This window comes from Streptomyces sp. MUM 2J, assembly GCF_022414535.1.
Classification (GTDB): Bacteria; Actinomycetota; Actinomycetes; order Streptomycetales; family Streptomycetaceae; genus Streptomyces.
Genome location: NZ_JADWYM010000009.1, coordinates 57,672 through 113,223 on the forward strand (window position 1 = coordinate 57,672; position 55,552 = coordinate 113,223).

Annotated in this window: 53 protein-coding genes, 4 tRNA genes and 1 riboswitch (2 of these 58 only partly in view); of the genes, 28 read left to right on the forward strand and 29 right to left on the reverse strand. The window is 72.8% G+C overall.

Annotated features, from left to right (window positions below):
* The 5 genes from I3F54_RS11130 to I3F54_RS11150 form a co-directional block, all read left to right on the forward strand.
* Positions 1-1,320, forward strand: the 3' portion of a protein-coding gene (locus I3F54_RS11130) for a hypothetical protein (RefSeq protein WP_240118523.1). It extends 363 nt beyond the left edge of the window; the window shows 1,320 of its 1,683 coding nt (coding positions 364-1,683); the start codon falls outside the window, past its left edge; the stop codon is at positions 1,318-1,320.
* A complete protein-coding gene (locus tag I3F54_RS11135; RefSeq protein ID WP_240118524.1) occupies positions 1,317-2,669 on the forward strand; it encodes an AAA domain-containing protein in 1,353 nt (450 codons plus the stop codon). The genes I3F54_RS11130 and I3F54_RS11135 overlap by 4 nt, the downstream gene beginning before the upstream one ends.
* 148 nt (positions 2,670-2,817) lie before the next feature.
* Positions 2,818-3,189 carry a hypothetical protein gene (locus I3F54_RS11140; protein ID WP_240118525.1) on the forward strand — a complete coding sequence of 124 codons (372 nt, stop codon included), beginning with the start codon at positions 2,818-2,820 and terminating at the stop codon, positions 3,187-3,189.
* Positions 3,134-3,961, forward strand: coding sequence for a bifunctional DNA primase/polymerase (locus tag I3F54_RS11145; RefSeq protein WP_374205900.1), 828 nt, complete (start codon positions 3,134-3,136; stop codon positions 3,959-3,961). Before I3F54_RS11140 ends, I3F54_RS11145 begins: the two co-directional genes overlap by 56 nt.
* Positions 3,952-4,025 (forward strand) — tRNA-Lys (locus I3F54_RS11150). Before I3F54_RS11145 ends, I3F54_RS11150 begins: the two co-directional genes overlap by 10 nt.
* Positions 4,026-4,180: 155 nt before the next feature.
* On the opposite strand, the gene I3F54_RS11155 is transcribed toward I3F54_RS11150, so the two are convergent.
* Positions 4,181-5,527: a M6 family metalloprotease domain-containing protein gene (locus tag I3F54_RS11155; RefSeq protein WP_240118526.1), complete on the reverse strand. Its 1,347-nt coding sequence runs from the start codon at positions 5,525-5,527 to the stop codon at positions 4,181-4,183.
* 317 nt (positions 5,528-5,844) lie between these two features.
* Here I3F54_RS11155 and I3F54_RS11160 point away from each other — a divergent pair, with 317 nt between their 5' ends.
* Positions 5,845-7,719 (forward strand): EAL domain-containing protein, encoded by a 1,875-nt coding sequence (locus I3F54_RS11160; RefSeq protein WP_240118527.1) that lies wholly within the window; start codon positions 5,845-5,847, stop codon positions 7,717-7,719.
* 75 nt (positions 7,720-7,794) lie between these two features.
* On the opposite strand, the gene I3F54_RS11165 is transcribed toward I3F54_RS11160, so the two are convergent.
* The 3 genes from I3F54_RS11165 to I3F54_RS11175 all read right to left on the reverse strand — a co-directional run bounded on the left by I3F54_RS11165 (position 7,795) and on the right by I3F54_RS11175 (position 10,658).
* A complete protein-coding gene (locus tag I3F54_RS11165; protein ID WP_240118528.1) occupies positions 7,795-8,898 on the reverse strand; it encodes an LLM class flavin-dependent oxidoreductase in 1,104 nt (367 codons plus the stop codon).
* Positions 8,899-9,129: 231 nt separating this feature from the next.
* On the reverse strand, positions 9,130-9,861 hold the full coding sequence (locus tag I3F54_RS11170; RefSeq protein WP_240118529.1) for an aspartate/glutamate racemase family protein: 732 nt from the start codon (positions 9,859-9,861) through the stop codon (positions 9,130-9,132).
* On the reverse strand, positions 9,858-10,658 hold the full coding sequence (locus tag I3F54_RS11175; protein WP_240118530.1) for a decarboxylase: 801 nt from the start codon (positions 10,656-10,658) through the stop codon (positions 9,858-9,860). The genes I3F54_RS11170 and I3F54_RS11175 overlap by 4 nt, the downstream gene beginning before the upstream one ends.
* A gap of 273 nt (positions 10,659-10,931) precedes the next feature.
* Here I3F54_RS11175 and I3F54_RS11180 point away from each other — a divergent pair, with 273 nt between their 5' ends.
* Together I3F54_RS11180 and I3F54_RS11185 are read left to right on the forward strand one after the other, a co-directional pair.
* Positions 10,932-11,879: a D-2-hydroxyacid dehydrogenase gene (locus I3F54_RS11180; protein ID WP_240118531.1), complete on the forward strand. Its 948-nt coding sequence runs from the start codon at positions 10,932-10,934 to the stop codon at positions 11,877-11,879.
* Between the two features lie 17 nt (positions 11,880-11,896).
* A complete protein-coding gene (locus I3F54_RS11185; protein WP_240118532.1) occupies positions 11,897-13,303 on the forward strand; it encodes an amidase in 1,407 nt (468 codons plus the stop codon).
* On the opposite strand, the gene I3F54_RS11190 is transcribed toward I3F54_RS11185, so the two are convergent.
* The gene (locus I3F54_RS11190) at positions 13,284-13,778 is read right to left on the reverse strand and encodes a DUF3830 family protein (protein ID WP_240118533.1); all 495 of its coding nucleotides are present in this window, start codon (positions 13,776-13,778) and stop codon (positions 13,284-13,286) included. The two genes, I3F54_RS11185 and I3F54_RS11190, sit on opposite strands and share 20 nt — an antisense overlap.
* Before the next feature lie 210 nt (positions 13,779-13,988).
* On the opposite strand from I3F54_RS11190, the gene ehuB reads away from it, so the two are divergent.
* The 6 genes from ehuB (at position 13,989) to I3F54_RS11220 (ending at position 18,346) form a co-directional block, all read left to right on the forward strand.
* Positions 13,989-14,891, forward strand: a complete 903-nt coding sequence (ehuB, locus tag I3F54_RS11195) for an ectoine/hydroxyectoine ABC transporter substrate-binding protein EhuB (protein ID WP_240118534.1) — start codon at positions 13,989-13,991, stop codon at positions 14,889-14,891.
* Positions 14,892-14,906: 15 nt separating this feature from the next.
* Positions 14,907-15,650 (forward strand): ectoine/hydroxyectoine ABC transporter permease subunit EhuC, encoded by a 744-nt coding sequence (gene ehuC / locus I3F54_RS11200; protein WP_240118535.1) that lies wholly within the window; start codon positions 14,907-14,909, stop codon positions 15,648-15,650.
* A complete protein-coding gene (ehuD, locus tag I3F54_RS11205; RefSeq protein WP_240118536.1) occupies positions 15,647-16,291 on the forward strand; it encodes an ectoine/hydroxyectoine ABC transporter permease subunit EhuD in 645 nt (214 codons plus the stop codon). The genes ehuC and ehuD overlap by 4 nt, the downstream gene beginning before the upstream one ends.
* The gene (ehuA, locus tag I3F54_RS11210; protein ID WP_240118537.1) at positions 16,281-17,108 is read left to right on the forward strand and encodes an ectoine/hydroxyectoine ABC transporter ATP-binding protein EhuA; all 828 of its coding nucleotides are present in this window, start codon (positions 16,281-16,283) and stop codon (positions 17,106-17,108) included. The genes ehuD and ehuA overlap by 11 nt, the downstream gene beginning before the upstream one ends.
* Positions 17,109-17,302: 194 nt before the next feature.
* Positions 17,303-18,061, forward strand: coding sequence for an IclR family transcriptional regulator C-terminal domain-containing protein (locus I3F54_RS11215; protein WP_240118538.1), 759 nt, complete (start codon positions 17,303-17,305; stop codon positions 18,059-18,061).
* A 208-nt stretch (positions 18,062-18,269) separates the two neighbouring features.
* Positions 18,270-18,346 (forward strand) — tRNA-Lys (locus I3F54_RS11220).
* Positions 18,347-18,514: 168 nt separating this feature from the next.
* Here I3F54_RS11220 and I3F54_RS11225 read toward each other — a convergent pair.
* The 3 genes from I3F54_RS11225 to I3F54_RS11235 form a co-directional block, all read right to left on the reverse strand.
* Positions 18,515-19,120 carry a lytic polysaccharide monooxygenase gene (locus I3F54_RS11225; protein ID WP_240118539.1) on the reverse strand — a complete coding sequence of 202 codons (606 nt, stop codon included), beginning with the start codon at positions 19,118-19,120 and terminating at the stop codon, positions 18,515-18,517.
* A 135-nt stretch (positions 19,121-19,255) separates the two neighbouring features.
* On the reverse strand, positions 19,256-20,383 hold the full coding sequence (locus I3F54_RS11230) for an SPFH domain-containing protein (RefSeq protein WP_240118540.1): 1,128 nt from the start codon (positions 20,381-20,383) through the stop codon (positions 19,256-19,258).
* Positions 20,384-20,423: 40 nt separating this feature from the next.
* Positions 20,424-21,740: a peptidoglycan-binding protein gene (locus I3F54_RS11235; protein ID WP_240118541.1), complete on the reverse strand. Its 1,317-nt coding sequence runs from the start codon at positions 21,738-21,740 to the stop codon at positions 20,424-20,426.
* A gap of 188 nt (positions 21,741-21,928) precedes the next feature.
* On the opposite strand from I3F54_RS11235, the gene I3F54_RS11240 reads away from it, so the two are divergent.
* From I3F54_RS11240 to I3F54_RS11250, 3 genes are all read left to right on the forward strand, one after another.
* Positions 21,929-22,002: transfer RNA gene (locus I3F54_RS11240), tRNA-Lys, on the forward strand.
* Between the two features lie 515 nt (positions 22,003-22,517).
* Positions 22,518-24,518: a glycosyltransferase family 2 protein gene (locus I3F54_RS11245; protein ID WP_240118542.1), complete on the forward strand. Its 2,001-nt coding sequence runs from the start codon at positions 22,518-22,520 to the stop codon at positions 24,516-24,518.
* Positions 24,515-26,452 (forward strand): galactose oxidase-like domain-containing protein, encoded by a 1,938-nt coding sequence (locus I3F54_RS11250; protein ID WP_240118543.1) that lies wholly within the window; start codon positions 24,515-24,517, stop codon positions 26,450-26,452. The genes I3F54_RS11245 and I3F54_RS11250 overlap by 4 nt, the downstream gene beginning before the upstream one ends.
* 71 nt (positions 26,453-26,523) lie before the next feature.
* Here I3F54_RS11250 and I3F54_RS11255 read toward each other — a convergent pair whose 3' ends face one another.
* The 6 genes from I3F54_RS11255 to I3F54_RS11280 form a co-directional block, all read right to left on the reverse strand.
* Positions 26,524-27,528, reverse strand: a complete 1,005-nt coding sequence (locus tag I3F54_RS11255; RefSeq protein WP_240118544.1) for a glycoside hydrolase family 6 protein — start codon at positions 27,526-27,528, stop codon at positions 26,524-26,526.
* Between the two features lie 353 nt (positions 27,529-27,881).
* Positions 27,882-28,547 carry a class F sortase gene (locus I3F54_RS11260; RefSeq protein ID WP_240118545.1) on the reverse strand — a complete coding sequence of 222 codons (666 nt, stop codon included), beginning with the start codon at positions 28,545-28,547 and terminating at the stop codon, positions 27,882-27,884.
* Positions 28,548-28,549: 2 nt separating this feature from the next.
* Entirely contained in the window at positions 28,550-29,086 is a 537-nt protein-coding gene (locus I3F54_RS11265; protein WP_240118546.1) for a hypothetical protein, read from the reverse strand.
* A 138-nt stretch (positions 29,087-29,224) separates the two neighbouring features.
* On the reverse strand, positions 29,225-30,004 hold the full coding sequence (locus I3F54_RS11270; RefSeq protein ID WP_240118547.1) for an HAD-IIA family hydrolase: 780 nt from the start codon (positions 30,002-30,004) through the stop codon (positions 29,225-29,227).
* A gap of 415 nt (positions 30,005-30,419) precedes the next feature.
* Complete coding sequence (locus I3F54_RS11275) at positions 30,420-31,232, reverse strand: hypothetical protein (protein ID WP_240118548.1); 813 nt, start codon at positions 31,230-31,232, stop codon at positions 30,420-30,422.
* A 114-nt stretch (positions 31,233-31,346) separates the two neighbouring features.
* A complete protein-coding gene (locus I3F54_RS11280; protein ID WP_240118549.1) occupies positions 31,347-32,546 on the reverse strand; it encodes an ROK family transcriptional regulator in 1,200 nt (399 codons plus the stop codon).
* 56 nt (positions 32,547-32,602) lie between these two features.
* Here I3F54_RS11280 and I3F54_RS11285 point away from each other — a divergent pair, with 56 nt between their 5' ends.
* The 3 genes from I3F54_RS11285 to I3F54_RS11295 all read left to right on the forward strand — a co-directional run bounded on the left by I3F54_RS11285 (position 32,603) and on the right by I3F54_RS11295 (position 35,260).
* Positions 32,603-33,715 (forward strand): Gfo/Idh/MocA family oxidoreductase, encoded by a 1,113-nt coding sequence (locus I3F54_RS11285; protein WP_240118550.1) that lies wholly within the window; start codon positions 32,603-32,605, stop codon positions 33,713-33,715.
* Positions 33,712-34,221, forward strand: coding sequence for a heme-degrading domain-containing protein (locus I3F54_RS11290; protein WP_240118551.1), 510 nt, complete (start codon positions 33,712-33,714; stop codon positions 34,219-34,221). The genes I3F54_RS11285 and I3F54_RS11290 overlap by 4 nt, the downstream gene beginning before the upstream one ends.
* A 169-nt stretch (positions 34,222-34,390) precedes the next feature.
* Entirely contained in the window at positions 34,391-35,260 is an 870-nt protein-coding gene (locus I3F54_RS11295; protein WP_240118552.1) for an LLM class F420-dependent oxidoreductase, read from the forward strand.
* A gap of 73 nt (positions 35,261-35,333) precedes the next feature.
* Here the strand turns inward: I3F54_RS11295 and I3F54_RS11300 are convergent, their stop codons facing one another.
* Entirely contained in the window at positions 35,334-36,191 is an 858-nt protein-coding gene (locus I3F54_RS11300) for a fumarylacetoacetate hydrolase family protein (RefSeq protein WP_240118553.1), read from the reverse strand.
* Between the two features lie 360 nt (positions 36,192-36,551).
* Between I3F54_RS11300 and I3F54_RS11305 the strand changes: the two genes are divergently transcribed.
* Entirely contained in the window at positions 36,552-37,571 is a 1,020-nt protein-coding gene (locus I3F54_RS11305) for an SEC-C domain-containing protein (protein WP_240118554.1), read from the forward strand.
* 679 nt (positions 37,572-38,250) lie between these two features.
* On the opposite strand, the gene I3F54_RS11310 is transcribed toward I3F54_RS11305, so the two are convergent.
* Complete coding sequence (locus I3F54_RS11310; RefSeq protein ID WP_240118555.1) at positions 38,251-38,673, reverse strand: Hsp20/alpha crystallin family protein; 423 nt, start codon at positions 38,671-38,673, stop codon at positions 38,251-38,253.
* A gap of 220 nt (positions 38,674-38,893) precedes the next feature.
* Between I3F54_RS11310 and I3F54_RS11315 the strand changes: the two genes are divergently transcribed.
* Entirely contained in the window at positions 38,894-39,196 is a 303-nt protein-coding gene (locus I3F54_RS11315; RefSeq protein ID WP_240118556.1) for a hypothetical protein, read from the forward strand.
* Between the two features lie 27 nt (positions 39,197-39,223).
* Here the strand turns inward: I3F54_RS11315 and I3F54_RS11320 are convergent, their stop codons facing one another.
* Positions 39,224-40,486, reverse strand: a complete 1,263-nt coding sequence (locus tag I3F54_RS11320) for a DUF445 domain-containing protein (protein WP_240118557.1) — start codon at positions 40,484-40,486, stop codon at positions 39,224-39,226.
* 496 nt (positions 40,487-40,982) lie between these two features.
* Between I3F54_RS11320 and I3F54_RS11325 the strand changes: the two genes are divergently transcribed.
* Entirely contained in the window at positions 40,983-42,311 is a 1,329-nt protein-coding gene (locus I3F54_RS11325) for an SGNH/GDSL hydrolase family protein (RefSeq protein ID WP_240118558.1), read from the forward strand.
* Positions 42,312-42,433: 122 nt separating this feature from the next.
* Here I3F54_RS11325 and I3F54_RS11330 read toward each other — a convergent pair whose 3' ends face one another.
* The 4 genes from I3F54_RS11330 to I3F54_RS11345 all read right to left on the reverse strand — a co-directional run bounded on the left by I3F54_RS11330 (position 42,434) and on the right by I3F54_RS11345 (position 46,023).
* Positions 42,434-43,135: a DUF1707 domain-containing protein gene (locus tag I3F54_RS11330; RefSeq protein ID WP_240118559.1), complete on the reverse strand. Its 702-nt coding sequence runs from the start codon at positions 43,133-43,135 to the stop codon at positions 42,434-42,436.
* A gap of 32 nt (positions 43,136-43,167) precedes the next feature.
* Positions 43,168-44,322: an ATP-binding cassette domain-containing protein gene (locus tag I3F54_RS11335; RefSeq protein WP_275675995.1), complete on the reverse strand. Its 1,155-nt coding sequence runs from the start codon at positions 44,320-44,322 to the stop codon at positions 43,168-43,170.
* 8 nt (positions 44,323-44,330) lie between these two features.
* Positions 44,331-45,095, reverse strand: coding sequence for an ABC transporter permease (locus I3F54_RS11340; RefSeq protein ID WP_240118624.1), 765 nt, complete (start codon positions 45,093-45,095; stop codon positions 44,331-44,333).
* Positions 45,096-45,222: 127 nt separating this feature from the next.
* Positions 45,223-46,023 carry an ABC-2 family transporter protein gene (locus tag I3F54_RS11345; protein WP_240118561.1) on the reverse strand — a complete coding sequence of 267 codons (801 nt, stop codon included), beginning with the start codon at positions 46,021-46,023 and terminating at the stop codon, positions 45,223-45,225.
* Between the two features lie 359 nt (positions 46,024-46,382).
* Between I3F54_RS11345 and I3F54_RS11350 the strand changes: the two genes are divergently transcribed.
* Positions 46,383-48,812, forward strand: a complete 2,430-nt coding sequence (locus I3F54_RS11350; protein WP_240118562.1) for a transglycosylase domain-containing protein — start codon at positions 46,383-46,385, stop codon at positions 48,810-48,812.
* A 58-nt stretch (positions 48,813-48,870) separates the two neighbouring features.
* Here the strand turns inward: I3F54_RS11350 and I3F54_RS11355 are convergent, their stop codons facing one another.
* The 3 genes from I3F54_RS11355 to I3F54_RS11365 all read right to left on the reverse strand — a co-directional run bounded on the left by I3F54_RS11355 (position 48,871) and on the right by I3F54_RS11365 (position 50,153).
* Positions 48,871-49,191 carry a multidrug efflux SMR transporter gene (locus I3F54_RS11355; protein ID WP_240118563.1) on the reverse strand — a complete coding sequence of 107 codons (321 nt, stop codon included), beginning with the start codon at positions 49,189-49,191 and terminating at the stop codon, positions 48,871-48,873.
* Between the two features lie 31 nt (positions 49,192-49,222).
* Positions 49,223-49,293: riboswitch (guanidine-III (ykkC-III) riboswitch) on the reverse strand.
* A gap of 109 nt (positions 49,294-49,402) precedes the next feature.
* Positions 49,403-49,759, reverse strand: coding sequence for a co-chaperone GroES (locus I3F54_RS11360; protein WP_110628446.1), 357 nt, complete (start codon positions 49,757-49,759; stop codon positions 49,403-49,405).
* A gap of 64 nt (positions 49,760-49,823) precedes the next feature.
* A complete protein-coding gene (locus tag I3F54_RS11365) occupies positions 49,824-50,153 on the reverse strand; it encodes a DUF3618 domain-containing protein (protein WP_240118564.1) in 330 nt (109 codons plus the stop codon).
* Between the two features lie 94 nt (positions 50,154-50,247).
* Here I3F54_RS11365 and bcp point away from each other — a divergent pair, with 94 nt between their 5' ends.
* Positions 50,248-50,715, forward strand: coding sequence for a thioredoxin-dependent thiol peroxidase (bcp, locus tag I3F54_RS11370; RefSeq protein WP_240118565.1), 468 nt, complete (start codon positions 50,248-50,250; stop codon positions 50,713-50,715).
* 451 nt (positions 50,716-51,166) lie between these two features.
* Here bcp and I3F54_RS32045 read toward each other — a convergent pair whose 3' ends face one another.
* Positions 51,167-51,289 carry a hypothetical protein gene (locus tag I3F54_RS32045; protein WP_275675997.1) on the reverse strand — a complete coding sequence of 41 codons (123 nt, stop codon included), beginning with the start codon at positions 51,287-51,289 and terminating at the stop codon, positions 51,167-51,169.
* Between the two features lie 164 nt (positions 51,290-51,453).
* Between I3F54_RS32045 and I3F54_RS32365 the strand changes: the two genes are divergently transcribed.
* On the forward strand, positions 51,454-51,846 hold the full coding sequence (locus tag I3F54_RS32365; RefSeq protein ID WP_240118566.1) for an HNH endonuclease: 393 nt from the start codon (positions 51,454-51,456) through the stop codon (positions 51,844-51,846).
* 18 nt (positions 51,847-51,864) lie between these two features.
* Positions 51,865-51,949 (forward strand) — tRNA-Leu (locus I3F54_RS11380).
* Positions 51,950-52,093: 144 nt separating this feature from the next.
* On the opposite strand, the gene rdgB is transcribed toward I3F54_RS11380, so the two are convergent.
* From rdgB to I3F54_RS11400, 4 genes are all read right to left on the reverse strand, one after another.
* Complete coding sequence (rdgB, locus tag I3F54_RS11385; RefSeq protein ID WP_240118567.1) at positions 52,094-52,696, reverse strand: RdgB/HAM1 family non-canonical purine NTP pyrophosphatase; 603 nt, start codon at positions 52,694-52,696, stop codon at positions 52,094-52,096.
* 326 nt (positions 52,697-53,022) lie between these two features.
* Positions 53,023-53,433 (reverse strand): hypothetical protein, encoded by a 411-nt coding sequence (locus I3F54_RS11390; protein WP_240118568.1) that lies wholly within the window; start codon positions 53,431-53,433, stop codon positions 53,023-53,025.
* A 111-nt stretch (positions 53,434-53,544) separates the two neighbouring features.
* A complete protein-coding gene (rph, locus tag I3F54_RS11395) occupies positions 53,545-54,291 on the reverse strand; it encodes a ribonuclease PH (protein WP_240118569.1) in 747 nt (248 codons plus the stop codon).
* A 97-nt stretch (positions 54,292-54,388) separates the two neighbouring features.
* Complete coding sequence (locus tag I3F54_RS11400) at positions 54,389-54,622, reverse strand: glucose PTS transporter subunit EIIB (RefSeq protein WP_205383999.1); 234 nt, start codon at positions 54,620-54,622, stop codon at positions 54,389-54,391.
* A 199-nt stretch (positions 54,623-54,821) separates the two neighbouring features.
* Between I3F54_RS11400 and I3F54_RS11405 the strand changes: the two genes are divergently transcribed.
* On the forward strand, positions 54,822-55,552 hold the 5' portion of the coding sequence (locus tag I3F54_RS11405; RefSeq protein ID WP_240118570.1) for a PTS transporter subunit EIIC. It continues 577 nt past the right edge of the window; the window shows 731 of its 1,308 coding nt (coding positions 1-731); its start codon is at positions 54,822-54,824; its stop codon lies beyond the right edge, outside the window.

The following is a 55,552-nucleotide window of genomic DNA, read 5'->3' on the forward strand; positions in this document are numbered from 1 at the left end:
GCCCCGCAGCTGGTCGTGCCGAGCCGCGCGGGCATCGAGTTCGTCCGGCTGCTGGGCCGCTCCATGCGGTTCCGGCGGACGGCGGAGCAGGATCCGCAGTCGCCGTACCCGGCGCCGCCGCGGGTGCCGTTGCTCGGCCGGTGGCTGACCCACTACGGGGAGCGGGCCCGGGTGCCCGGCTCCTCGCTGCTGCTGGCGCTGACCGAGGTGCTGGCCCGGCACTGGGCGACCGGACAGTCCAGCCTGGAGGACCAGCACCTGGGCGCGCTGCTGGCGTGGATCGACCCGCCGCCGGGCATGACGGGCGCCGAGGCCGCCGAGCGGGCCGAGCGGGAACGGGACGCCGCGGGGCAGCTGGTGTGCCCGCCGGCCGGACCGGCCACCGACCCGGCGTTCGACAACAAGCTGCTCGCCCCCGCCATCGAACGCTACGACCGCGCCCGTACCGCCCTGGCCGCGGCGGAGGACGGCCCGGCCGCCGACGAGCGGCTCGGCGTCCTGACCGCGGCCGAGCAGGAGATCCGCGCCCTGGTGGAGCGGGCCACGCTGCCCACCTGGCGGGCGGTGTGGCGCGGTCTGGAGCTGCTGCGGGAGCTCCCGGAGGGCGCGCACGCGGAGGAGCGGTGGACGCGGGACCGCTGGTCGTTCACCGGCCACCGTGACCGCGTGCTGGCGGGCGAGCCGCCGCAGCCGCGCCGCGACGACGCGGTGACGGCCGCGAACAAGCTGGCCTCGCGCGAGCGGGAGCAGGCCAGGCTGGAGGCTCAGGAGGCACTGGACGATCCGCTGGTGATGGCGGGGCGGCGGCTGGCCGGGGAGGCGTTCGCCGGCGAGGTCACGGACGTCGTCATGACCTGGAGCGAGGGCCGGCGGCCCGGTCCGCGCCCGCTGGTGACCGTCCGCACGGACGACCGCCCGCACCTGGCCGGGCGGACGAAGGTGTACCGGTCGCTGGACGGGAAACCGCAGACGGCCGAGTTCGTGGGGCACGCCGGCGGCGAACATGCGGAGGGCGGCGAACACGCGGAGGGCGGCGCACCCGGGGCGGGCGGCGGCGAGGGGCCGGGCGGCTCCGGGGCCGACGACGGTGCGGTCGTGCTGCGGATCGTCGACCGCATGGGCCGCGGCAAGGAACCCGCGGAGGGGTCCGTGCCCGTGAAGGGCGACCGGATCTGCTTCACCCTGTTCGAGCACGAGCAGCGCGGCGGCGCGAAACTGCCCGACCCGGAGGACACCCCGTGGACGCACGGCGGACCGCCGGGCGAACAGGCCGCACGTGCGGAGGCAGCCGACCCGACGACCGAGGAGGACCTTCTTTGACCCTGCCGCAGACCCGTGAGGCCGGCTTCGACCCGGGTGCGGCGGCTGCCCGGGCCACCGACGCCATCCTGCGCGACACGCTGCACGGCCGGCACCGCGGTGTCGTCGTCGACTCGCCGCCCGGTGCCGGCAAGTCCACGCTCGTGGTGCGGGCGGCGCTGGAGCTGGCGGACGCCGGGCGTGCGCTGATGGTGGTCGCGCAGACCAACGCGCAGGTCGACGACCTGGTGCTGCGGCTGGCCGAGAAGAACCCCGAGCTGCCGGTGGGCCGCCTGCACAGCAGCGACGCCGACCCCTACGACAAGGCGCTCGACGGCCTGCCGCAGGTGCGTACGTCGGCGAAGGCGGCGGAGCTGGCCGGCCTGCCCGTGGTCCTGTCCACCGCCGCCAAGTGGGCACATGTCAAGGCGGACGAGCCGTGGCGGCACGCGATCGTCGACGAGGCGTACCAGATGCGCTCGGACAGCCTGCTCGCCGTGGCCGGGCTCTTCGAGCGCGCCCTGTTCGTCGGCGACCCCGGCCAGCTGGACCCGTTCGCGATCGTCGGCAGCGAGCAGTGGGCGGGACTGTCGTACGACCCCTCGGCGTCGGCGGTGACCACTCTGCTCGCCCACAACCCGGAGCTGCCGCAACACCGCCTGCCGGTGTCCTGGCGGCTGCCCGCGTCGGCGGCGCCGCTGGTGTCGGACGCCTTCTACCCCTACACCCCCTTCCGCAGCGGCACCGACCACGGCGACCGCCGTCTGTCGTTCGGCGTGCCGTCGGACGGCTCGGCTCCCGACCGGGTGATCGACGAGGCGGCCGCGTCGGGCTGGGGGCTGCTGGAGCTGCCGCGGCGGCACACCCCGCGCACGGATCCGGAGGCGGTGGGCGCGGTGGCCGCGGTGGTGCGGCGGCTGCTGGAGCGCGGCGGCGCGGCGGCCTCCGAGCGTTCCGCCGGCCCCTCCCCGCTCACCTCCGACCGCATCGCCGTCGGCACCGCCCACCGCGACCAGGCGGCGGCCGTCCGGGCGGCCCTCGCCGAGGTGGGCGCGACCGACGTCACCGTCGACACCGCCAACCGGCTCCAGGGCCGCGAGTACGACGTGACCGTGGTGCTGCATCCCTTGTCCGGCCGCCCCGACGCGACCGCCTTCCATCTGGAGACCGGGCGCCTGTGCGTCCTGGCCTCGCGGCACCGGCACGCGTGCATCGTGGTGTGCCGGGCGGGTGTGGGCGAGCTCCTGGACGACTACCCGTCGACGGAGCCGGTCCAGCTGGGGACGGTCGTGAAGTTCCCCGACGGCTGGGAGGCGAACCACGCCGTGCTGTCGCGCCTCGGGGAACATCGCGTGGCCTGGAGAACTTGAGTCCGCGGGGCCCGGCGGCGGTGTCCGTCCGCCCGGGGTCCCCTTGCGCCGGCGCGGGACAATGGAAGACGGCCCCCGCACAAGGCGCCCGGACCCGCCGGCGGGTCCGGGAACGCACGCACGTACGACCTCACGAGGAGGACATGACATGGCGGAGCCCACGCCGCGTCGCAACGAACCGCGGCTACGCCCCGCGCCCCTGCTCTTCGAGCCCGCGGAGGCGACCTCCGACCCCGAGCACTTCTTCGACCTGGAGTCGATCGCCGACCCGCAGGCGCTGCTGGCCCGGGCGACGGAGCTGACCCAGGCGTTCCGCGCGGCGACCGACCGGGCCATGGAGTTCCAGGCGATCGCCGCGGCACAGCTCGCCGACCCGCGCCGGTTCGACCGGATGACGGCCGCGGACATCGCCGAGCGGGCCGCGTGGACCGAGGACTACGCGAAGAAGATGGTCGAGTTCGGCCGTGACCTGCTGCGCAGCGGCGAGGGCGCGGCGGCGGGCTTCGGCGACCTCACCTGACGCACCCGCCCCGCCCGGACCATCTGGACCGCCTCGACCGACCGCCCGCCGGCCGGCCGGCCGGCGTGTCCGCCCGGCCCGCCGGTTGGCCGCACCCCGCCCGGCTGGCATATGCCAGCCGGGCAAGATACCCCTTGGCGCCCTCCGGCGTCCCGTTTTCCCGCAACTCTGGAGAACCGTTCGTTCACCCCGGGTAGACGTAGGCGACATGAGCAGCACTCGCCATGTCACACACAACGGCGCCGCCTGGCTCGCCTCGGCCGCCGTGTACCCCCGCAGCACCCTCGCGCTCTGGGAGGAGCACCCGGACGTCCCGGTGGTGCTGCCCTGCGGCTCCGTCTTCGACGTCGTCGGCGTGCCCGCCCTGTTCGGGCGCCGCATGCTGGACCGGTTGTGGGACGAGGGGCCGGGTTCCGGCCCGGTGGCGGTGCACCGCGGGCGGATGCTGCTCTTCGCCGCCCCCGGCACCGCCCATCGGCTGCCCGCGCTGCTGGAGTGGGAGGAGTGGGGCGGCGACCGCACGGCGGGCATCCCGCCGCTGCTCTGCCACGGCACCGGCGACGCGGTGACGGTACCGGCGCCGGCCCCCTCCTGCCCGGCGACGGCCGCGAGCCGCTGGCTGGTGGCACCCGACACCCGGCACCCCTGGTTACCCGGCCCCGAGGTCGTGCTGTGGGCGGCCGTCCGGGCGGCCCGTACCGCCGTGCGGATATCGATTTCGCACCCCGCCGACCAGGGTGCTAGTGTCTACGACGTCAGCAGGCGCCGCTAGCTCAGTTGGTTAGAGCAGCTGACTCTTAATCAGCGGGTCCGGGGTTCGAGTCCCTGGCGGCGCACGACAGTCGAAAGGCTCCTCGCCTCAGCGGGGGGCTTTTCGTCTTTTCCCCCGCCCGCCACCCCGGGGCACCGCCTCGACGGCCTTCGCCCGGTCGGCCACCTGCGCCGTGCCACCCGCCGCCCGTGCCACCGCACCGACCCCGCGCCGCCGCGGTCAGGCTCCCGCACCCGCCCCGGACACCCCCGGCGTGATCTGCACGGTCCACGCTCCCGACGGCGTACGCCCCTGTACCTCCACCCGCACGCCCTCCCCCGGGACGGTGAAGCTCTCGCCGAGGGCGACGGGGGCGTCGGCGAGGGGTGGATAGACCGATCCCGCCCAGCAGGCCTCGTCGTGCGGGTGGGCGTCGATCACCTCGACGGGACCACGACCGGACTCGGCCGTACTGCTCACCCGGTAGACGAGGACGCCGGCACGGCAGGCGGCACGGTCGTTGCCGACCGGCCCGCGCGCCTCGAACGCCAGGACGCTGTCGCGGCCGGTGCGGACGACGGCGAGCTTGACGCCGTTGCCGAGGCCGAAGGCGGGCGCGCCCGCGGCGCCGGTGACCGGGGCGCCGGGGCCGGCACCGAGGGGCTCCAGGGTGAGCCGGGTCGGCCGGGTGCCCCGCACACACCTCACCTGCCGCGGCTCCAGCCAGCCCAGCTTCCACTTGTGCCACCCGAAGAGGTCCGGAGCCAGCCCGAACTGACTGCCCATCAGGTCCCAGTCGCCGACGTAGGTGTCCCAGTCACCCTTGCCGTCGACCGGCCGGTGGTAGAGGTCGGGCAGATCGAGGACGTGCCCGGTCTCGTGCGCGAGGACCAGCCGGTCGGGCGGGTGGTGCTCGAAGACCGTCACGATGCGGTGCAGGTCGGTGCCGTCGGCCCGCAGCGGCGCCTCCAGGTTGACGACCTTCGTGGCGTCCGAGTCGACACCGGGTGCGTCCGGGTCGGCGACCAGGTAGACGATGTCGTACCGGGAGAAGTCGACGTGCGGATCGGTGACGGCGAGCGCGTCGCGCAGGTAGGCGCCACGGTCCGCGGCGTTCCAGTCGCGCTGTATGTCATAGGCGGTGGAGGGACGCGGCATCCGGAACCAGCGCCGCAGGGCGTGGGGGTGCAGGGTGAACCTGCCGTAGGAGGCACGGGTGAAGTAGCGGCTGGTGTCGGGGAAGTGGTCGGCGGCCAGTTCGGCGGGGGTGGCCAGGGGCTCGGAGTCCGGGAAGGAGAGGAAGAGCATGACGGCGTCCAGCGGGCGGGTCGGCCGCGGATAGGCGGCGTTCCAGGTGTCGAGCCCCTCGGAGTGGTGGGCTGCGGTGCGCCGCAGGGCGCAGGGCGCCGTGGAGAAGGGTTCGGCGACCGAGGGGCCCGAGATCAGGGAGGTCGCGGCGAGGGCCGCCATGGTGGTGAACACGGCCGCGGTGCTGCGCAGTCGGGGCCGCAGGAGAGCACCGCCGAGCCCCCGGGCGCGCACGGCGGCCGTACGGGCGAGTCCCTTGAGGCGGAGCTGACGCGGCAACGGGACCTCCGGAAGCGATGGACGAGACACCGCCCCCAGCTTGTCCGTGTTTATTGCCGTATTGCCTGTTTATCTGATCCAGACGTGTGAGGGACGCGACACGGGGCCCCACCAGGCCGACACCCCCGAATCACTCACGGAACGTCACGTTCGGTCGAGGGTGGGAACAAGCCGCCCAGGCGCACGCAGAAACGATCTGCTGCAGTGGCCCCGCGATCCTGAACCGTGGACGACGGCTGGAAGGGACTGGCGGCAACCTCTATGATCGGCACACTTTCCTGCGCGGACAACGATCGAGTGGACTGCGGGAGCGAGCGGTGAACGGAACGTCCGAGGGGCCGACGCCCGCGACAGACATCGACGGGTCGACCGTTACGGAGAGTGATGTGATCGACTCCGCCCGTGCCGGATCGCCCACCGCGCGGACCGGATCACCTGCTCTCCGTCCCGAGGCCACGCGCCGCGCCCCCTACCAAACCGCCTTCACCGCCGCACCGCTCGCCATGGCCGTGGTCGACCCCGAGGGCCTGGTCGTGCACGCCAACGACATGCTCGGGGACCTGCTCGGCCGCGCACCGGACGAGTTGGCCGGACGGGCCGCGGCCGACCTGGTGGACCTGGCCTCCGACGCCCGCACCTGGCACACCTACCGCGAGGTGCTGCGCGGCCGCACGGCGATGCTGCGCTGCACGCGCCGCCTGAAGCATCCCGGCGGCCCGGCGGTGTGGGCGCAGGTCACCGTCTCCCCGCTGGCCGGGGACGAGCCCGGCGTCCTGCTGTCGATCGCCGACATCAGCGCCCGCCGCGAACTCCAGGCGAGGCTGCGGCACTTGGAGATGCACGACCCGGTGACCAGGCTGCCCAACCGCGCCCTCTTCTTCGAGCGCCTGTCGGCGGCGCTGGACGCGGAGTCGTACGAACTGGGCGGCACCGGCCGGATCGGCCTGTGCTACCTGGACCTGGACGGCTTCAAGGCCATCAACGACACCCTCGGGCACCGCGAGGGAGACCGCCTGCTCGCGGCGGTCGCCGAGCGGCTGACCCGCTGCGCCGACGACGCCGGGCACAACCGGGTCAGCGCCCCGCTGGTGGCGCGGCTGGGCGGCGACGAGTTCGCGCTCCTCGTGGAGGACTCCACCGGGACGGAGCAGCTCTCGGAGCTCGCCGAAGCGGTCCTGACGGCCCTTCAGGCGCCCTTCGACCTGGCCGGTCAGCGCCTGTCGCTGTCGGCCTCGATCGGTGTCGTCGAACGTCACGCCGCCGGTACGACGGCCACCGGGCTCATGCAGGCGGCCGACACGACGCTGTACTGGGCCAAGGCCGACGGCAAGGCCCGCTGGACCCTGTTCGACCCCGAGCGCAACGCCCACCTGATGACTCGTCAGGCACTGGCGTCCACTCTCCGCCCCGCCATCGAGCGGGGCGAGTTCGTCCTCGACTACCAGCCGCTGGTCGGCATGTCGGACGGGCGGCTGCGCGGCGTGGAGGCCCTGGTGCGCTGGGACCACCCGCGCTTCGGAGTGCTACCGCCGAATCGGTTCATCACACTGGCCGAGGAGGACGGTTCCATCGTGCCGCTGGGCCGCTGGATCCTGGCCGCCGCCTGCCGTCAGGCACGCCGCTGGCAGCACGAGCACCCCGGGGAACCGCCGGTCTTCGTCAGCGTCAACGTCGCCGTCCGCCAGGTCTGGGACTCGGACCTGGTCGCGGACGTGGCCCGGACCCTGGCCGAGACCGGCCTGGCGCCGCACCTCCTCCAGCTGGAGCTGACGGAGTCGGCGGTCATGGGCTCCGCGGGCCGCCCGCTGCGTACGCTCCAGGCCCTCAGCGACATGGGCGTGCGCATCGCCATCGACGACTTCGGGACCGGCTACTCGAACCTGGCCTATCTCAGCCGCCTCCCGGTCGACGTGCTGAAGCTCGACGGCTCCTTCGTGCGCGGATTCCAGTACGACGGCGGCGACGCCGGCCCGAGCCCCGCCGACGAGGTCATCGTCGAGGCGATGATCCAGCTGGCCCACCGCCTCGGCCTCACCGTCACCGCCGAATGCGTGGAGACGGCCGCCCAGGCCGACCGGCTGCGCGGCATCGGCTGCGACACCGGCCAGGGCTGGCTGTACTCCCGTCCGGTGCCGCCGGAGCGCATCTCCGAACTGCTGGGCACGGGGGCCGCCTGCACGCCGGGGAGCTGACCCGGCCCCGATACCCGTGCCGGCGATACCCGTGCCGGGGGCATCGGTGCCGCCACACCCCGACGGGCACCGCCGTCAGTCCGCGGGGAGCCCGTAGGCGTCGGCGACGAGCTGATACGACCTCAGCCGCACGTCCCCGCCGTGCGCGTTGGAGGTGAGCATCAGCTCGTCCGCCCCGGTGCGCTTGTGCAGGTCGTCCAGGCCCGCGCGGACCTCGTCGGCCGTGCCGTGGACGACGTTGGAACTCCAGGACGCGACGAACTCCTCCTCCCGCGGGCTGAACTCGTGCGCCGCGGCCTCCTCCGGTGTCGGCACCAGCCCCGGCCGCCCCATCCGCAGGCGCAGCATGCTCAGCGCGCCGGCCCGCACCTGCCGCCGGGCCTCCCGCTCGTCGTCGGCGGCGAGGGCGGCGACGCCGATGAGGGCGTAGGGCCCGTCGAGCACCGCGGACGGCCGGAAGGACTCCCTGTACAGGTCCAGGGCCGGAATCGTGTTCTGCGCCGAGAAGTGGTGCGCGAAGGCGAACGGCAGCCCCAGCAGGCCGGCCAGCCGTGCACTGAACCCGGACGAACCGAGCAGCCAGATCGGCGGCCGGTGCGGGGACTGCACACCGCCCGGCGAGGTGGCCTGGACGGGACCGGGGACGGCGTGGATGCGCCGGTAGGGGTGCCCGTCCGGGAAGTCGTCGTCGAGGAACCGCGTCAACTCGGCCAGCTGCTCGGGGAAGTCGTCGGCGCCCTCGTCGAGCCGGTCGGCGCGGCGCAGCGCGGCAGCGGTCGCCCCGTCCGTCCCGGGCGCCCGTCCGAGCCCGAGGTCGATCCGTCCCGGCGCCATCGCCTCCAGCGTCCCGAACTGCTCGGCGATCACCAGCGGCGCGTGGTTGGGCAGCATCACGCCGCCGGAGCCGAGCCGGATGCGCTTGGTGCGGGCGGCGAGGTGGGCGAGGATCACCGCCGGGGAGGAGGAGGCCACGCCCGGCATCGAGTGGTGCTCGGCCACCCAGTACCGGTGGAACCCGCGGGACTCGCCCAGCCGGGCGAGGGCGACGCTGGTGCGCAGGGCGTCGGTGGCGGTGCGCCCGGCCCCGACCGTGACCAGGTCCAGCACCGACAGCGGCACGGCGGCGGCCCCCCGCGCCGTCCCACGTATCTCGTCGCCGGTGGTGTCGTCTGCGCCCACGGGGGTGCCTCCTGCGGTGTACGGCGTGCGGTGTCCTCCGGACACCAACAGGAGACGGTCTCCGGTTATTCCGCCGGGGCGGAGGCGTGACGGGAGAAGGAACCGGGACGCATCCCGCGGGGCCGGGGGGCCACGGCGTGCCGGGGCGCGCCGGGTGCGGCATGCCCCGCCCGGCGCGGCGTCCGGGCCCGCCGAGCCGGCTTCGGGGCCGGGCCCGTGGGGTGATTTGCTTCACGCCTGGACCAGCGGCTCCCGTCGGAACAGGACTCCGAGTTCCGGTGCGTTCACCCGGCGGTCCGCCAGCCGCAGCCCCTCCCACACGGTCACCTGGTTCGCCGTGAGCACCGGCTTGCCCAACTCCTTCTCCAGCGCGGGCAGGCACGCGGCGGTGTGCAGCGCGGTGTCCGGCAGCAGCACCGCGTCCGCGTCCTCCCGGTCCGCCGCACGGGCCAACGCCAGAACCCGCTCCTCCCCCCAGGTGGAGACCTCGGCCGCCGTGACGATCCCGGCCCCCCGCACCCCGGCCACGTCCACGCCCGCGGCACGCAGGAAGCCGGCGAACATCCCGGCGATGTCGTCGGGGTAGGTCGCCCCGACGGCGGCCCGGCGCACCCCCAGCTCCCGCACCGCGTGCACGAAGGCGAACGACGTGGAGGAGGCCGGCATCCCGGCCGCCCGCGCCAGGGCACGCACCTGCTCGTGGGCGCCCTCCCAGCCACGGACGAAGCCGCCGCTGGTGCACGCCCACACCACCGACTCGGCCCCGGCCAGCCGCAGCTCCTCCACCCCGGCGGCAAGCCGCTCGGGCGCGCCCATCCGGCGCAGCGCGTCGACCCGGTGCGCGTCCTCGCCGATGTCCGTGTGGACGAGGTCCAGCCGGATGTCGCTGCCCAGGAGCTGCTCGATGCGCGGGTAGTCGTCCTCGGCCGAGTGGCCCGGATAGAGGAACCCGAGTGCTGTCATGTCCACCCTTCCTGCTGCTCGCCGTCCGGCACCTCCGGGACGGCCGGGGGCCATGCCCGCGCGGATTCGTCGAGCAGCGCCTGATACGGCCCCACGGCCCGGGTACCCAGCCGACGCAGCGCCGCCCACATCGTCACCTGGTTGGCCGACAGCACCGGAATGCGTAGTTCGGCCTCCAGTTGGGGGATCACGTCGTACGTCGGCAGGTTGGTGCAGGAGATGAACAGCGCGTCCGGCGCCCCGGCTCCCACCGCCCGCCGCGCCATGTCCGCCACGTCGCGGTACGGGACCTTCCAGATGTGCCGGGTCAGCCCCATGAAGGCGCACCCGGTCACGGTGACGCCCGCGTGCGCCATGTACAGCTCCAGCGCCCGGGTCACCGACTCGGTGTACGGCGTCACCAGCGCCACCCGGACCGCGCCCAGTTCGGCCAGCGCCTCCAACAGCGCCCCGGAGGTGGTGAGGGCCGGCACGACACCCGCCCGCACCATCGCCTCGCACATGCGCTGCTCGCCGGTGATCCCGCCGACGAAGCTGCCGGAGGCGCAGGCGTAGGCGACGACCTCGGGCGTCACCGCGATCAGCGCGCGGACGGCGTCGGTGAGCGTCTCGTGCTCGCTGACCAGCCGGGCCAGGCCGAGACTCACCTCGACCGGGACGTACGGCGTCCGGGTGAGGTGCAGGGAGACGTCGTCGGGCGTCCAGCGCCACAGTTCCCGGTCGAGCGCGAAGTCGAAGGGCGCGACCACACCGACTCCGCGCTGGGGGCGGGGGCCGCCGAGAAAAGTGACATCCATGACGCCCATGGCAGACACCGCCTCGCGGTCGGAGACGACGGGGCAACGGATCGTACAGGCGCCCCTGTTGACGACGGTAGGTTCGGGTGCGAGCGTGGTCAATCCGCGCATGTCAGACAGCAGGTCACCGCCCCGACCCGGGTCGGACCACCCGTTTCCGCACCCGGAACACCCCGCAAGGCTCCCGCACCACCGCCGGAAGCACGCCCGGAGAACGTCCGAGAACGCCCGGAGACCCCGTCCTTGAAGCAGCCTCCGCAGAAACGGCCCTGAATGACTGTCCCGACCCTCCTCGTCCTCGACGCGGACCCCCCACCCCGCCTCGGCCGCCTCACCGGCCGCGCCCGGATCGTGCACACGGACGAGACGGGCCTCGCCGCCCGGCTGCCGGACGCCGACGTGCTGCTGGTGTGGGACTTCACCTCGCACGCGGTGGCCCGGGCCTGGCCCGGCGAAGGCCCGCGCCCGCGCTGGGTGCACACGGCCAGCGCGGGGGTGGACCACCTGATGTGCCCGGCGCTCGCCGCGTCCGACACGGTGGTCACCAACGCGCGCGGTGTCTTCGACCAGCCGATCGCCGAGTACGTCGCCGCGCTGGTGCTGGCCATGGCCAAGGACCTGCCCCGGACCTGGGAGCTCCAGCAGAAGCGGGAGTGGCGGCACCGCGAGAGCATGCGGCTGGCCGGCACGCGCGCGTGCGTGGTCGGTTCCGGGCCGATCGGCCGGGCGATCGCCCGCACCCTGAAGTCGCTCGGTGTGACGGCCGCGATCGTCGGCCGCACCCCGCGCACCGGCATCCACGGCCCGGACGACCTCGACCGGCTGCTGTCCCGCGCCGACTGGGTGATCGCGGCGGCCCCGCTCACGGACGCGACGCGCGGCATGTTCGACCTGCGCCGCTTCGGCGTGATGCAGCCCTCCGCCCGCTTCGTCAACGTCGGCCGGGGCCCCCTGGTCGACGAGGACGCCCTGGCCGAGGCCCTGTCGAAGCGCTGGATCGCGGGCGCCGCGGTGGATGTCCTCACCCATGAACCGCTGGCCCCGAACAGCCCCTTGTGGCAGGTTCCGGGACTGCTCGTCTCCCCGCACATGAGCGGCGACACGGTCGGCTGGCGGGAAGAGCTCGGTGCGCAGTTCGTGGAGTTGTACGAGCGCTGGGCCGCCGGCCGGCCCCTGGTGAACGTGGTCGACAAGAGCCGCGGATACGTCCCCGGCCACTGACGCCCCTGGGAGGATGCATGACGGATCTCACCGAGCTGACCGCCGTACGGCTCGTCGAGGGCTACCGCAAGGGTGAGTTCTCCCCGGTGGAGGCGACCCGGGCGGCCCTGGAGCGGGCCGGGCGGATCCAGCCACGCGTGAACGCGTTCGTGCGGCTCCTCACCGAGGAAGCCCTCGCGCAGGCGCGCGCAGCCGAGGACCGTCTGCGGCGCGGTGAGCCCCTCGGGCCGCTGGACGGCGTGCCCGTCACCGCCAAGGACATGCTGCTGCTGCGCGGCCACCCCACCCTGCGCGGCTCCCGGACCGTCGCCGAGGACGGGAACTGGGCGGAGGACGCCCCGTCCGTGGCGCGGCTGCGCGAGCAGGGCGCGGTGTTCATCGGCAAGACCACGACCCCCGAGTTCGGCTGGAAGGGTGTCACCGACTCGCCGCTCACCGGCGTCACGCGCAACCCCCGCGACCCGTCCCGCACCGCGGGCGGGTCCAGCGGCGGCAGCGCGGCGGCGGTCGCGCTCGGCGCCGCCCCTCTGTCGCTGGGCACGGACGGCGGCGGAAGCGTCCGCATCCCCGCCTCGTTCTGCGGGATCTTCGGGCTGAAGCCGACGTACGGCCGGGTCCCGGTGTATCCGGCGAGTCCCTTCGGCACGCTGTCGCACGTGGGTCCGATGACGCGGGACGCGGCGGACGCGGCACTGCTGCTGGACGTGATCGCCGCGCCGGACGCCCGGGACTGGTCGGCGCTGGGCCCGGTCACCGGCTCCTGGACCGACGCCCTGGCCGAGGGGGTGCACGGGCTGCGCGTGGCCTATTCGCCGTCGCTCGGCGGGCAGGTCGCGGTCCGGCCGGCCGTCGCCGCCGGGGTGCGGCGGGCGGTGGAGCGCCTGGCCGGGCTCGGCGCGTACGTCGAGGAGACCGACCCCGACGTCACCGATCCGGTGGACGCCTTCCACACCCTGTGGTTCAGCGGCGCCGCCCGGCTCACCCACGGCCTCGGGCCGCAACAGCGTGAGTTGCTCGACCCCGGGCTGCGGGAGATCTGCGCCCGCGGCGCCCGGTACAGCGCGCTGGACTATCTCGCGGCGGTCGATGTCCGGATGGACCTGGGCCGCCGGATGGGCCGTTTCCACGAGCGGTACGACCTGCTGCTGACGCCGACGCTGCCGATCACCGCGTTCGAGACGGGCGCGGAGGTGCCGCGGGCGTCGGGGCACCGGCGCTGGACGGGGTGGACACCGTTCACCTACCCGTTCAACCTGACCCAGCAGCCCGCCGCCACGGTCCCGGTCGGGACGGACCCGGGCGGGCTGCCGGTGGGGATGCAGATCGTGGCCGCCCGGCACCGCGACGACCTGGTGCTGCGGGCGGCGCACGCCCTGTACGAGGCGAACGTCGCGTCCTCAGCGCTCACACCCTCCGGAAGTTGAGCGTCTCCCCCGCCGCACCCGTCCGCCACAGGTCGTTGCAGCCCTCGGCCATGGCCTCCAGCCCGTCGACGACCTGCCCCCAGACGATGCCGGGCACCCAGCCGACGTCGCCGTTGAGGAGCAGGTTGTTGCGCTCGTAGAACAGGGCCAGATCCACGACGGTGGTGCCGGCGCGGACCTCGCGGTCGTAGCCGTAGGCTCCGGTGCCCAACTCCGTTCCGGCGAAGGAGAAGTAGCAGAGGTCTCCCGGGATCGGGGTGACCGTGGGGTTCTCCAGCGGGGGCTCCCGCTGCGCGAACGGCGGGAAGAGGGCGTAGATCTCGTTGCGCGCGTACTTGGCGTGGTAGACGTCGCCGTTCAGCGGCAGTGCGTCCCACACCGCGGCACACGTCAGCGGCGCACGTTCGTCGAGCAGTTGTGCGGTGCAGCGGATCCCCCGCCGGGCGAGGGACACCTCCAGATAGCGATCGGCCATGCAGTGCCCCTTCCCCGGCCCGGCCGGTGCGCATACCCGAAGGCGCCGGAACACAAAGAGAAGATCACGTTCCGGACACTGTTGGGTCACATCCGCCGGGCGGACCGCATAGGTCGCCGGGATCGGGCAGGCGCCACCACTGGCCTGCGTGGGCCCGGCAGGTCTGCGCAACGCCGCCCCGGCAACGCTCTCTTTGGAGGTCGAGTGTCCATGTCCGCGTTCCCCCACCTGTCCCGCCGCGGTTTCCTCACCAGAAGCGCGGCCGTCGGCGGTCTGATCGCCGTCCCCGGCCTGATCACCGCCTGCAGCAAGACCGACGACGGCGGCGACGGCGAGGGCTCGAAGCTGGAGCAGCTCAAGAAGCAGGGCTACGTGAAGGTGGCCTACGCCAACGAGGCGCCCTACGGCTACAAGGAGGACGACCAGCTCAAGGGCGAGGCGCCGACCCTGCACCGGGAGATCTTCAAGGCGCTGGGCGTCGGGGAGCTGCGCCCGACGTTCTCGGAGTGGGACGGCCTCATCCCCGGCCTGCAGGCGGGCAAGTACGACGTGATCAGCGCCGGTATGGCGATCATCCCGGACCGCTGTGAGAAGGCGCTGTTCTCCGAGCCGGAGTTCGTCTCGCCGACCGCGATGATGGTGAAGAAGGGCAACCCGAAGAACCTGTCCGACCTGGCGTCGGCGAAGGAGGCCGGGGTCACCGTCGGTGTGATGTCCGGCGCGGTCGAGAAGAGCTACGCCACCGCCGCCGGGATCTCCGGGGGCAACGTCAGGACGCTGCAGAAGCCGCAGGACGGTGCGGACGCGGTCAAGGGCGGCCGGATCGACGTCTTCCTGCTGACCAGCATCTCGCTGAACTGGCTGGCCAGGAACAACAGCGGCCTGGAGGTCACCGAGGCCTTCATCCCGGAGGTCGACGGCAAGAAGCAGTACAGCCCGGGCGGTGCCGTCTTCCGCAAGGGCAGCGGGGACCTGCGGGACGCGTTCAACCGCGAGCTGAAGAAGATCACCTCCGACCCGGACCGCTACGTGCAGCTCATCGGCGAGTACGGCTTCGGCAAGGAGACCATCCCACCGGCGGACCTGAGGACCGCCGCCCTGTGCAAGGGCTGACGAGGACACCTGCCCATGGGTGACTTCTTCTCCTATTTCTTCGACCACATCGCGCAGGTGTGGTCCGGGCTGAGGGTGACGGTCGAGGCCACGGTGCTCGGCGCGGCCGTCGCGCTCGCCCTGTCCTTCGTGTTCGGCTTCATGGCGGTCAGCGGCCCCCTGCCGGTGCGGGGCGTGTCACGGGTGATCGTGGAGTTCTTCCGCGGCACCTCGCTGTACGTCCAGCTGTTCTGGCTGTACTACGCGTTCCCGCTGCTGTTCGGCTACGAGCTGTCGCCGCTGTTCTGCGGAGTCCTGGCGTTCGGCATGAACTACGGCGCGTACGGCTCGGAGGTGGTGCGCGGTGCGCTGAACGCCGTGCCGAAGGCGCAGTGGGAGGCGGCCGTCGCGCTGAACATGACGCCGTGGCAGCGCATGCGCCGGGTGATCCTGCCGCAGGCGTGGGTGCAGATGATCCCGCCGTTCACCAACCTGCTGATCCAGCTGCTGAAGGCGACGCCGCTGCTGTGGCTGATCACGGCGGCCGAACTGACGACGGTGGTGCAGCACTTCAGGGACCGCACCGGTGAGACGACCTGGGCGTACCTGACCCTGCTGGTGATGTACTTCGTGCTCGCCTACGCGCTCACCCTGATGATGAACGCCCTGGAGCGGCACGCCAAGGTCCGGCTCGGCCGGCACCCGGGTGGCGGCGCCTTGCTGCGCTCCCGCAGCGCCGGGGCGGCACGCGAGTCCGAGATGGCGGGGGGTGCGCTGTGAACTACCAGTGGGACTGGGGCGCGGTCAGGGAGTCGCTGCCGTACCTGCTGGACGGGTTCGGGATCACGCTGCTGGCCACGGTCCTCGGCACGCTGGTGGCGGCGGTGCTCGGGCTGGCCGTCGCCGTGCTCGGGCGGGTGCCGGCCCGGCTGGTGACGGTGCCGGTGCGTGCGCTGACCGAGTTCGTGCGGTCCACCCCGCTGCTGGTGCAGCTGGTCGGCGCCTACGCGATCTTCAACTCGATCGAGCCTCTGACCATCGGCATCGCCGTGCTCGGCATCCACTACGCCTCCTACATGTCGGAGGTGTACCGGGCGGGCATCGACGCCGTGCCGAAGGGCCAGTGGGAGGCCTGCCGGGCGCTGTCGATGTCACCGCGCCGGACCTGGCAGGCGGTGATCCTGCCGCAGGCGGTGCGCAACGTACTGCCCGCGCTCGGCAACTACGGCATCGCGATGTTCAAGGAGACCCCGTTCCTGGCCGTGATCACGGTCGTGGAGATGGTCGCCCAGGCCCGGGAGTACGGCGCGAACCACTTCGTGTACGCGGAGACGTTCACCCTCGCGGGCCTGATCTTCCTGGCGGCCAGCTATCCGACCTCGCTGCTGATGAGAAGACTGGAGAGGCGTCTTGGCCACTGACCCCCTGCAGAAGACGACCCCCGCCCCGGCGGACGCGGAGCCGGACCCGCCCGCCGATCTCGTGCGCTTCGACCACGTGGTCAAGCGCTTCGGCGACCACACGGTGCTCGACCGGCTGGACTTCTCCGTCCGGCGCGGTGAGCACGTGACGCTGATCGGGCCGAGCGGTTCGGGCAAGACGACCATCCTGCGGCTGCTGATGACCCTGGAACGGGTCAGCGACGGTGTGATCTGGGTGGACGGGCAGCCGCTGTCGCACATGCCCGGCCCGGACGGCCGGCTCAGGCCGGCCAACGAGAAGCATCTGCGGCAGGTCCGCAAGAAGATCGGCATGGTCTTCCAGCAGTTCAACCTGTTCCCGAACATGAAGGTGCTGCAGAACATCACCGAGGCGCCGGTCAACGTCCTGGGGATCAGCCGCGAGGAGGCGGAGCAGCGGGCGCGTGAGCTCCTTGACCTGGTCGGGCTCGCCGACAAGGTCGACGCGCATCCGTCCCAGCTCTCCGGCGGCCAGCAGCAGCGGGTCGCGATCGCCCGGGCACTCGCCATGCGCCCGGAGATCCTCCTGCTGGACGAGGTGACGTCGGCCCTGGACCCGGAGCTGGTGGCCGGGGTGCTCGACCTGCTCAGGGAGATCGCGCACACCACCGACATCACCATGCTCTGTGTGACCCACGAGATGAACTTCGCACGGGACATCTCCGACCAGGTGATGATGTTCGACTCGGGCAAGGTGATCGAGTCCGGCGCCCCGGACAAGATCTTCGGCGACCCCGACCACGAACGGACCCGGTCGTTCCTGAGCGCCGTCCTGTAATTGCACCGTCCGTCCGGACCGTCACTCCAGGTCGGAATGCGGTTGCATGCCATGGACATATGCCAGAGTGTCAGCGCCGCAGCTGAGAGGGCCGGAATCTCGCCAACACCCCCTCCACGCAGGGCTCTTGCCCGTTATCGTGGAGGGGATCCAGACCGGATCACGGCCAGAAAGCGACCGCTGGGGGGACCACCGTGGCGCTGATGCACGAGCCGACCGCACCGTACCGATCGGCCCAGGACGCCCTGCGCGTCCTGGAGACCGTGGCCCGGCACACCACCGGCGTCACCGACGCCGAACTGGCCCGCGAGACCCAGCTCGGCAGGGAGCGGCTGACCACCCTCCTGCTGATGCTGCGCCGCGAGGGCTACGTCGAACAGATCACCGACGGCGCGTACGTCGCCGGCGGCGCGCTCGCCCGGCTGGGCGCGGCGCAGGGCCGGGAGGAGGCGCTGCGTACGCAGCTCCAGCGCACCCTCCGGCGGCTGCGCGACTCCGTCGGCGCCGCCGTCTACATCAGCCGGTACGTCGACGGCGAGGTCAGGGTGACCCAGTACGCCGACGGCCCGGCCACGCCCGCCGTGCACGAGTGGGTCGAATTCCGCTGCTCCGCCCACGCCACGGCGGTCGGCAAGAGCCTGCTCACCCAGCTCGATCACAACGGCCGCCGCGATCACCTCTCCCGGCACAAGATGGCCCGGCTCACCTCCCGCACGATCACCAGCGACAAGCTGCTGCTGTCCCGGCTGGCCGCGCAGCCGCCGACCGTGCCGGTGCTGGACCTGCAGGAGTACGCGATCGGCACGGTCTGCGCGGCCGTCCCGATCACCGCGGGGTCGTCCGTGGGCTGTCTCGCCCTCTCCCTCCCCGTCGAGCACGCCCACCGGCTCCGGCGGGCCGCCGACACCCTCAACCGGAGCGCGGCACCGGTCCTGCTGTCGTTGGCGATCTAGGGGGTGTTCCGAACGTCCCCCCCCCAGCACCGCGACCGGAAGGGCTTCACTGGCGGATCGCCGGCCACGGCCCGGGCGGTGCCGCGACCGGCGGTCCCGTCGCCGCCCGGGCCCGGTTCCCGGTGGTCGGGAGCACCCCCGGAGACCAGGTAGTATTTTCTTCGTCGCCGGCCACGGAACGAGATGTTCCGAGTCCGGTGGGAGTCATGCGCCGCTAGCTCAGTTGGTTAGAGCAGCTGACTCTTAATCAGCGGGTCCGGGGTTCGAGTCCCTGGCGGCGCACCACGGAGGAGCCCCTCGCACGAGCGAGGGGCTCCTTTGCGTTCCGCCCGCCCCGGAGGGCGCCCCCGTGCGCACCCCTGCGCCCCGCAGCCGGCGGACGCCGGTGCCGGCACGGGGCGCTCCCTGCCGAACGGGGATCGGCGGGGGGCCGCCGGGAGCAGTCGGGCGGGGTCAGAACGTGACGTCGGAGCAGGCGTAGAACGCGTTGCCCGTGTCGGCGATCGTCCAGACGGCCAGGATGACGTGGTGGCCGCTCAGGCCGGACGGCAGCCTGCCGCTGTGGGACAGGGTGGACGGGGGACGCCGACCGCCGTAGGGGACGGTCAGGAACGGGGTGAGGTTGAGGTCCGAGCGGGTGAGGGCGTGGTTCTGGTTCCAGCCCTGCCTGGTGACGTAGTACTTGAAGTCGGTCGTCGCGTGCCGGGCGGTGAACTGCCAGCGGAAGGTGTACGACTGCCCGCCCGTCACCGCGGTCCTCGGCCAGGGGGCACCCGAGGGCGTGACCGGCGAGCTGAGCTGGGCGAACCTGCTCACGCTGCCGTTGCAGATCTGCCCGTCGGCGGGACCCGTGGCCGGGAAGCCCTTGGGGCCCTCGACACTCTGCGGCTCCCACTGGATGTCGCCGCAGCCGGTGACCGTGCCGATGGCACAGAGCTTCTGCCTGCTGACGGGGAGGTCGGTGTAGCCGTGGCCGCTGGCACCGCCGGAGGAGAGGACGAGAGCTCCGGTCGTGGCCAGTCCCACCACGGCGGCGTACCACTTGGTCTTTCTGCGCATGCTGCCGCTCCTGGAGAACGTGGGGAGGTCCTGTGAGCCGTGCACGTAGGTCTAGACCAAGTCGCAGCGTATTGCTGCGAGTTGAACATGTCCATACCAATCACGGGAGCCGCCGCCCGGCCCTCCCCCGCGCCGTCACGGCCCCGCCTCCCCGCGCCCCGCGCAGAACGCCACCGTCAGGTCCTTCACCAGCGCCTTGCGCTCGTAGTCGTCCAGCTCGACCAGTCCGCGCACGGTCAGCCGGGTCACGGTGTCCTCGACCGAGTCGACGACCGAGGTGAGCACGCTCGCCCGGTGCTGGGCGTCCAGCGCGGCGATCCGGCGGCGCTGCATCACCGCGGCGACCTCCGGCGCGTACTCCACCCGCACCGGCTGCACCGAGAAGACCTCCAGCCCGACCGGCGCGACCTCCTCCGCCACCAGCCGGGTCAGCACGTCCGAGGCCCCCTCGGCCGGCGCCCGCCCGGCCCCGGGCGGTTCCACGGCAACCCGCGCCAGCGCCGCCTCGACGCACTCGCGCAGGTACGCCTCGTGGTCGTCCACGCCCAGCACGGCCCGCGCGGTGTCCCGCACCCGCCACACCACCAGCATCACCGCCTTGAGCGCCACCCCGCTGCCGTCGGCCGCGGGCATCGGTTCGCTGCGCCAGTGCCGCAGCCGCACGTCGACACGGCGGCGCAGGAGCAGCGGGTTGACCCACATCAGGCCGGTGCGCCGGACCGTGCCCCGGTAGCGGCCGAACAGGCCGAGCACCCAGGCCCGACCGGTACGGCCCCGCGCCAGCCCGCCGAAGCCGAACAGGCCGGCGGCGCCCGCCCCCGCGTAAGCCGCCCACTGCGCGGGCCCGAGCACCGCGCCCGCGTGGGCCGGCAGCCGCAGCGCCTCCAGCGCCAGGGGCGGCAGCACCCCCGCCCACCACGAGGTCGCCGCGCACCCGGCCGCGCCGCAGACCCCCGCCAGCACCCCCACCGTCCCGGGCAGCACCCGCGCGGGCCGCTCCACCAGCTCCGGGTCGACCTGCGGCACCGGATGCCGGCGCGGCCGCGGGCCGGGGCGGCGCACCCGGGGCTGCTCGCCGGTTCCCTGCCGGCGGCCCACCACGGCGGGCCGCACCGGCACCGGCTCCGGGTCGGGGTCGTCGCGGAAGAGCAGGTGGACGGGGATCTCGGTGGTCGCCTCGTTCTGGATGAGCCGCGCGGGCCGGGGCGCTTGCCCGTCGGCGCTCCCCTCGGGCTCGGGCGACGATGCAGTGGTCGTACTCATAGGTGCCTCCAACCGCTCCGCATGGGTGAGGTCATCGACGTCACGAGAAGAGCCGGCGCCAGGTCTCCGGCCCGGGATAGCCGTCCGCCTCGGTGCCCCGCCAGCCCTGGGCGCGCTGGAAGGCCTCCACGTTGCGGCGGTCCGCCTCGCTCCAGCGCGGACCGGGACCCTTCGTGTAGTGGGTGCCGTATCCCTTCGCCACCAGTTGCCTGCCCAGCTGTGTCACATACGCGTTGTTCGCCCCGAGCCGGAACAGGCCCCGGCCCGGGAACGGCGGGAGAGCGCCCGGCTTGCCCGCGGCCGGTTGCTGCGCCGCCGCGGCCGGGACGCTTCGGCCCTTGCCGGTGACCAGCAGCGACCAGGTGTGCGGCCCGGGATAGCCGTCCGCCTCCGCACCCTTCCAGCCCTGGGCGCGCTGGAAGGCCTCCACGGCGCGGCGGTCGGACTCCGTCCAGCGCGGGCCGGGACCGCTGGAGTAGAAGCGCCCGGCGCCGCGGGCCACCAGCATCCGGCCGAGCAGGGTGACGTACTCGTTGTTCGCCCCGAGCCGGAAGGAGGCCACCCCGGGGAACGGTGTCTGCCCCTCGGGCACCGTCGGCCCCTCGGGCTCCGCGGCTTCCCCGCCCGCCGTGCCGGCCGTGACGCTCTTGTAGCGGTAGGGGACGTACTGGCTCGCGTTGCTCCAGTAGGGGTAGGGGGTGGCCTGCCGGCGGGTGGTGGGGCTGGTCTGCTCGTAGGCGATGTAGTAGCTGTGCGTGTAGTCCGTCCAGCCTCCGAAGATCACCACGTGCGAGCCCTTCGTGGGGTTCGCGGGGTTGTGGAAGAGCAGGATGTCGCCGGGTTCCAGCTCGTCCCGGGAGATCCGGTCCGCGTACTGGGCCAGGCTGCCCGTCCACTCGTTGCCCGGCAGGTTCCAGGCCATGGAGACGAAGCCCGAGCAGTCCTGCCGGTAGCCGTCGGACCAGTACCTGGTCATGCTGTACGGCACCTGGGCCGCGACCCACACCTTGGCCCGGCGGATGATCTCCGCTCGGGTCGTCGCGGGCAGCTTCACGGACTCCGCCGGCGCGTCGGTCCCCCCGCTCGGGCCGTGCAGCGGAGCCGTGCTCCCCTGCGGGGTGTCCGGCTCGTCGCCTGCGGGAAGGCCGGGCAGTCCGGCTCCGTGCGGGACCGCCGCGGCCGGGGCGGCGTGCGCCGCGGCCAGCGCGCCCGAGGTGGCCGCCGCCACGATCAGGGCCGCGCGGTGGGCCGGGGCGCGACCCGCCGGGGAGGACCGAAGCGTCCGCCGGCGCTGAACGCATCCGGGGCAGTCGCAGTCACTCTCGGGGTCGACCTCCTCGAAGACCGGCGTCTCCATGCGATTCCCCTCACACTCCGGGTGGAAATGTCCACGCTTGTGCACATTGATCAGTTTCCCAACTGTCATCCCGGTGCGCATGCTGACGGTCCGAATGATGTACACAAGGCCCGTTTCGGAACATTTCCGGCGTGTCGCGGCAGTCGGGAGCACCCTTGGAGGTCATGTACAGTTGTCGACGTCAGCAGGCGCCGCTAGCTCAGTTGGTTAGAGCAGCTGACTCTTAATCAGCGGGTCCGGGGTTCGAGTCCCTGGCGGCGCACCGACAGCAGGCCCCTCGTGAGAGCGAGGGGCCTTCTGCTTGCGGTCACGGTCGCCGGCGACACGCGGGCCGGGAACACGGCACACCCGGAACGGGACACGACCGATCACTTCGGGAAGGATCCGACCCCTCCCGTGCGCAGTGGGACACAGGGTGCCCACAGGGACCTCACAGATGCCACAATGAGCGCGTATGACCGGTAAACACCGCGTTTCGCATCTTGCGATCATGCTGAGCACCGTAGAACCCTGATTGTTCAGGATGTCGCGGATCAGCGGCACTTGGGGGACGGGGAACCGGTTGCGGAAGGCTTGACGGGGAGAGGGGCCCCGTACACGGATCGATGCCGAGGGGGGGCATCATGCAACCGGAAGGGCGCACTTCCATGTCTGTAGGGTTGGTCGGACGTGGTGACTGCGGCCCACCACTGAAACGCCTGTGACGGTCGAGGGGGCCCGGAACAGCGCACGGACAACCGGACGACACGCACGGAAGAGCGTGTGGGGGGATGACTCATGACGTCGACGCCGAGCGGCGCCCGACGGGACTTCGACCCGTCGGAAACCACGCAGCTCAGGGTGCCTTCGCACCGGATGAGCACCACCGGAACCTTCCGGCGGATCAAACGGACGCTGCCAAGATACGACTACGAGCACTACAGCCGCCTGGCGGGTCCCCTCACCCAGCCGGACCGGGGCAAGCCGTACACGGTGCAGTACCGATCCCTCATCTCCCAGGAGCCGCACCGCATCCGGGTCGCCCTGATGCTGGCCGCGGCCCCCGTGCTGTCGCTGGTCCTGCTGTTCTGGCTGCTCCAGCCGGAGCACTGGACCGAACGCGACTACCCCTCCTTCGACCTCCTCCCCGCGCTCGACGTCGTCATGCTCGTCTCGATCGGCCTGATCGAGTTCTTCCGCTGTATGAACGTGCTGTCCAACGCGCACGCCACGCTGGTCGCCCGCGATCCGGTCCCGGTGGTCCCCGAGACCGGCACCCGCGTCGCCTTCCTCACCTCCTTCGTGCCCGGCAAGGAGCCGCTGGAGATGGTGACGAAGACGCTTCAGGCCGCGGTGAGGATCCGTCACCGGGGCCTGATGCACGTCTGGCTGCTCGACGAGGGCGACGACCCCGAGGTGAAGGCCGTGTGCGAGCGCCTCGGCGTGCACCACTTCTCCCGCAAGGGCGTCGCCCGGTGGAACCGCCCCAAGGGCCCGCACCGCGCCAGGACCAAGCACGGCAACTACAACGCCTGGCTCGACGCGCACGGCGACGACTACGACTACTTCGCCTCCGTGGACACCGACCACGTGCCGTTGCCCAACTACCTGGAGCGGATGCTCGGCTTCTTCCGCGACCCGGACGTCGGCTTCGTCATCGGCCCGCAGGTCTACGGCAACTACGACAACTTCGTCACCAAGGCCGCCGAGTCGCAGCAGTTCCTCTTCCACGCACTGATCCAGCGCGCCGGCAACAAGTACGGCGCACCCATGTTCGTGGGCACCTCCAACGCCGTGCGCATCAAGGCGCTCAAGCAGATCGGCGGCCTGTACGACTCGATCACCGAGGACATGGCCACCGGCTTCGAGATCCACCGCCACAAGAACCCGGAGACGGGCCGCAAGTGGAAGTCGGTGTACACCCCGGACGTGCTCGCCGTCGGCGAGGGCCCGGCCGCCTGGACGGACTTCTTCACCCAGCAGATGCGCTGGTCCCGCGGAACCTACGAGACGATCCTCAAGCAGTACTGGAAGGGCTGGTACTCGCTCCCGCCGGGCAAGCTCTTCAACTACACGATGATGATCATCTTCTATCCGATGTCGGCCCTCAACTGGATTCTGGCCGCGCTCAGTTGCGCACTGTTCCTGGGCCTGGGCGCCTCGGGTGTGAACATCGACCCGACCGTGTGGCTGATGCTCTACGGCAACGCCTCCGCCCTCCAGATCGGCCTGTACATCTGGAACCGCCGCCACAACGTCTCCCCGCACGAGCCGGAGGGGTCCGGCGGTGTGGCCGGCATGGTGATGTCCGCGCTGTCGGCGCCGCTGTACGCCAAGGCGCTGATCGACTCCGTACTGCGCCGCAAGAGCAAGTTCGTGGTGACCCCCAAGGGCGACTCCGCCAGCCCGGACACCTGGTTCGCGACGTTCCGGTACCACTGGTACTTCATCACCATCTTCGGCGCCTCCGTCGTCGCCGGCTTCGTCCTCGGCCACTCGCACCCGGCGATGATCACCTGGGCCGTGTTCGCCATGCTCATCACCGCCTTCCCCGTCTTCGTCTGGCGGCACGAGCTGCGCGAGGCGAGGAAGAGGCCCGCCACCGCGGAACCGCCGCACACTCCCGCGGCGTCGACGCCGGAGACGGCGGGGCAGGCGCCCGGCTCCCACGCACCGCACGGGCACGCGCCGCACACTCCCGGGCAGCAGCCCGGCTGGACCGCCGCCGGGAGCCCGAACGCGGGCGACGACCAGACCATGCAGATCGCCCTTGGTGGACTTGGGGGACGTAAGGAATGAAAGACCAGGCCGGCCGCCGCCGCGTCCGTCGACTCGCGATAGGCACGGCGGTGGTACTCGCGCTGGCCGGGATGAACGGTCCGTGGCTGTACCGTTTCGGCACCGAGAAATACCACCAGTACCAGATCAACAGACCCGAGTACAAAGCCGACAACGGCCGCTGGCAGGTCATCGAGTTCCCGAAGGAGTACCGGCAGAACACCATCCACGCGGCCCTGCTGCACACCGGCAAGATCCTCATGGTCGCGGGCTCGGGCAACAACCAGGACAACAAGGACGCCAAGAAGTACGACACCCGGATCTGGGATCCGGTCAAGGGCACCATCAAGAAGGTGCCGACGCCCAACGACTTCTTCTGCACCGGCCACACCCAGCTGGCCAACGGCAACCTGCTCATCGCGGGCGGCACCAGGCGCTACGAGAAGCTGAAGGGCAACGTCAAGAAGGCCGGCGGCCTGATGATCGTCCACAACGAGAACCCGGACAAGCCGATCACGCTGCCCGCGGGCACCAAGTTCACCGGCCGGGACAACGGCAAGACGTTCGTCTCCAAGGACCCGGTGCTCGTGCCGCGCGCGAAGAAGGTCTACGACAAGCAGACCGGCGCCTGGCTGCGCAACGACCCCGGCTACGGCCGCATCTACGTCGAGGCCCAGCAGGAGGGCGCCGAGTACGAGACCGGCACCGAGGACAACTACCGCATCCAGGGGCTGACGGGCGCCGACGCCCGCAACACCTACGGCATCGCGCAGAAGCTCGCCCTCGACAAGAAGGACTTCCAGGGCATCCGCGACGCCTACGAGTTCGACCCGGTCGCCGAGCGGTACATCAAGGTCGACCCGATGAACGAGGCCCGCTGGTACCCGACGCTCACCACACTGAGCGACGGCAAGATCCTCAGCGTCTCGGGCCTCGACGACATCGGGCAGATCGTGCCCGGCAAGAACGAGATCTTCGACCCGAAGACCAAGAAGTGGACGTACACGGGGAAGCAGATGCAGTTCCCCACGTACCCGGCGCTGTTCCTGACGCAGAGCGGCAAGATCTTCTACTCGGGGTCGAACGCCGGCTACGGCCCGGACGACGTCGGCCGTGACCCCGGCGTCTGGGACCTGGACACCTACACGTTCACCAGGGTGCCCGGCCTGAGCGACCCGGACCAGATGGAGACCTCCGGCACCGTGCTGCTGCCACCGGCGCAGGACGAGAAGTACCTGGTCATCGGCGGCGGAGGCGTCGGCGAGTCCAGGAAATCCACCAACCGGACCCGACTGGTGGACCTCAAGGAGAAGAACCCCCGGTTCGTCGACGGGCCCACGCTGGACAAGGGAACCCGCTACCCGCAGTCCTCGGTGCTGCCCGACGACACGGTGCTGGTCTCCGGCGGCTCGGAGGACTACCGGGGACGCAGCGAGTCCAACATCCACGAGGCGCGGATCTACCACCCGGACACCAACAGCTTCGAGCGGGTGGCCGACCCCAACGTCGGCCGCAACTACCACTCGGGCTCGATCCTGCTGCCCGACGGCCGCGTGATGTTCTTCGGCTCCGACTCGCTGTACGGCGACAAGGCCAACACCAAGCCCGGCACGTTCGAGCAGCGTGTCGAGATCTACACGCCGCCGTACCTGTACCAGGGCTCGCGGCCCTCCCTCGGCGAGGGGCCGCAGACCATCGAACGCGGCGGGTCGGCCACCTTCCCCACCCGGCACGCCGCGTCCATCAGGACGGCCCGGCTGATCCGGCCGAGCGCCACCACGCACGTCACCGACGTCGACCAACGGTCCATCGCCCTGGAGCTGAAGAAGACGCAGGACGGTGTGACGGTCACCGTGCCGAAGAACCGGAACCTGGTACCGGCCGGCTGGTACATGCTGTTCGTGACCGACGACCAGGGGACGCCGAGCAAGGCGCAGTGGGTCAGGGTCCCTTAGCCCGCGTCAGGGTCTGTTGCGAAGGCGGTGAAGCGCGGGGCGCCCTTCCTCCGGGAGGGCGCCCCACCGTGTCAGCGCGAGGCCCTGGCCAGCTTCAGGGCGTAGTCGGGCCACCACTGCCCCGCCTTCGGTCCGCCCTTGCACTCGCCGTCGGACTCCCCCGGGCGCTTCACCCACAGGTAGGCGTCGACGAGCAGGTCCGCCGTCTTCGTCGTCGGGGGCTCGCCGAGTGCGCGGCCGGGCGGGTTGCACCAGCGCTCTTCCGGATCGCCGTCCGTGTAGGGGCCGTTGCCGTTGCGGCTGGTGTCGATGACGAAGTGCTTGCCGCCGACCTTCGCGGAGAGCCGCTTGCCGTAGGCGACGGAGTCCTGCGTGGAGTAGAAGTTGGAGACGTTCACCGCGAAGCCGTCGGCCCGGTCGACGCCCGCCCGGCGCAGCGGCGCGAAGATCTGGTCGGGGTGGCCCCAGCCGGCGTTGCCGGCGTCGAGGTACACCTTGGTCCTCTTCAGGGACTTCAGCGTCCCGACGGCGTCCTTGAGGAGGTCGTAGCGCTCCTCGTGGAACTCGTCCGGGGTGCAGCCGTCCACCAGGTGCAGCACGGCGTCCGGTTCCAGGATCACGGTGGCGGGGCGGTCCCCGATGCCGCGGGCGACCGCCGCGACCCAGGCACGGTAGGCGTCGCCGTCGGCGGCGCCGCCCTGCGAGTACTGGCCGCAGTCCCGGTGCGGGATGTTGTAGAGGACGAGCAGGGCGGTCCGTCCGGCCTTGTCGGCGGCCTCGGTGTAGCCGCGTGCCTCCTGCTCCGGTTCCTCCGGGCCGACCCACTCGCCGGTCGGCTGCGCGGCGATCTTGCGGATCTGTTCCGCCTCGTCCTTCTTCCCGCTCTGGACGTAGGCGGCCACCTGCTGGGCCGCGCTGCCGCTCGGGTTGACCCAGAACGGGTCGGCTTCCCTGGGCTGCTGGGTGATCCCGGTGCCCGCGCCGTCGCCCGTGTCCCCGCCGCCGTCCCCGGAGGAACAGCCGGCGAGCAGCAGCGCCGCCCCCAGCACCGCCGCGGCCCCCCTCGTGCCCTGCATGCGACTCCCCCTCGGAGTGTGTTCCGTGGCTCAATGCTGACACACGTCCCGTGACCCGGGCGCCGGGGCGGTCCGCGCGGATCACACAGCGCGTCCGGACCGGGACTTGACGTCACATCACCCCTAGGCCTGAGGCGTCCACCCGTTCTAGAGTCGTGTCGACGGCCCCAGACCCCGGCCGGTCGTTCACTCGCCGTTGGCCTCTCCAGCCTCCCGCGCCGATCGCCGGGCTACTCCCGCAGCCCGAGCGAGCGCGGTCGAGGACCGGCCCGGTCGGTGGTCCTGGGGGGCGGGCTGCCGGCCGGGTCGTGTGCTCCTGCGGCGGCGCGCGCCGGGCCGCCGTTTGGCCGTCGTCACCCGCTCGCCCCCGTCAGGTACGCCGACACGATCACGTTCGCCGTGTAGGCCTGGCCGGTCCGGTCGAAGGTGCCTCCGCAGGTGATGAGGCGGAGTTCGGCGCGGCCCGCCCGGCGGGTGCCGTAGGCGCGGTGGGCGTCGAAGTGGTCGCGGGGGACGACGTCGACGGCGTCGACGGTGAACTCGGCGACCTTCCCGTCGTCGCGGACGACGCGGACGGTACGGCCCGGCACGAGCGTGCTGAGCTTGTAGAACACGGCGGGCCGGGACTCGGTGTCGACGTGACCGACCATCAGCGCGGTCCCGGCGGCGCCGGGCCGCGCCCCGCCCGCGTACCACCCCACCACCGCGGCCTGGTCGAACGGCGGGGGGTCGATCGCGCCGTCGCCGTCGAGGCCGCGTGCCACGACCGGCGCCTGCACGCCGAGGACGGGGATGTCGATGCGCTGCGGCAGCGCGGCCTGCAAGGGCTGGGCGGGAGGCGGCAGTTCGATGTCCCCGGGACGCCCGACGGCCGCCACGTCACCGGCCGCCCGCGCGGCCGTCCCGGACCAGGCGCCGGTGACCTCACTCCCCCACATCCACAGCCCCAGCAGCAGCACCGCCCAGGCCAGGCCGGTCAGCAGCCGCCCGGCACCGACGTGACGTTCGCTGTCGGGCATGGTCAGTCCGTCCTGCGGCTCCGGCGGATGCTGCGGAGCGCGACGGCGACGGCGGCCACGCCGGCCAGGACCAGCCCGGTGACGGCCTGCGCGGTGCCGGGCCCGTGGGCACGGGCCTCGGACGCGGCCAGCCGGGCGGTGCCGCCACCGCCCGCGAGGACGGGAGCGACGGGGGATGCGGGTACGTCCGCCGGATGCGGGCGGCCGGAGTGCTCCAGGACCGTGATGCGTCCCTTGATCGTGAAGTCGGCGCAGGTGATGCTCACGTCGTAGGCACCGGGCTCGATCGAGGAACGGACCTTGGTCTCCCCGGCGAGAACGCCGTCGGTGCCGGCGAGGTGGACGTCGGCGACGAACGCCGCGGACACCGCCGTGGCGGTCCTGCCGGAGCAACCGCTCACCTTCAGCGCGACGTCGGCCCCGGCGACGGGCGAGGACGGGGTCACGGAGACCCCGCCGCTGTTCGACGCGTACGCCGTCGGGGTGAACGCCGCGAGAGCGGCGGTTGTTGCACAGAGAGTGAGCTTTCGTCGACCCATGGTGTACCTCCCGTTACCTGGAGGGTCCTCCCCGGCGCATGGCCCCGCATCCGCTGGGGGACGCGGCTGCTCCGTACGGGTTGTGGCAGGTTTCGGGTCCGGTCCGGGCCGTGGGTCCCACGGCCCGGACCGCGGGTGTCAGATGCGGTCGACCAGGTCCGCGATCGATTCCACGACCGTCGACGGCCGGTACGGGAAGTCCTCCACCTGCTCGGGCCGCGTGAGCCCGGTGAGCACGAGGAAGGTCTGCATGCCGGCTTCCATGCCGGCCAGCACGTCGGTGTCCATCCGGTCGCCGATCATCGCGCTGGTCTCGGAGTGGGCGCCGATGGCGTTCAGGCCGGTCCGCATCATCAGCGGGTTGGGCTTGCCCGCGAAGTAGGGCTGTTTGCCGGTGGCCCTGGTGATCAGCGCCGCGACGGCGCCGGTCGCCGGCAGGGGGCCTTCGGTGGAGGGGCCGGTCTCGTCGGGATTGGTGCAGATGAAGCGGGCGCCGCCGTTGATGAGGCGGACCGCCTTCGTCATGGCCTCGAACGAGTAGGTGCGGGTCTCGCCGAGGACCACGTAGTCGGGCTCGTGGTCGGTGAGGATGTAGCCGATGTCGTGGAGCGCGGTGGTCAGGCCGGCCTCGCCGATGACGTAGGCGCTGCCGCCGGGACGCTGGTCGTCGAGGAACTTCGCGGTGGCCAGGGCCGAGGTCCAGATGTTGTCGATCGGCACGTCCAGGCCCATGCGGGTCAGGCGGGCGTGCAGGTCGCGCGGCGTGTAGATGGAGTTGTTGGTCAGCACCAGGAAGGGCTTGCCGGACTCGCGCAGCTTCTTCAGGAATGCGTCGGCGCCGGGGATCGGGACGCCCTCGTGGATGAGCACACCGTCCATGTCGGTGAGCCACGATGCGACGGGCTTGCGTTCTGCCATGTGCTGCGTCTCCTGGCGATGTACGTCAGACCGGAGCGGACACCGGACTGGGGAATACCGGACTGGGGCGCCGGAACCACGGCGTACCGACGCCCCACAGCCTAGCCAGGGCGGACTGATCCGTACCCCGTCGGTCTCCCGGAACCAGTCGTCGCCCGCCGGTGGCTCCGGACGGCCGTGCCGGCGCCCCTCCGGTGCGGCGGCGGGCCGGTGACGTCCCGTCCCCCCGGGCGCGCTCGCCCGGCGGTGGGCCGCACGACCCGGTGACCGCCCGCAGCGCGGCGTTCCTGCCGACCCGGACGGCCCGGGCGGGCGCCATGACCTCGCCGGGTGCCACGGTGAGGTGGCGGGCGTCGCGGGCGTCGAGGACGGCGCTGCCGTCGTGGGCGACGGCGGTGCCGGCCTGCCCCGCCTCTCACCGGCGCCGGCGCGTCCTGCGGGCGAACGCCAGGCCGGCGCCGGCGAGCAGCAGGCCGGCGATGGCCGCGACGAGGCCGGGATGCGGGACCGGTAACCCGGTGCGGGCCAGTTCGTCGGGCAGCCGGGGCTCACGGGACGAGGCGGACGGGTCGGCGTCGCCGGGGTTGGAGCCGGGGTCGCGGCCGGATCCGGTGCCCGGGTCCGTGTCACCGTCCGCCTCGGCGGGGGCCCGCACCGCGAACCGGTAGTCGTTCGACTGGCCCACCCAGTCGCCGTCGTCCTCGTGCCGCTGCACGAGGGCCGCGTTGACGGTGACGTCGTCGGGTGCGGCATCCGCGCGGAACGCCAGCCGCACCCGCACGTCCAGCGTGCGGCGCGGCCCCACGGTGAATCCCGTGAACCCGTCCGCGTCGGCGAACGCCCCGACCAGTTCGTCCTCGTCGGTGGCCTCCAGGCGCACGGTGTGCGTGCGCGCCCCGTCGGAGAACTCCAGGCTGGCCCGACCCGGGGTCAGCGTGTGCCGCTCGTCGACCAGGACGACGACGGGGTGGATGCCGGTGCAGGTGCGGGCGGTGGTGTTGCGCAGCTCGATCTGCCAGCTGCCGTGACCGCCTCCGGCCTCGTAGGAGTCGGGGCCGCCGTGGATGCGGGTGGTCAGGGGGAAGTCCCGGCTGTCGGGGACGGTACAGCCGGGAGGGGGCGCCGTCGCGTGCGCGGGTGCGGCCACGGCCGGTGCGGACAGCGGCAGAAGCACGGCGGCGGCTGCGGCGAGACAGGGGGACGTAGGAGTACACAGTCGCATGAACATATGAGCTTGGTGGAGCGGGCGCGCCGGAACGGGCACCACACCGAGCGGCGACCCGAAGGGAGGAGGGCACGACGGCTGTTCGGCGCAGGCGGTGGGGGCGCCCGGGCGGCCCCCTCACCCGTCGCCCCGCCCGAACACCGCCCCCAGCACCAGTTGGGCCGCCCCGGCCGCGACCCTCCGCTCCCCGCCGCCGGCCATCCGTACGGGCACCGCACCGCCCACGGCACCTTCCCTCCGCGCCCGCGCGCGGAGGACGTCCCCGACGCCCCGCACGAACACCTCCGGTGCCGCCGCCACCGTCCGCCCACCGAGCAGCACCCGGTCGATGTCCAGCAACCCGACGAGGTTCGCGGCACCGGCGCCGAGCACCCGCGCCGCCTCCGCGGTGTCCCCGCGCGCCACGGCTGCCAGGCACAGCGCCTCGATGCATCCACGGTCACCACAGCCGCAGCGCGGGCCGTCCAGCTGGATCACCTGGTGCCCGAACTCCCCCGCCCCCGTCCGCGCCCCGCGATGCACGGCCCCGCCGATCACCAGCCCCGCCCCAAGGCCCGTAGCGAGGTGCAGATAGGCGAACGATCTGCCCCGGCCACCACCCGGCCGGACGCCGCCCTGCCCGGTGCCGCCCCTGCGGATCCCGCTCCGGCCGCCCCCCTCCGGCCCGCCGCGCTCCTGCTCGCCGCCGTCCTCCCCCGCGATCGCGAGGCCCAGCGCCGCCGCGTTCGTGTCCTTGTCGACGACGACCGGCACCCCCAGCCGCTCCGCCAGTGCCTCCCGCAGTGGGAACCCCTCCCACTGGGGAAACCCGGTGACCCGGTGCAGGACACCCCGCGCGTGGTCGAGCGGCCCCGGCAGCGCCACCCCGGCTCCGAGCAGAGTGCCGCTCCGCACCGCGTCCGTGAGCGGCTCCGCCTGCCCGGCCACGGCCGCAGCCGCCGCCTCGGCCCCCGCCCCGTCGAGGTCCACGGCGGCCATCCGCTCGGCGACGACCCGCCCGGTCAGATCGACGAGCACCGCCCGCACCTCGTCCCGGTCCAGGTGGACCCCCACCGCGTGCCCGGCCTCCGGCACCAGCCGCAGCACGGTCCGCGGCTTGCCGCCGGTGGACGCGCGCCGCCCCGCCTCGGCCGCCAGGCCCCCCGCCCGCAGCCGGGCGGTGATCTTGCTGACCGCCTGGGGGGTGAGCCCGGTCCGCTCGGCGAGTTCGAGCCGGCTGATGCCCCGCTCTCCCGCGGTGCGCAGCAGGTCCAGCACCAGCGCAGTGTTGTGACTGCGCAGGGCCGGCAGATTGACACCACCGTTCGTCCTGTTCACAACGCCATTCTCTCTCGCGCTTGCACTTTGGCAACAGTGTTGCGAAAGTGTCCGGCATGACTGGCACTCCTCTCGGCACCCCGCGCGGCGGCGCCCCCGGCTCCCCACTCCGGGTGGGCCTGATCGGCTACGGCCTCGCCGGCTCCGTCTTCCACGCCCCGCTGATCGCCGCGACCGAGGGCCTCGCCCTGGACACCGTGGTCACCACCCGCCCCGAAAGGCGGCAGCAGGCACGCGCCGAACACCCGGACGTCCGCTTCGCGGCCACCGCCGACGCGTTGCTGGACCGGGCCGGCGACCTGGACCTCGTCGTCATCGCCTCCCCGAACAGGACGCACGTCCCGCTGGCCACCGCCGCCCTGAAGGCCGGACTGGCGGTCGTCGTCGACAAGCCGATCGCCGGCACGGCCGCCGAGGCGCGCGAGCTGGCGGCCCTCGCCGAGGACCGCGGCCTGCTCCTGTCCGTCTTCCAGAACCGCCGCTGGGACAACGACTTCCTCACCCTGCGCCGGCTCATCGCCGACGGCGAGCTGGGCGAGGTGTGGCGGTTCGAGTCCCGGTTCGAACGCTGGCGGCCCCGGCCCAAGGGCGGCTGGCGCGAGTCCGGCGACCCCGCCGAAGTCGGGGGCCTGCTCTACGACCTCGGCAGCCACGTCGTCGACCAGGCGCTGGTCCTCTTCGGCCCGGCCGTGGAGGTGTACGCCGAGTCGGACGTGCGCCGGGACGGTGCTGCGGCGGACGACGACACGTTCATCGCGCTCACCCACGCCTGCGGTGTCCGCTCCCACCTCTCCGTCTCCGCCACCACCGCCCAGCTCGGCCCCCGCTTCCGTGTGCTCGGTTCGCAGGCCGGCTACGTCAAGTACGGCCTGGACCCGCAGGAGGCGGCACTGCGCGAGGGCCGCCGCCCGGGCACCGGCGCCGCGTGGGGGACCGAGCCCGAGCCGCTGTGGGGTCGTGTCGGGTCCGGAGAGTCCCCGGTGACCGGCGGCGGACGCGCCGTGGCGACGCTGCCCGGCGACTATCCCGCGTACTACGCTGCCGTGGCCGGGGCGCTGACCCGGCAGGGCCCCAACCCGGTGACCGCCCTGGAGGCCGCCGCCGCCCTCGACGTCCTGGAGGCGGCCCGGCGTTCGGCCCGCGAGAAGGTGACGGTGACCCTGCGATGAGCACCCAGGAGCCGGCCCCGAGGTTCCGCCCCGAACTCACCCCGGGCATCGAGGAACTGGAGGCTCAGGAACGGCGCCTGATCCTCCAGCGGTTCACCCATGACGACGCCTGGGCGCTCGGCTCCCTGCTGGTCCGGCTGGCCCGGGAGCGCCGGGCCCCCGTCGCCGTGGACATCCACCGCGGCGGACAGCAGCTCTTCCACGCCGCGCTGCCCGGATCCACCCCCGACAACGACGCCTGGATCGGGCGCAAGCGCCGCGTCGTGGAGCGCTACGGCGCCTCCTCCTACCTGGTCGGCGCCCGCTTCCGCGCCAAGGGCACCACCTTCGAGGAGTCGTCCCGCCTCGACCCGGACGTCTACGCGGCCCACGGCGGGTCCTTCCCGATCCACGTCGAGGGCGCGGGTGTCATCGGCGCGGTGACGGTGTCCGGACTGCCTCAGCTGCAGGACCACCGGTTCGTCGTGGCGGCGCTGGAGGAGTTCCTGGGCCTGGACCGGGACTGACCACCGAACGTGATCACCGGCGGCCGGTGGACCAGGGCCGGGGACCAGGAAGTCCCGGACGCCGGGGACCGGGGAGCCAACGGCATCCGGGACTAAGTCGAGACACCCTCCGGTTGGCAGTGCCGTACGCACGTCGATCGCAGCACCCCGGCCGGAGGTCACGGAACCGATGAGCACACCCGAGAAGAACACGATCGGCCGCTACGGCGTCTGGAGCGTCGGTCTGCGGTCGGAGGACCCGCAACGGCGTGGCGAACTCCGCGACACGGCAGCCGAACTGGAGGAGCTCGGGTACGGCGCCCTGTGGCTCGGCGGCAGCAGCGCGGTCGGCCACGCCGTGCCCCTGATCGAGGCGACCGAGCGGATCACCGTCGCCACCAGCATCCAGAGCATCTGGCAGTACGACGCCGCCGGGACAGCCGCCCGCTGCAAGGACCTGGAGGCCGCCCACCCCGGCCGCTTCCTGCTCGGCCTCGGCGTGAGCCACGCCAGGTTCACGGAGCAGTACCGCCGCCCGTACTCCTCCCTGGCCGCCTACCTCGACGCCCTCGACACGGCCGGCGTCCCCGCCGGCCGCCGGGTGCTGGCCGCGCTCGGCCCCAGAACGCTCGGGCTGTCCCGGGACCGCGCGGCCGGCGCGATCCCCTACCTGGTCACCGCCGGCCATGTGGCACGGTCCCGGGACGTGCTCGGCGAAGGCCCGCTGCTCGCCCCGGAGCTGGGGGTCGTCCTGGAGGCCGACCCGGTCCGGGCCCGGGAGCTGGCCCGCGGCGCCCTCGCCCTGTACCTCGGCCTGCCGAACTACACCGGCAACCTCCTGCGCCTCGGCTTCACCGAGGACGACCTCGCCGACGGCGGCAGCGACCGCCTGGTGGACACGTTGTACGCCTGGGGCACGGAGGACCGGATCCGTGCCCAGATCGAGGAGTTCCGCTCCGCCGGCGCCGACCACGTGGCCCTCCAGGTGATCGACGGCGGCACGAGGGAGTCCCTGCCACGAGAGGCGTGGGGCCGGCTCGCCGCACTGCTGCCGGCCTGACGGGCGCGGGGAACCGCGCGCCTCGCCGCACGGCGCAGCCCGGCGCCGGCGAGCCCCGCGGTTCCCCGCCCTCTCAGGCGCCCTTCAGCTCCTGCCGCTGCCTGCCGAGCCCGGAGATCTCCAGCTCGACCACGTCCCCCACCCGCAGGTACGGCTTCGGCTCGGGCCGCCCCATGGCCACCCCGGCGGGCGTCCCGGTGTTGATGACGTCGCCCGGGTACAGGGTCATGAACCGGCTGACGTACCGTACGACCTCGCCCACCGGGAAGATCTGCCCGGCCGTCGTCCCGTCCTGCTGCAGCTCCCCGTTGACCCACAGCCGCAGCCGCAGGTCCTGCGGGTCGGGCACCTCGTCCGCCGTCACCAGCCACGGCCCGAGCGGGTTGAACGTCTCGCAGTTCTTGCCCTTGTCCCAGGTGCCGCCCCGCTCGATCTGGAACTCCCGCTCGGACACGTCGTGCGCCACCGCGTACCCGGCGACGTGCGCGAGCGCCTCCTCCGCGGACGCCAGGTAGCGGGCCGTACGGCCGACGACGACGGCGAGTTCGACCTCCCAGTCCGTCTTGACCGACCCGCGCGGCACCAGCACGGTGTCGTGCGGGCCGACCACCGTGTCGGGCGCCTTGAAGAAGACCACCGGCTCGGACGGCGGCTGCGCCCCGGTCTCGCGGGCGTGGTCGTGGTAGTTCAGCCCGATGCACACGATCTTGCCGATACGGCCCAGCGGCGGCCCGATGCGCAGCCCGGCCGCGTCCAGCGCGGGCAGCTCGCCGGAGTCGGCCGCGGCGCGGATCCGGGCGAGCACGGCGTCGTCGGCCAGCAGGGCGCCGTCGATGTCCGGGACAAGGCCCGACAGGTCACGCAGGGTCCCCTCGGCGTCGAGCAGCGCAGGTCGCTCCGACCCTGCCGTACCGACTCGCAGCAGCTTCATGGGTCCTCACCATCTTCCTCGATCGCGGGCGCCCGGCGATGGACGCGACCGGGATGCGGCCGAGGCGCAGCCATCGGAGGCTTGGCCGATCCTCCAAGGCGGCCGTCCACTCCGCAAGACCCCGTTCACGTACCGGACCGTGAGGCCGGCGCCGTCACCGGTACAGCACGGCCCGCTCGACCGCGCTCCAGGTCGTGCCCCTTGTGCCCCTCGTCGCACGGGCCGGCCGCACGGCCGCGGCCCCCGAGGGACGCCCCCCGGGGGCCGCGGCCGGGGACGCCGTGCCACGGCCGTGCGCCGGGAAGGCTCAGGCCGGACGGCACCTGACCCTCGCCGCTGATCGGCAGTACGGTGTCCCCCATGCGCCCCGACACGCCTGCCGAGAACGTCGACCACGCCGCCGAGGCCGCCCGCCTGGAACGGACCGCCGGCCTGTATCCCGAGGACGCCGAACCCCTGCTGCTGCGCGCCGCGGCCCACCTGGAACTGTCCGGCGACCGCCCCGCCGCGACCGCCCTGTACGACCGCCTCCTGAACTCGGCGACGGACCTGGACAACCCCCACCTGGTGCGGGCCCTGAAGGCCTCCAACCTGTGGGAGTACGGTCACGAGGCCGAGGCCCGGGCCATCATCGAGGGTCTCCGTGTCGCAGGGCCGCGCGACCCGGCCCCCTGGGTGATCATCGCCGAGGCCCTGGAATCCCACGACGAGCTGGAGGCGGCGGAGGAGACCTTCACCCAGGGCACCGGCCTCCTCCTCGCGGACACGGCGGAACCCCCGTACGCCACCCACCCGCTCCTCCTCGGCCGCCACCGGGTGCGCCGCATGCTGGGCGCGCCGCACGACGCGTGGGACACCCTGGCGGACACCCTGAACACGGCGCCGGTCTCCCTGGACGAACTCCACGACCCCAAGCGCGTCTGGTCCCTGGGCTCGGACAACCCGGCCGAACTGGCGGCGGAGATCTCCCGCCTGCGCGCCGAACTGGGCACCTACCGCGAGGCGCTCTCCCGCCCCTTCCCCGTGGCCATCCTCCACTGGCCCGCGGCCGAGCTGGCGGAACTCCGGTCCGACTACCCGGACCTGTCCGCGGAGTACCCCTCGTACGAGGAACACCTGGCGACGATAGAACGCTCGCTGCGGGAACTCGCGGCTTCCGGCACGCAGAACCTCGGCATCGTGCCGGGCACGGTCCCGTCGTACGAGGCCTTCGCCGCCTCGGAGGGCATGTCCCCTTCGGAAGCGGCCCTCCTCCCGCAGTACGCGACGACACTGGCATCCCGCGGGCGCGCGACCCCCTGGCCGCCGCAGCGGGGCGCGGCCTGCTGGTGCGGCTCGCAACGGGCGTACGAGGAGTGCCACGGGAATCCGGAGGGCTGACCGCAGGGCTCCGGGCCCCGCTGCGAAGCGGAACCCGGAAGAGCCGGGCGTCGCAGCCGTCGTGCCCCGGCTCGACGGAGTCGGCCCACGGAGAACTCGACGGAGTCGGGCCACGGGGGAGACCGTGATCGGTCGAAGGCCGAACGGTCCGCGCCACGATCGCGGGGCAGAGGGGGGACGAGCAGAGAGGGGGACGGGAAAGAGAACGTCGACCGGGTCGATCCATGCCGGCGCCCGCCCGGAGCCGCCGGGCCCGCTCCGGGATTCGGGGCCGGCCGGTTCCGAACCGGGACCGCGGCCCGGCGACGGCCGACGCCCTCCGCGTGCCGCAGCCCACCGTGCCGTGCCGTGCCGTCGCGTGTGATCACGTGCGGCCACGTCCGCCCGGACCGCCGGCCATCGGCGCCGGGTCCGCGCCTCCCGGAGTCTGCGCGACACCCCTGGATCGGGCTTCGCGAGTCTCGCCGCGTTCACGGTGACGGACCCACGGCGCCTCCGGCCGGCCCGTCGGGCGGCGGACCTCCCGGCCGGTGCGGTCCTCGGACGGACGTCGGCGCCGCGCGAGGCCGGTGGCGGCGCATGGGCGACGGCGCCTCCGGCCGGCCCGGTCGCGCGGGCCGACCGGACGGGCCCGCCGAGGTCCGACGGGCCGGGCCTCGGGGGCCGGTCCCCGTTGGTGTCAGGTGCTGATCTGCTTGCGGCCGCCACCGCCGCTGATCTGGATGCGGCGCGGCTTGGCCTGCTCCGCGACGGGGATACGGAGCGTGAGGACGCCGGCTTCGTAGGAGGCGTCGATGCGCTGCGTGTCGAGGGTGTCGCCGAGGAAGAGCTGGCGGTTGAAGGTGCCCGTGGGGCGTTCGGCGACGAGGAACTCCGCGCCCTCGGGGGCGGGGGACGTGCGCTCGGCCCGGACGTTGAGGACGTTGCGCTCCACGTCCAGTTCGATCGTCTCGGGGTCGATGCCGGGGAGATCGAAGTGGACGAGGAAGTCGTCTCCGGAACGGTAGGCGTCCATCGGCATCGCCGACGGGCGGGCCGCCGTGCCGAGCATCTGCTGTGCGAGTCGGTCGAACTCACGGAACGGATCCGTGCGCATGAGCATCACAGGTCACTCCTTTCATCAGGTGCCGTGCTGGCGGCGCGCTGCCTGGGGGCTCGCGCCGCTATATTTCTTATATAGCGCGATGAAGCAAACTTGACAAGTATGGACTCAAGTTTGAGCCATGGGGCGGGGCGTGCTGACGGGAGGGGCGGCGCTAGCCTCGTCGAGGCACAGTCACGTGGTGGCCAGAGGGGCGACCAGGGGGCATCAGGAGGCAGTCATGGCCAGGGTTCCCAGCGCTGTCGTCGCCGCGGGCGGGCTCGTCGGCGGGTACGGCGTGGCCCGTTGGACGAAGAAGCGGCAGTTGGGCGGTGCCGTGCTCGCCGTCGCGGGGGCGGCAGCGGCGCAGCAGTGGCGGCAGCAGGCCGGCGCGCGGGCCGCGGGGGCGCTGACGGCCGCGTACGTCGCCGCCTTCGCCGGATCGCATCCGCTCGCCAGGAAGATCGGCGCGTGGCCGTCCGTCTTCACCGTCGCCGGTGCCGTCGCCGTGGCGTCCTGGGCGGTCGCCGACCGCAACACCTGACGCGCCGGCGGGCCGCGGCCCGCGCCCCTACGCGCCGAGTGCCTGCGACACCGTGTAGATCAGCAGCCCTGCCAGGGAGCCCACGACGGTGCCGTTGATGCGGATGAACTGCAGGTCGCGGCCGATGTGCGCCTCGATCTTGCGCGTGGTGTGCTCGGCGTCCCAGCCGGCGACGGTGTCGGTGATCAGGGAGGTGATCTCCTTGCGGTAGGTCGTCACGACGTGGACGGCCGCGCCCTCGACCCAGCGGTCCACCTTGCCCTGCACCTTCGGCTCGGTGGCCATCCGTGCGCCCAGGGAGAGCAGCGAGGCCCTCGTGCGCAGCCGCAGTTCGCTGCGCTCGTCGTCGGCCGCCGAGACGATCATGGACCGTACGGCGGTCCAGGCGGAGGCGATGAGGTCCTGGACCTCACCGCGGCCGAGCACCTCGCCCTTGAGCCGTTCCACCCGGGCCCGGGTGTCGGTGTCGGACTGCAGGTCGGAGGCGAAGTCGGTGAGGAAGCGGTCGAGGGCACCGCGGGCGGGGTGGGAGGGCATGTCCCGCATCTCGGCGCAGAAGCGCAGCAGTTCCCGGTAGACGCGCTCGCCGACCTTGCGGTCGACGAACCGCGGGGTCCAGCCGGGGGCGCCCCCCTGCACGGCGTCCATCACGGAGTCGGCGTGCAGCACCAGCCAGTCGTGGGCCCGGCTCACCACCAGGTCGACAACGCGTCTGTGGCCGCCGTCGGCGACGACCTTCTCCAGCATCTTGCCGATGCCGGGCGCGATCTCCCTGGCGTTCGCGCGCCGGGTGACGGCCTCCCCCACGACGGCCTGGACGTCGGAGTCGCGCAGGACGGTCAGGGCGCCCCGCAGCGCGGTCGACAGCTCGGCCGTGACCCGGTCGGCGTGCTCCGGCTCGGCGAGCCAGGAACCGAGGCGGCTGCCGATGCCGACACTGCGCAGCCGCTGCCGTACGACGTCCTCGGAGAGGAAGTTCTCGCCGACGAACTCGCCCAGGGAGACGCCCAGCTGATCCTTCTTGGTGGGGATGATCGCGGTGTGGGGGATGGGCAGGCCGAGGGGGCGGCGGAAGAGCGCGGTGACCGCGAACCAGTCGGCGAGAGCACCGACCATGCCGGCCTCGGCGGCGGCCGCCACGTACCCGGCCCAGGCGCCGGCGCCGGAGTCGTGGCCCCACTTGGCCAGGACGTAGACGACCGCGACGAAGAGCAGCAGGCCGGTCGCGGTGAGTTTCATGCGGCGCACACCACGCCGCTTCTCCTCGTCGGCGGGGCTGAAGGCGGTCATGGCGCGGGACACGGGTGCCCCACGGGACGCCGTTCCCGGGTCGGCCCGCAGCCCCGTTCCGGACGCGCGCCCGGCACCGGCCACGCGCTCCGCGCCGGAGTCACGGCCGGCGCCCGGCCGAGGCGCCGCCCCGCGCCCGGCGCCGCGCGACCCGCCCGCACCGGACCGGCCCACACCCGTCCCGCCCGTGCCGGACGAGGACCGCGCCCCGGACGCGGACGGCTCGCGGGACCCGGACACCTCGCCGGGCACAGGGGCCGACCGGGCCGCTGCCGCGTCGTCCGTCCCGCCCTGCGGGACGCCTTCCATCCTCTCCACCCGATCACACTCCTTCGTACACATTGTCCCTGTGTCGCCCCGCCATGCCCGGGTCGTCGGACGAACTCCCGGAACGCACGGAAGGTTCCCGCCGTCCGGACGGGTGTCCGCATGGCGCATCATGGGAGGGTCGACCACGGAGCCCCCCGCTCCCCTCGCCCCCGAGGAGACGCGCCGTATGGCCAGGCGTCACGGCTGTGCCCTGCTGTCCGCGATCGCCGCACTGATCGTCGGCCTGTACGCCCTGGTCGCCTCCGGCACCGGAACAGCAGTCCGGCCGGGCACGCCCGGCGACGGGCGCGGCCCGCACGCATCAACCGCCCCGGCCGCCGGCGGCGTCTGGGCGACGACCTGGGCCGCCTCCCCCTCCGGCGCCGAGCCCGGAACCCGGACCACCGGCATGGCCGGGCGGTCCATACGCAACGTGGTGCACACCAGCATCGGCGGCACCAGCGCCCGCATCACACTGTCCAACCTCTACGGCACCCGTCCACTGGTCGTCACCGACGCCACCGTCGCCGTCGCCGCCGGACGCGGCACCGCGTCGGCGGACGCGGGCACCCTGCACCGCGTCACCTTCGAAGGCGGCAGCACACAGGTCGTCATACCCGCGGGGCAGCGGGCGGTCAGCGACGCCGTGCCGGTGCCCGTACCGGACGACGGCGACGTCCTCGTCACCACCTACTCCCCCGCCTCCTCCGGCCCCGTCACCCACCACCGCCACGCCCGGCAGACCTCCTACGCCGCCGCGGGCGACCGTGCGGCGGACCCCGACGGGGCGGCGTACACCGAGCGGACCCCGTTCTGGCGCTACCTGACCGCGCTGGACGTGCTCGGCCCCGGCACCGAGGGGACCGTCGTCGTGCTCGGCGACTCCATCACCGACGGCATGACCGCCACCTCGGACGCCGACCGGCGCTGGACGGACGTCCTCGCCGACCGGCTGCGGACGGCCGCCGACGCCGGACGGGACGTGCCACGCCACGGCGTCGTCAACGCCGGCATCAGCGGCAACCGCGTCCTGGCGGACGGGCCGGGACGGCCCCCGGAGAACCCCAGCGCTCTCCACCGCCTCGCGCGGGACGTGTTCGGCCGGGCGAACGTCCGGGCCGTCGTCATCGACCTCGGTGTCAACGACATCCTCCGTCCACCCGACCCACCCGCCGCCGGCACCGTCCTCGACGGGCTGCGGACACTGGTGCGGCAGGCACACGCGCGCGGCGCGAAGGTCGTGGGCGCCACGCTGACGCCGTTCGGCGGCCACCGCCGCGGCACCCCGGCCCGCGAGGCCGTACGGCAGCAGGTCAACGCCGCGATCCGGGCGGGCGGCGTGTACGACGCCGTGGTCGACTTCGACGCCGCGCTGCGCGACCCGCGGGATCCGGGGCGGCTGCTGCCGCGCTACGACTGCGGCGACCACCTGCATCCCGGGGACGCCGGATACCGCGAGATGGGCGAAGTGTTCGACCTGGCGGTGCTGAAGGGCTCCCCGCCGGCGGCGCGGTAGCCTGCCCCGGCCATCCCGGCATCCGCCCCGGCCATCCCGGTGCCCCGCCCAGCGGGCGGCCCCGGCTCCGGGACGGATGATCAGCGGCCGGCACCGGTGCCTTCGACGCCCCGACCGCAGGCTCAGCGCTCCTCGCGCCGGCCCTCCTCCAGTTCCCTGCGCCGCTCCTCCTCCAGCTCCCGGCGCCGCTCCTCCTTCAGCCGCCGCTTCTCCGAGCGCGGGAGCTTGCGTTCGACACCGACCCCGCCCCAGAACGCGAAGCCCGTGACGACGACCCGCGGAGCGCCGGGCTCGCCGGGGACGCCGGTCTCGCGCTGGTCGAAGCCGCCCATGACGCCGACCCCGCGGACGACGACCTCGACCCCCGGCGGCACGACGACCTGCAATCCACCCATGATCGCGACGCAGTTGATCACGACCTCGCGGTCCGCGAAGTTCGCCTCGCGCAGGTCGATCTCGCCGCCGCCGCAGAAGGCGAAGCAGTTGAAGCGGCGCGGGACCGTCCACCGGCCCCGGCGCTGGAAGCCGGACAGCACGGCCACTCCCCACGCCGAGGTGCCCTCGCCACCGACGATGCGCCCCGCCCAACTCCCGGCCGGTTCGGTCTCCTTGGTCATCGACACGGCAGGCGCCCCGGACGCCGGCAGGTCCCGGGTGAGCGGCGTCAGGTCACCGTAGGTGCGCGCCCGGTACGCTGCGTCCAGCCGCTCCTCGAACTCGGCCATGTCGAGCCGCCCCTCGGCGAGGGCGTCCCGCAGGACGTCGGCGACCCGTTCGCGGTCGGCGTCGGAGGCACGGAGTTCCGGGACTGCGTCGTCGCTCATGCCAGCAGCCTACGAGTTCACCGCCCCGGGCACTACGCGATCGACGTCGGCGGCCGGGAGACGGCACGGCCCCCCTGCCCCGCGTACATCCGCGCGATCACCGCCTCGATGTCCGGCTCCCGCACCGACAGGTCCACCAGCGGGTACTCCGCCGCGATCCGCGCCACGAGCGGGGCCGCCGACATCGACGCCGGGAAGGCCAGCCACTGCCGCGGCCCCTCCACCTTCACCACACGCGCCGGCGCCGGAGCGTCGACCGGCGGGAGTTCCCGGGCCAGGTCCACCACCAGGGTCCGCTCGCTCTCCCCCGCCCCGTGCAGGCCGGCGAGCGGTCCGTCGTACACCAGACGGCCGTGGTCGATCACCATCACCCGGGAGCACAGCTGCTCGATGTCCTGGAGATCATGGGTGGTGAGCAGGACCGTCGTGCCGCGCTCGTCCCGCAGTTCCCGCAGGAAGTCCCGCACCCTCGCCTTGGAGATCACGTCCAGGCCGATCGTCGGCTCGTCCAGGTACAGCACCTCGGGATCGTGCAACAGCGCCGCCACGATGTCCCCGCGCATCCGCTGCCCTAGCGACAGCTGCCGCACCGGAGTGTCCAGCAGGCCACCCAGATCGAGGTGTTCGACGAGCCGGTCGAGACGGGCGCGGTAACGGGCGTCGGGAATCCGGTACATCCGGCGCATCAGCCGGTAGGAGTCGATCAACGGCAGGTCCCACCACAGCGTCGTGCGCTGGCCGAACACCACCCCGATGCGGTGCGCGAGACGGGTCCGCTCACGGGAGGGCTCGATGCCCGCCACCCTCAACCGGCCCCCGCTCGGCGTGAGGATGCCGGTCAGCATCTTGATCGTCGTCGACTTGCCGGCGCCGTTCGGCCCGATGTAGCCGACCGTCTCGCCGCGGGCCACGGTGAAGGAGAGACCGTCCACCGCCCGCACCCGCCGCCGCTCACGCCTCAGGAAGCCCGTCCTGCGGCGCACCTCGAAGACCTTCTCCACACGGTCCAGCTCGATGAACGCGCCGTCCGGCGACCCGCCCCGCGCCCCACCGCCCCGTCGCACTTCTCCGGCAGCGCTCTCAGGGCCACCACGCGCAGCGCCCTTCGCACCGCAGCCCGCACCACCCGCCGACCTGCCGCCCGCGATGCCGTCGGCCGCGCCGCCCGGTCCACCGTCCACCGCCATGACTCCCCTCAGCTCCCCGTACTCCGATACACCCGCAGCCCCGCACGCCACGCCAGCCCCGCGAGCACACAGCAGACGGCCGCCACCACGGGCGGCGCGAACGCCGCCCAGACCGGCAGGCCGAGCGGATACGGCCGCCCCAGCACATAGGCGCCGGGCACCCAGTTGACGAAGGCGAGCGGCAGCACGAACGTCACCCCCCGCACCAGGTCCTTGCCGAACACACCCGGCGGATACTGCAGCAGCGTGGTGCCGCCGTACGTGAACGCGTTCTGCACCTCGGCCGCGTCCTGCGCCACGAACTGGAAGGCCGCTCCCGCCGTGAACAGCGCGCAGAAGATCACCGCACCGCTGACCAGCATCACCGGCATCAGAAGTACCCTGGCCGCCGTCCAGTCGATGTCGGCCCGGAGCAGGCCGTACGCCAGCACCAGCACGGCCTGGGTGATCCGTCCGAGCCGGCGCAGCGCGAAACGGTCGGCGGCGACCTGCGCCAGCACCGGCGCGGGCCGCACCAGCAGCGTGTCGAAGGAGCCGTCCCGCATCCGCGCGCCCAGCACGTCCATCGAGCCGAACGTCAGGTCGGAGATCCCGAACGCCGTCGCCGACAGCCCGTACAGAAAGGCCACCTCGGGCAGGCTCCACCCGGCGAGCGAGTCGACCTGCGAGAACATCAGCACGAGCGCGACGAAGTCCAGCCCGGTCACCAGCAGGTTCCCGAACGCCGTGAGCACGAAGGACGCCCGGTACGTCATCGCCGACCGCACCCACATCCCGGCGATCAGCCCGTAGACCCGCACCCCCTCCGCGAGCCGGGAGAACACCGCCGGCCGACGGGCCGCCCGCCCCGAAAGGACCGGCCGGGCCGTCACCGGCCCGCGGCCCTCCGGCGGGCCCGCCTCACCCACCCTGCACCACCACCCGCCGCGTCGCCGCTGCCTGCACCAGCCGCCCCGCCACCAGCAGGGCTACCGCCCACGCCACCTGGAACCCGTACGCCGCGACCGGCGCCGTCCTCCCCATTAGCACGTCCGCCGGCACCTGCAGCTGCACCGCCCACGGCAGCGCCCGGACGACGTCACCGAGCACACCGGGGAAGGCGTTGAGCGGCAGGACCATGCCGGAGCAGAAGATCCCCAGCACCATCACGGCCTGGTTGACCCCCGTCCCGTCCATGAGCCAGAACACGCTCAGGGCGGCCAGGTAGCGGATCCCGAAACTGACCACCATCGCCGGCGGCAACGCCACCGCGAACGCCGCCCACGCGAAGGGGTCGTCCGGCAGCGCCATGTCGAACACCAGCGCGCCGAAGACGAACGGGACCACCCCGCGGCCCAGGATCTGGAACACCGCCCGGCCCATGTCGCCCGCCAGCCACCACAGTTGCAGATCGGCCGGCCGGTACAGGTCGACGGCGATCTCGCCCGTGCGGATACGCGCCATCAACTCCTTCTCCACACCGCCGCCCTGGAGAGCGAGGGTCGAGTAGAGGGCCTGGCCGAGCCACACGTAGGTGACGGCCTGCGCCTGGTCGTAGCCGCCCAGGTGCGGCTTCTCGTCCCACAGCGCGAGATACGTGTAGACGAGGATCAGCCCGAAGACCGTGTTGGTGAACACCCCCGCGGCCGTGGCCACCCGATACGTCGCGTACCGCCGGAACCCGCCCACCGCGACGGCCAGGTACAACCGCCCCGCTCCCACAGCCCCCGCCCCTCCCGGCCCGCCGGCACCGAAGCGCAGGAGCCTAGCCGCCGGGCACCCGGTCCGCCACGCCTTTTCCGTCCCCCGGCCCCGCGTCCCCCGCGCCCCCTCCCCGGCACCTCCGAGGCACTTCCGAGGCACTTCCGAGGCGCCTCGCACCGCACGTCCCACGGCCGAGCGGGGTGCTTCCCGGCGCCGCCCCGCGTCCTTGTGGCCCGCCGCGCGTTCTCAGGGCGACACGTGCCGGATTCCGGGAACGGTTCACCCGGCACGAGAGTCTTCAATGGGGGGAGTGGGGCGCACAAGGCGCAACGAGGCGTACGGGAACGTACGACGCGAAACAGGAGTCCGTGCACGAGATGAGCGACGAGCCGCAGCCACAGCAGCCGACCGACGGCGGGGCGGAAGGAGAGCCGACGGCGGCCGACGACGGGGGTGGGAAGAAACCAGGACGCCCCAAGCGCACCGGCTGGCGGCGGCTGCTCCCGACCTGGCGCATGGTGCTCGGCACCTTCGTCATCGGCACCCTGCTGCTCATCGGCCTGTTCTTCCTCGGCTACTCGATGGTGAAGATCCCGCCGGCCAACGCCCTCGCCACCAAGCAGTCCAACGTCTACCTGTACGCGGACGGCACCGAGATCGCCCGCGACGGCGAGGTCAACCGGGAGAACGTCACCCTCGCCCAGGTCTCCAAGGACGCCCAGCACGCCGTCCTGGCCGCCGAGGACCGCGACTTCTACTCCGAGTCCGCCGTCGACCCCAAGGCGATGCTCCGCGCCGGCTGGAACACCGCCACCGGCAAGGGCAGACAGTCCGGCTCCACCATCACCCAGCAGTACGTCAAGAACTACTACCTGGGCCAGGAGCAGACGGTCACCCGCAAGGTGAAGGAGTTCTTCATCGCGATCAAGCTCGACCGCGAGAAGACCAAGGACGAGATCCTGCAGGGCTACCTCAACACCAGCTTCTTCGGCCGCAACGCCTACGGCATCCAGGCCGCCGCCCGCGCCTACTACGGCGTCGACGCCATCGACCTCACCCCGGCCCAGGGCGCCTACCTCGCGGCGCTGCTGAACGCGCCCAGCGAGTACGACGTGGTCGCCCACCCGGAGAACAAGGCCACCGCGCAGGCCCGCTGGAACTACGTCCTCGACGGCATGGTCAAGCAGGGCTGGCTGAGCCGGGCACAGCGCACCGGACTGGAGTTCCCGATGCCGAAGGAGGCCACGTTCTCCACCGGCCTGTCCGGGCAGCGCGGCTACCTCCTCGACGCGATCAAGGACTACCTCTACGAGAACAAGATCGTCGACGCGGACGAGCTGCGGGCCGGCGGCTACCGCATCACCACCACGCTCGACAAACGCAAACAGGACGCCTTCGTGAAGGCCGTCGACGACCGGCTGATGTCCAAGCTGGACCCGAAGACCCACCCGCGCGACCGCTACGTCCGCGCCGGCGGCGCCGCCGTCGACCCCAGGACCGGCAAGGTCCTCGCCCTGTACGGCGGCATCGACTACGTCAAGCAGTACACGAACAACGCCACCCGCGGCGACTTCCAGGTCGGCTCGACGTTCAAGCCGTTCGTCTTCACCGCGGCCGTGGAGAACGGCTCCACCACCCAGGACGGCCGCACCATCACCCCCAACACCTTCTACGACGGCACCAGCGGCCGCCCCGTCGAGGGCTGGAACGGCGGCGTCTACGACCCGCAGAACGAGGACGAGGTCTCCTACGGCCCCATCACCGTCCGCGAGGCCACCGACAAGTCGGTCAACTCCGTGTACGCGCAGATGGCCGTCGACGTCGGCTCCGGCAAGGTCAAGCAGACCGCGATCGACCTCGGCATCCCCGCCGACACCAAGTCCCTCGTCTCGTCCCCGTCCGTCGCACTCGGCGTGGCCAACGCCAGCGTGCTGGACATGGCGGAGGCCTACGCCACCCTCGCCAACCACGGCAAGCGCGGCACGTACACGCTGGTCCAGCGGATCACCAGGAACGGCCGGGACGTCGTCGTGCTGCCCAAGGCCGAGCCCCACCAGGCCGTCAGCCGCGAGGCCGCCGACACCACCACCGCCATCCTCCAGAGCGTGGTCGAGAACGGCACCGCCACCGCCGCCCAGGCCGCCGGCCGACCCGCCGCCGGCAAGACCGGCACCGCCGAGGAGGACACCGCGGCCTGGTTCGCCGGCTACACCCCCGACCTCGCCACCGTCGTGTCGGTGATGGGCCAGGACCCGGACACCGCCGCGCACAAGTCGCTGTACCGGGTCATGGGCCTGCCGCGGATCAACGGCGGCGGGGCGCCCACCGAGATCTGGGCCCAGTTCACCAAGGAGGCCCTGAAGGACACCCCCGTGAGCGACTTCGACCTGGAACTGGAGGAGGGCGCCGACGAGGTCCAGGAGCCACCCGCCACCGATTCCGGCGGCGACCAGGGGAACGACACCGGCGGCCGGGAGGACAACGGCACCACCGGCGACACCACCACCGGCGAACCGACCCCGGGGCGGACAGAGAACGCCACCCAGGGCGGCACCGACGGCACCGCCACCGGGGCCACCACCGACGGCGGGGCCACCACCACCGACGGCGGCGCGACGATCGACGGCACCACCGGCGGGACCACGACCGGCGGCACCACCACCGGCGACACCACCGGCGGATTCACCCTCGGCGGGACCACCGGGGACCCCACCGGCGACCCCACGACCGGCGGCACGACCGGCGGCACGACCACCGGCGGAACCACGACCGGAACGACACCCGGCCCCGGCGGAACGCGCACCTGAGCGCCCCCGCCGCCACCCGGTGCCCGCCGGGCCCCGTACGGCCCCGGCGGGCACCGGGTCAGTGACCGCCGGTCACCTTCAGCCCCACGACGGCGACCAGCAGCAGACAGACGAAGAAGATCCGGGCGGCAGTGACCGGCTCACCCAGCACCGCCATGCCGACCACCGCCGCACCGGCCGCCCCGATGCCCACCCACACGCCGTAGGCCGTCCCGATCGGCAGTGAGCGGGCGGCGCACGACAGCAGCACCATGCTCACGACAATGCCGGCGCCGGTGAACACACTGGGCGCCGGACGGGTGAACCCGTCGGTGTACTTCATGCCGATCGACCAGCCGACCTCGAGCAGACCGGCGACGACGAGCAGGATCCAGGCCATGACGGACACCTCCGCACCACGGGGAACAAGGGGTGCGTCGTCTTTGCCTGCGACATCCCGGTACGGCGCGTCTCGTCGGGCTTCCCCCCGACGGTAGCAAGCTCGCCGCGCGACGCGGGCGCCCGGAGCAGCCGGACAGCAGAAAGGGGCCGGTGACGTCGCTCACCAGCCCCTTCGGCACCGGGCGATCACCGGTACCGCAACCACTGCCTCACAGGTACAGGCCCGTGGAGTCCTCCGACCCCTCGAACCGGTCCGCGGCCACCGCATGCAGGTCGCGCTCGCGCATGAGCACGTAGGCGATCCCCCGCACCTCGACCTCGGCACGGTCCTCCGGGTCGTACAGGACCCGGTCGCCCGGCTCCACGGTCCGTACGTTCTGCCCCACCGCGACGACCTCGGCCCACGCCAGCCGACGGCCCACGGCCGCGGTGGCCGGGATCAGGATGCCGCCACCGGAACGCCGCTCGCCCTCGCTGGTGTCCTGCCGCACGAGGACGCGGTCGTGCAGCATGCGAATGGGCAGCTTGTCGGGATGGGTGCTGTGCTCGTTTCTGTTGGCGCTCACACCACTGAACCTACCTGCCGGAAGCGGATCCGTCCGGAGCCGGGGTCGGCCCGTCCGGACCGGCTCAGCGCCGACGGCGCCGCATGCCCACGACGAGCAGGCCCACCACCCCGACGGCCAGCAGCGCCACCGGCACGACCCGCTCCATACGGGGTGCCCCGTCCTCGTCCGTGAGCTGCGCCCTCACCTCGCTCACGGCCCGGTTGACCTGCACATAGGCCCTCCCGACCGTGTGGTCGACATGGGAGACGACCTTGGCCTTCGCATCCCCGACGATCGTTTTCGGGTGCACCCGCACCCCGATCTCGTCGAGCGTCTCGGCCAGCACGTCACGGCGGCGCCTGATGTCCGCCTCGATCTGCGCCGGGGTTCTGGTGTCCGACGTGTCCGCCACCGTTCGGCCTCCGAAGTCAATCCGATGCTGTTCCGGACAGTCTGTCAGCTCTCGGCCCCGCCGCACCGCCGGGACCCCCGGTTACGCTGGACCGATGAGCGAGCGACTCCAGCCCGGGGACGTGGCCCCCGCCTTCACCCTGCCCGACGCCGACGGCCACGAGGTCTCCCTGTCGGACCACAAGGGCCGCAAGGTCATCGTCTACTTCTACCCGGCAGCCCTGACCCCCGGCTGCACGAAGCAGGCCTGCGACTTCACCGACAACCTCGACCTGCTGGCCGGCGCCGGCTACGACGTCATCGGCATCTCCCCCGACAAGCCGGAGAAGCTGGGGAAGTTCCGCGAGAAGGAGGACCTGAAGGTCACCCTCCTCGCCGACCCCGGCAAGGAGACCCTCGAAGCCTACGGCGCCTTCGGCGAGAAGAAGCTGTACGGCAAGACCGTCGTCGGCGTCATCCGCTCCACCGTGATCGTCGGCGAGGACGGCAAGGTCGAGCGCGCGCTGTACAACGTGAAGGCGACGGGCCACGTAGCCAAGATCATCAAGGACCTGGGCATCTGACCCCTCTCCCCCTCCCCGGCCGGGCGTGCCCCTCCCCCCTCCGCATCGTTACTCCGTGCGAGGGGGGAACACCCGGACGATCGGAGGGGGAAATGAGCCGTACCGGCGCCTACGCCCGCGAGACCTTGGCGACCGCGGTGAGCGCGTCGCGGAGCTGGAACGAGTTGATGCGCCGCCTCGGGCTCCGACCCAGCGGCGGTCAGCGACGGGTGCTCCAGCAGAAGGTCGCCGGGTACGGCATCGACACCGGGCACTTCCGGCGGCAGGCCGCACGGCGCCGCTACCCGGACAGCGCGATCGCCGAGGCGGTCGCGTCGTCCACGACCCTGCGCGAGGTCGCCCTCCGGCTGGGCGCGACCCCGGCGAGCGGTACCCTCGCCCACCTGCGCCGCCGGATCGAGGCTGCGGGCATCGACGCCGGTCACTTCCCCGGCCTCACCCGGTCGGCGGTCTACCTGCCCTTCACCGACGAGGAGCTGAGGACCGCCGCCGCCAGCGCGGACAGCGTCCGCGGCGCGGCGCGCACGCTCGGCGTTCCGGACGACGGGCGGTCCAGGGCAGCCCTGGGCCGCATGCTCAGGCACCGGCGGATCGACACCACGCACTTCCGGCACGGCAGGCCGGCCCTCCCGGACGACATCCTGCGCACCGCAGTGCGCTCCGCCCACAGCTACGCGGACGTCATGCGCGCCATGGGACTGCGTCACGCACACGAATCACCGCAGAATCCGGCGCAGGGTGGCGCAACTCGGCCTCGACATCGACCATTTCACGCGGCGCCCCCGGACTGCGGCGCCCACCGTGGTACCGCGCCCGCGTGCCGACGGCGTACTCGTCGTCCTGCCGTCCGGATCGGCACGGCCCAAGCGGGAGCGACTGCACGCGGCCCTCGCGGAGCGGGGCGTGGCGTACGCGTGCGTGTCATGCGGAAACCGCGGCGAGTGGCTGGGGCGGCCGATCACACTGCACATCGACCACATCGACGGCGACCGGCTCGACAACCGCATCGGGAACCTGCGCTACCTCTGCCCGAACTGCCACGCCCTGAGGGCAACATGGTGCCGCAGGAACACCCGGCGCACCGAGCACGGGAGCCCCCGTACACTGTGGGCAGAGGGCGGCACGGAATGATCCGTTGTCCGCTTTGGGGCGGTCGTGGCGAAATAGGCGATACGCGCGGGTTTTAGGTGCCCGTGGGAGCAATCCCGTGTGGGTTCGAGTCCCACCGACCGCACCGTTCGCACTTCGAGGGTTCGATCCGCGTGGCACACGGATCGAACCCTCGCCTCGCTCACCGGACCCCACGCGCAACCGCCCCGCCCGGGGCCGCACTGGCAGCGGGCCGGCGGCGGGACCGCGGGACGGCGCCCGCGCCGGTTCAGCCGAGGAGTTCGCGTACCGCCGGGGCCAGGGCGCGGAAGGCGCGGCCCCGGTGGCTGATGGCGTTCTTCTCGTCCGGGGTCAGTTCGGCGCACGTGCGGGTCTCCCCGTCCGGCTGGAGGATCGGGTCGTAGCCGAAGCCGTTGGTGCCGGCGGGCGCTCTGCGCAGGGTGCCGGGGAGGCGGCCCTCGACGACCCGTTCGGTGCCGTCGGGGAGGGCGAGGGCTGCGGCGCAGGCGAAGTGCGCGGCGCGGTGTGCGTCGGCGATGTCGGAGAGCTGGGCGAGCAGGAGGTCGAGGTTGGCCCGGTCGTCGCCGTGGCGGCCGGCCCAGCGGGCGGAGAAGATGCCGGGGGCGCCGCCGAGGACGTCCACGCAGAGGCCGGAGTCGTCGGCGATGGCGGGCAGGCCGGTGGCGCGGGCGAGGGCGTGCGCTTTGAGCAGGGCGTTCTCGGCGAAGGTGAGGCCGGTTTCCTTGACGTCGGGGAGGTCGGGATAGGCGTCGGCGCCGACGAGTTCGTGCGGGAGTCCGGCTTCGGCGAGGATCGCCCTCAGCTCGGTGATCTTTCCGGTGTTGCGGGTGGCGAGGATCAAGCGGGTCATGGCGTCCAGTATCCCGGCTCGGTTCGCGGGGCCGGGGCGCCGGGCGCTTCCGGTGCATCTTGAGGGGGTGCCGGGGAGGTCGTCCGGGAGCGGCCCGGGGGTGGTCCCGGGGGTGGCGGCAGTGGCGGCGCCCGCCCGGGGGCCCCTCGGTGTCCGGTGGCGTCCGTGTGCGGGATCCACGAGGCGGGGCGCGTCGTACCGGGCGTACGTGGCGGTGCCGGACGCCGTGGCGAGCGTGCGCGCGGGGCGCCCGGGGCCGGCCGCGCGACTCCGCCCTCGGGCGGACGCGCTCTCCGGTGTGGGCCGGGCGTCCCGGGTCAACCGACCTAGGGCGTGCAGACCTTGGTCAGTTCACCGGCGGCGTCGGTGACGGGGCCGACGTCGGGGTTGGTGTCGCCGTCGCGGACGGCGGTGCGGACGTTGTCGACGGCTTTGCCGAGGTCGTCCACGGCCTTGTTGACGTCGGCGTTGTCGGTCCTGTCGCCGATCCTGTCGAGGTCGGTGTCGATGGCGGCGAGGGACTCGTCGAGCCGGGTGGGGTCGTCGGCGGTGTTCTCGGCGGCCTGCTGGAGCCGGGTGACGCTGTCGGCGATGGCGTCGGCGGTCTGGACGCAGTCGAGGGCCTTGTCGACGGCGTCGCAGCCGGTGGTGAGGCCGACGGTGAGTGCGGTGGCTGCGACGGCGGCGGCGACGCCGGTGATGCGGCGGCCTCGGCGTGGGCGTCGGCTCGCGGCCATGGCTGTGTTCCCCTCCCCTTGGGCAGGCCTCCCGGGCCCGTGTCGTCACCGTTGAGGACGCGAACGGGGGCGGCACGGTTGCCCGTGCCGCCCCCGGTGCCGGGGGGCGCCCTACGGTTCGCGGACGGTGTCGAGTGCGGTGCGCTGTGCTGCGGCGAGTTCGGTGCAGCCGGAGACGGCGAGGTCGAGCAGGGCGTTGAGTTCGTCGCGGGCGAACGGCTCGGCCTCGGCGGTGCCCTGCACCTCGACGAAGCGGCCGTCGCCGGTGCAGACGACGTTCATGTCGGTCTCGGCGCGGACGTCCTCCTCGTAGCAGAGGTCGAGGAGGGGGATGCCGCCGACGATGCCGACGGAGACGGCGGAGACGGTGCCGACGAGGGGCTGGCGGCCGGGTTTGATCAGCTTCTTGGCCTGGGCCCAGGTGACGGCGTCGGCGAGGGCGACGTAGGCGCCGGTGATGGCGGCGGTGCGGGTGCCGCCGTCGGCCTGGAGGACGTCGCAGTCGAGGACGATGGTGTTCTCGCCGAGGGCCTTGCAGTCGAGGACGGCGCGCAGGGAGCGGCCGATGAGGCGGCTGATCTCGTGGGTCCGGCCGCCGATGCGCCCCTTGACGGATTCGCGGTCGCCGCGGGTGTTGGTGGCGCGGGGGAGCATGGAGTACTCGGCGGTGACCCAGCCCTCGCCGCTGCCCTTGCGCCAGCGCGGGACGCCCTCGGTGAAGGAGGCGGTGCAGAGGACCTTCGTGTCGCCGAAGGAGACGAGGACGGAGCCTTCGGCGTGCTTGCTCCAGCCGCGTTCGATGGTGACCGGGCGGAGCTGGCCGGGGGTGCGGCCGTCGGTTCGAGGCGTTGAGGACATGGCGTCGAGCCTAGCCGTAGCGGCGGAAGGGGCCCTTCCCTTGGTGGGAAGTGCCCCTTCCGGGTGAGGTGCGGGCCGTGGTGGGGCCCGCGGCGGCTCACATCATGTCTTCGATCTCCGCGGCGATGGGGTCGGCGTCGGTGCCGATGACGACCTGGACCGCGGTGCCCATCTTGACGACGCCGTGGGCGCCGGCGGCCTTCAGGGCGGCCTCGTCGACCAGGGAGGCGTCGTTCACTTCGGTGCGCAGGCGCGTGATGCAGCCCTCGATCTCGTCGATGTTCTCGATGCCACCGAGCCCGGCGACGATCTTCTCAGCCTTGCTGGCCATGTTCCGTCTCCCTGAAATCCCTGGTGCGACGCGCTGAGTCGCAGTAGTCGCAGTAACCCACAGTTGGCCCAGCTTCGCGAGCGGTCATGCTGTGTGTACCGAATGATGGCGCTCACGACGGCGGAACCGAACCGCTTGCCGACTGGTCTACACCAGCTGCCGGACGGTCGCCAAATACGGCCCTGCGCGGAGGATGCCGATGAGTGCCGAGAGTGCTGCCGAACGTCCCGGGAGCGGTGTACGGGAGCGCTGGGGGCATTTCTTCCAGGGTCTGCAGAAGATGGGGCGGAGTCTGCAGCTGCCGATCGCGGTGCTGCCCGCGGCGGGCATCCTGAACCGGCTGGGGCAGCCGGACGTGTTCGGGGACGACGGGCTGGGGTGGACGGACGTCTCGAAGGTGATGGCGGGCGCGGGCGGGGCGCTGCTGGACGGTTCGCTGGGGCTGCCGCTGCTGTTCTGCGTGGGTGTGGCGATCGGGATGGCGAGGAAGGCCGACGGGTCGACGGCGTTGGCGGCGGTGGCGGGTTTCCTCGTCTACTACAACGTGTTGCACCAGTTCCCCGAGGACTGCCCGGAGGGTTCGACGGCGGTGGCCCAGGTCGGCTGCCAGGTGACGGAGACGGGGGGTGGGGTGACGCCGTTCACGTTCCAGAACCCGGGGGTCTTCGGGGGGATCGTGATGGGGCTGCTGGCGGCGTATTTCTGGGCGCGGTTCCATCGGACGAAGCTGGTGGACTGGCTGGGTTTCTTCAACGGGCGGCGGTTGGTGCCGATCCTCATGGCGTTCGTGGCGATCGGGTTCGCGGCGCTGTGCCTGTGGGTGTGGCCGCCGATCGGTGACGGTCTGGAGAGTTTCAGTCAGTGGCTGCGGGACGCGGGGCCGTGGGGTGCGGGTGTGTTCGGGGTGGCGAACCGTGCGCTGCTGGTGGT

Excerpts from the sequence above, each read along its gene's own strand:
- I3F54_RS11140 (WP_240118525.1), top strand. The coding sequence starts at position 2,818 with ATGGCGGAGCCCACGCCGCGTCGCAACGAACCGCGGCTACGCCCCGCG.
- I3F54_RS11170 (WP_240118529.1), bottom strand. The coding sequence starts at position 9,861 with ATGACAGCACTCGGGTTCCTCTATCCGGGCCACTCGGCCGAGGACGAC.
- I3F54_RS11175 (WP_240118530.1), bottom strand. The coding sequence starts at position 10,658 with ATGGATGTCACTTTTCTCGGCGGCCCCCGCCCCCAGCGCGGAGTCGGT.
- I3F54_RS11180 (WP_240118531.1), top strand. The coding sequence starts at position 10,932 with ATGACTGTCCCGACCCTCCTCGTCCTCGACGCGGACCCCCCACCCCGC.
- I3F54_RS11185 (WP_240118532.1), top strand. The coding sequence starts at position 11,897 with ATGACGGATCTCACCGAGCTGACCGCCGTACGGCTCGTCGAGGGCTAC.
- I3F54_RS11190 (WP_240118533.1), bottom strand. The coding sequence starts at position 13,778 with ATGGCCGATCGCTATCTGGAGGTGTCCCTCGCCCGGCGGGGGATCCGC.
- ehuB (WP_240118534.1), top strand. The coding sequence starts at position 13,989 with ATGTCCGCGTTCCCCCACCTGTCCCGCCGCGGTTTCCTCACCAGAAGC.
- ehuC (WP_240118535.1), top strand. The coding sequence starts at position 14,907 with ATGGGTGACTTCTTCTCCTATTTCTTCGACCACATCGCGCAGGTGTGG.
- I3F54_RS11225 (WP_240118539.1), bottom strand. The coding sequence starts at position 19,120 with ATGCGCAGAAAGACCAAGTGGTACGCCGCCGTGGTGGGACTGGCCACG.
- I3F54_RS11230 (WP_240118540.1), bottom strand. The coding sequence starts at position 20,383 with ATGAGTACGACCACTGCATCGTCGCCCGAGCCCGAGGGGAGCGCCGAC.
- I3F54_RS11235 (WP_240118541.1), bottom strand. The coding sequence starts at position 21,740 with ATGGAGACGCCGGTCTTCGAGGAGGTCGACCCCGAGAGTGACTGCGAC.
- I3F54_RS11245 (WP_240118542.1), top strand. The coding sequence starts at position 22,518 with ATGACGTCGACGCCGAGCGGCGCCCGACGGGACTTCGACCCGTCGGAA.
- I3F54_RS11250 (WP_240118543.1), top strand. The coding sequence starts at position 24,515 with ATGAAAGACCAGGCCGGCCGCCGCCGCGTCCGTCGACTCGCGATAGGC.
- I3F54_RS11255 (WP_240118544.1), bottom strand. The coding sequence starts at position 27,528 with ATGCAGGGCACGAGGGGGGCCGCGGCGGTGCTGGGGGCGGCGCTGCTG.
- I3F54_RS11260 (WP_240118545.1), bottom strand. The coding sequence starts at position 28,547 with ATGCCCGACAGCGAACGTCACGTCGGTGCCGGGCGGCTGCTGACCGGC.
- I3F54_RS11265 (WP_240118546.1), bottom strand. The coding sequence starts at position 29,086 with ATGGGTCGACGAAAGCTCACTCTCTGTGCAACAACCGCCGCTCTCGCG.
- I3F54_RS11270 (WP_240118547.1), bottom strand. The coding sequence starts at position 30,004 with ATGGCAGAACGCAAGCCCGTCGCATCGTGGCTCACCGACATGGACGGT.
- I3F54_RS11275 (WP_240118548.1), bottom strand. The coding sequence starts at position 31,232 with ATGTTCATGCGACTGTGTACTCCTACGTCCCCCTGTCTCGCCGCAGCC.
- I3F54_RS11285 (WP_240118550.1), top strand. The coding sequence starts at position 32,603 with ATGACTGGCACTCCTCTCGGCACCCCGCGCGGCGGCGCCCCCGGCTCC.
- I3F54_RS11290 (WP_240118551.1), top strand. The coding sequence starts at position 33,712 with ATGAGCACCCAGGAGCCGGCCCCGAGGTTCCGCCCCGAACTCACCCCG.
- I3F54_RS11295 (WP_240118552.1), top strand. The coding sequence starts at position 34,391 with ATGAGCACACCCGAGAAGAACACGATCGGCCGCTACGGCGTCTGGAGC.
- I3F54_RS11300 (WP_240118553.1), bottom strand. The coding sequence starts at position 36,191 with ATGAAGCTGCTGCGAGTCGGTACGGCAGGGTCGGAGCGACCTGCGCTG.
- I3F54_RS11305 (WP_240118554.1), top strand. The coding sequence starts at position 36,552 with ATGCGCCCCGACACGCCTGCCGAGAACGTCGACCACGCCGCCGAGGCC.
- I3F54_RS11310 (WP_240118555.1), bottom strand. The coding sequence starts at position 38,673 with ATGCTCATGCGCACGGATCCGTTCCGTGAGTTCGACCGACTCGCACAG.
- I3F54_RS11315 (WP_240118556.1), top strand. The coding sequence starts at position 38,894 with ATGGCCAGGGTTCCCAGCGCTGTCGTCGCCGCGGGCGGGCTCGTCGGC.
- I3F54_RS11320 (WP_240118557.1), bottom strand. The coding sequence starts at position 40,486 with ATGACCGCCTTCAGCCCCGCCGACGAGGAGAAGCGGCGTGGTGTGCGC.
- I3F54_RS11325 (WP_240118558.1), top strand. The coding sequence starts at position 40,983 with ATGGCCAGGCGTCACGGCTGTGCCCTGCTGTCCGCGATCGCCGCACTG.
- I3F54_RS11330 (WP_240118559.1), bottom strand. The coding sequence starts at position 43,135 with ATGAGCGACGACGCAGTCCCGGAACTCCGTGCCTCCGACGCCGACCGC.
- I3F54_RS11335 (WP_275675995.1), bottom strand. The coding sequence starts at position 44,322 with ATGGCGGTGGACGGTGGACCGGGCGGCGCGGCCGACGGCATCGCGGGC.
- I3F54_RS11340 (WP_240118624.1), bottom strand. The coding sequence starts at position 45,095 with ATGTGGGTGCGGTCGGCGATGACGTACCGGGCGTCCTTCGTGCTCACG.
- I3F54_RS11350 (WP_240118562.1), top strand. The coding sequence starts at position 46,383 with ATGAGCGACGAGCCGCAGCCACAGCAGCCGACCGACGGCGGGGCGGAA.
- I3F54_RS11355 (WP_240118563.1), bottom strand. The coding sequence starts at position 49,191 with ATGGCCTGGATCCTGCTCGTCGTCGCCGGTCTGCTCGAGGTCGGCTGG.
- bcp (WP_240118565.1), top strand. The coding sequence starts at position 50,248 with ATGAGCGAGCGACTCCAGCCCGGGGACGTGGCCCCCGCCTTCACCCTG.
- I3F54_RS32045 (WP_275675997.1), bottom strand. The coding sequence starts at position 51,289 with ATGCGGCCCAGGGCTGCCCTGGACCGCCCGTCGTCCGGAACGCCGAGC.
- rdgB (WP_240118567.1), bottom strand. The coding sequence starts at position 52,696 with ATGACCCGCTTGATCCTCGCCACCCGCAACACCGGAAAGATCACCGAG.
- I3F54_RS11390 (WP_240118568.1), bottom strand. The coding sequence starts at position 53,433 with ATGGCCGCGAGCCGACGCCCACGCCGAGGCCGCCGCATCACCGGCGTC.
- rph (WP_240118569.1), bottom strand. The coding sequence starts at position 54,291 with ATGTCCTCAACGCCTCGAACCGACGGCCGCACCCCCGGCCAGCTCCGC.
- I3F54_RS11400 (WP_205383999.1), bottom strand. The coding sequence starts at position 54,622 with ATGGCCAGCAAGGCTGAGAAGATCGTCGCCGGGCTCGGTGGCATCGAG.